This window comes from Kitasatospora sp. NPDC041988 (assembly GCF_055588525.1).
The window spans coordinates 24040-77273 of record NZ_JBVJCO010000018.1 but is presented as its reverse complement, the minus strand read 5'-3'; the positions used below and the strand labels follow the sequence as shown (position 1 = coordinate 77273).

Annotated in this window: 30 protein-coding genes, 2 tRNA genes and 1 pseudogene; 8 read left to right on the top strand and 25 right to left on the bottom strand. The window is 70.7% G+C overall.

Annotation, left to right across the window (positions count from 1 at the left end; genetic code table 11):
• Positions 1 to 67: 67 nt before the first annotated feature.
• From ACZ6NC_RS19535 to ACZ6NC_RS19520, 4 genes and pseudogenes are all read right to left on the bottom strand, one after another.
• A tRNA-Met gene (locus tag ACZ6NC_RS19535) sits at positions 68 to 144 on the bottom strand.
• Between the two features lie 317 nt (positions 145 to 461).
• Positions 462 to 968, bottom strand: a complete 507-nt coding sequence (locus ACZ6NC_RS19530; RefSeq protein WP_465734348.1) for a hypothetical protein — start codon at positions 966 to 968, stop codon at positions 462 to 464.
• Positions 969 to 1028: 60 nt separating this feature from the next.
• Positions 1029 to 1162: pseudogene (locus ACZ6NC_RS19525) on the bottom strand (IS256 family transposase); the annotation flags it as partial.
• Positions 1163 to 1197: 35 nt separating this feature from the next.
• Positions 1198 to 1656: a hypothetical protein gene (locus tag ACZ6NC_RS19520; protein WP_465734346.1), complete on the bottom strand. Its 459-nt coding sequence runs from the start codon at positions 1654 to 1656 to the stop codon at positions 1198 to 1200.
• A 234-nt stretch (positions 1657 to 1890) separates the two neighbouring features.
• Between ACZ6NC_RS19520 and ACZ6NC_RS19515 the strand changes: the two genes are divergently transcribed.
• Both ACZ6NC_RS19515 and ACZ6NC_RS19510 read left to right on the top strand, forming a co-directional pair.
• Positions 1891 to 3306: an NF041680 family putative transposase gene (locus ACZ6NC_RS19515; protein ID WP_465734344.1), complete on the top strand. Its 1416-nt coding sequence runs from the start codon at positions 1891 to 1893 to the stop codon at positions 3304 to 3306.
• A gap of 738 nt (positions 3307 to 4044) precedes the next feature.
• Positions 4045 to 6630: a GmrSD restriction endonuclease domain-containing protein gene (locus tag ACZ6NC_RS19510; protein ID WP_465734342.1), complete on the top strand. Its 2586-nt coding sequence runs from the start codon at positions 4045 to 4047 to the stop codon at positions 6628 to 6630.
• Positions 6631 to 6884: 254 nt separating this feature from the next.
• On the opposite strand, the gene ACZ6NC_RS19505 is transcribed toward ACZ6NC_RS19510, so the two are convergent.
• The 5 genes from ACZ6NC_RS19505 to ACZ6NC_RS19485 all read right to left on the bottom strand — a co-directional run bounded on the left by ACZ6NC_RS19505 (position 6885) and on the right by ACZ6NC_RS19485 (position 26561).
• On the bottom strand, positions 6885 to 9224 hold the full coding sequence (locus tag ACZ6NC_RS19505) for a UvrD-helicase domain-containing protein (protein WP_465734340.1): 2340 nt from the start codon (positions 9222 to 9224) through the stop codon (positions 6885 to 6887).
• Positions 9221 to 16255 (bottom strand): DEAD/DEAH box helicase, encoded by a 7035-nt coding sequence (locus ACZ6NC_RS19500; protein ID WP_465734338.1) that lies wholly within the window; start codon positions 16253 to 16255, stop codon positions 9221 to 9223. The genes ACZ6NC_RS19505 and ACZ6NC_RS19500 overlap by 4 nt, the downstream gene beginning before the upstream one ends.
• Complete coding sequence (locus ACZ6NC_RS19495; protein WP_465734336.1) at positions 16252 to 21936, bottom strand: Eco57I restriction-modification methylase domain-containing protein; 5685 nt, start codon at positions 21934 to 21936, stop codon at positions 16252 to 16254. Before ACZ6NC_RS19495 ends, ACZ6NC_RS19500 begins: the two co-directional genes overlap by 4 nt.
• Before the next feature lie 49 nt (positions 21937 to 21985).
• On the bottom strand, positions 21986 to 25051 hold the full coding sequence (locus ACZ6NC_RS19490) for an SNF2-related protein (RefSeq protein ID WP_465734334.1): 3066 nt from the start codon (positions 25049 to 25051) through the stop codon (positions 21986 to 21988).
• A 163-nt stretch (positions 25052 to 25214) separates the two neighbouring features.
• Positions 25215 to 26561: a serine/threonine protein kinase gene (locus tag ACZ6NC_RS19485; protein WP_465734332.1), complete on the bottom strand. Its 1347-nt coding sequence runs from the start codon at positions 26559 to 26561 to the stop codon at positions 25215 to 25217.
• A gap of 549 nt (positions 26562 to 27110) precedes the next feature.
• Between ACZ6NC_RS19485 and ACZ6NC_RS19480 the strand changes: the two genes are divergently transcribed.
• Positions 27111 to 28418: a tyrosine-type recombinase/integrase gene (locus ACZ6NC_RS19480; protein WP_465734330.1), complete on the top strand. Its 1308-nt coding sequence runs from the start codon at positions 27111 to 27113 to the stop codon at positions 28416 to 28418.
• 142 nt (positions 28419 to 28560) lie between these two features.
• Here ACZ6NC_RS19480 and ACZ6NC_RS19475 read toward each other — a convergent pair.
• The 7 genes from ACZ6NC_RS19475 to ACZ6NC_RS19445 all read right to left on the bottom strand — a co-directional run bounded on the left by ACZ6NC_RS19475 (position 28561) and on the right by ACZ6NC_RS19445 (position 34695).
• Positions 28561 to 28634: transfer RNA gene (locus ACZ6NC_RS19475), tRNA-Pro, on the bottom strand.
• 134 nt (positions 28635 to 28768) lie between these two features.
• Complete coding sequence (locus ACZ6NC_RS19470) at positions 28769 to 30145, bottom strand: MFS transporter (protein WP_465734328.1); 1377 nt, start codon at positions 30143 to 30145, stop codon at positions 28769 to 28771.
• A gap of 149 nt (positions 30146 to 30294) precedes the next feature.
• Positions 30295 to 31083 (bottom strand): DUF1684 domain-containing protein, encoded by a 789-nt coding sequence (locus ACZ6NC_RS19465; RefSeq protein WP_465734326.1) that lies wholly within the window; start codon positions 31081 to 31083, stop codon positions 30295 to 30297.
• A gap of 200 nt (positions 31084 to 31283) precedes the next feature.
• Positions 31284 to 32144 carry an acyl-CoA thioesterase gene (locus tag ACZ6NC_RS19460; protein WP_465734324.1) on the bottom strand — a complete coding sequence of 287 codons (861 nt, stop codon included), beginning with the start codon at positions 32142 to 32144 and terminating at the stop codon, positions 31284 to 31286.
• A gap of 206 nt (positions 32145 to 32350) precedes the next feature.
• Entirely contained in the window at positions 32351 to 33043 is a 693-nt protein-coding gene (locus ACZ6NC_RS19455; RefSeq protein ID WP_465734494.1) for an alpha-ketoglutarate-dependent dioxygenase AlkB family protein, read from the bottom strand.
• Positions 33044 to 33243: 200 nt separating this feature from the next.
• Positions 33244 to 33600 carry a transglycosylase family protein gene (locus tag ACZ6NC_RS19450; protein WP_465734322.1) on the bottom strand — a complete coding sequence of 119 codons (357 nt, stop codon included), beginning with the start codon at positions 33598 to 33600 and terminating at the stop codon, positions 33244 to 33246.
• Between the two features lie 306 nt (positions 33601 to 33906).
• Positions 33907 to 34695 carry a transglycosylase family protein gene (locus tag ACZ6NC_RS19445; protein ID WP_465734320.1) on the bottom strand — a complete coding sequence of 263 codons (789 nt, stop codon included), beginning with the start codon at positions 34693 to 34695 and terminating at the stop codon, positions 33907 to 33909.
• Between the two features lie 661 nt (positions 34696 to 35356).
• On the opposite strand from ACZ6NC_RS19445, the gene ACZ6NC_RS19440 reads away from it, so the two are divergent.
• Both ACZ6NC_RS19440 and ACZ6NC_RS19435 read left to right on the top strand, forming a co-directional pair.
• Positions 35357 to 36232: a hypothetical protein gene (locus tag ACZ6NC_RS19440; protein ID WP_465734318.1), complete on the top strand. Its 876-nt coding sequence runs from the start codon at positions 35357 to 35359 to the stop codon at positions 36230 to 36232.
• A 237-nt stretch (positions 36233 to 36469) separates the two neighbouring features.
• On the top strand, positions 36470 to 37156 hold the full coding sequence (locus ACZ6NC_RS19435; protein WP_465734316.1) for a hypothetical protein: 687 nt from the start codon (positions 36470 to 36472) through the stop codon (positions 37154 to 37156).
• A gap of 162 nt (positions 37157 to 37318) precedes the next feature.
• On the opposite strand, the gene der is transcribed toward ACZ6NC_RS19435, so the two are convergent.
• The 3 genes from der to ACZ6NC_RS19420 all read right to left on the bottom strand — a co-directional run bounded on the left by der (position 37319) and on the right by ACZ6NC_RS19420 (position 41099).
• A complete protein-coding gene (gene der / locus ACZ6NC_RS19430; protein WP_465734314.1) occupies positions 37319 to 38773 on the bottom strand; it encodes a ribosome biogenesis GTPase Der in 1455 nt (484 codons plus the stop codon).
• Positions 38774 to 39030: 257 nt separating this feature from the next.
• A complete protein-coding gene (gene cmk / locus ACZ6NC_RS19425; RefSeq protein ID WP_465734312.1) occupies positions 39031 to 39744 on the bottom strand; it encodes a (d)CMP kinase in 714 nt (237 codons plus the stop codon).
• A 269-nt stretch (positions 39745 to 40013) separates the two neighbouring features.
• On the bottom strand, positions 40014 to 41099 hold the full coding sequence (locus ACZ6NC_RS19420) for a prephenate dehydrogenase (RefSeq protein WP_465734310.1): 1086 nt from the start codon (positions 41097 to 41099) through the stop codon (positions 40014 to 40016).
• A gap of 399 nt (positions 41100 to 41498) precedes the next feature.
• Here ACZ6NC_RS19420 and ACZ6NC_RS19415 point away from each other — a divergent pair, with 399 nt between their 5' ends.
• The 3 genes from ACZ6NC_RS19415 (at position 41499) to ACZ6NC_RS19405 (ending at position 45717) form a co-directional block, all read left to right on the top strand.
• Complete coding sequence (locus tag ACZ6NC_RS19415) at positions 41499 to 43700, top strand: DUF4139 domain-containing protein (protein WP_465734308.1); 2202 nt, start codon at positions 41499 to 41501, stop codon at positions 43698 to 43700.
• A gap of 3 nt (positions 43701 to 43703) precedes the next feature.
• Positions 43704 to 45251 carry a mucoidy inhibitor MuiA family protein gene (locus ACZ6NC_RS19410; RefSeq protein WP_465734306.1) on the top strand — a complete coding sequence of 516 codons (1548 nt, stop codon included), beginning with the start codon at positions 43704 to 43706 and terminating at the stop codon, positions 45249 to 45251.
• A gap of 103 nt (positions 45252 to 45354) precedes the next feature.
• The gene (locus ACZ6NC_RS19405) at positions 45355 to 45717 is read left to right on the top strand and encodes a DUF952 domain-containing protein (RefSeq protein ID WP_465734304.1); all 363 of its coding nucleotides are present in this window, start codon (positions 45355 to 45357) and stop codon (positions 45715 to 45717) included.
• A gap of 84 nt (positions 45718 to 45801) precedes the next feature.
• On the opposite strand, the gene ACZ6NC_RS19400 is transcribed toward ACZ6NC_RS19405, so the two are convergent.
• The 6 genes from ACZ6NC_RS19400 to ACZ6NC_RS19375 form a co-directional block, all read right to left on the bottom strand.
• Positions 45802 to 46785, bottom strand: a complete 984-nt coding sequence (locus ACZ6NC_RS19400) for a helix-turn-helix domain-containing protein (protein ID WP_465734302.1) — start codon at positions 46783 to 46785, stop codon at positions 45802 to 45804.
• 457 nt (positions 46786 to 47242) lie between these two features.
• Entirely contained in the window at positions 47243 to 48694 is a 1452-nt protein-coding gene (locus ACZ6NC_RS19395; protein ID WP_465734300.1) for a pseudouridine synthase, read from the bottom strand.
• Positions 48695 to 48758: 64 nt separating this feature from the next.
• Entirely contained in the window at positions 48759 to 49352 is a 594-nt protein-coding gene (gene scpB / locus ACZ6NC_RS19390; protein ID WP_465734492.1) for an SMC-Scp complex subunit ScpB, read from the bottom strand.
• A gap of 332 nt (positions 49353 to 49684) precedes the next feature.
• Positions 49685 to 50671 (bottom strand): segregation and condensation protein A, encoded by a 987-nt coding sequence (locus ACZ6NC_RS19385; RefSeq protein WP_465734298.1) that lies wholly within the window; start codon positions 50669 to 50671, stop codon positions 49685 to 49687.
• A 283-nt stretch (positions 50672 to 50954) separates the two neighbouring features.
• Positions 50955 to 51623: a hypothetical protein gene (locus ACZ6NC_RS19380; protein ID WP_465734296.1), complete on the bottom strand. Its 669-nt coding sequence runs from the start codon at positions 51621 to 51623 to the stop codon at positions 50955 to 50957.
• Positions 51620 to 52687, bottom strand: coding sequence for a ParA family protein (locus tag ACZ6NC_RS19375; protein WP_374106126.1), 1068 nt, complete (start codon positions 52685 to 52687; stop codon positions 51620 to 51622). The genes ACZ6NC_RS19380 and ACZ6NC_RS19375 overlap by 4 nt, the downstream gene beginning before the upstream one ends.
• Between the last annotated feature and the right edge of the window lie 547 nt (positions 52688 to 53234).

Genomic DNA, 53234 nt, shown 5'->3' with positions numbered 1-53234 from the left:
CGCCGCAACTCCCCCAACACACAAGACGGGGTGAAACCCCCGGTGTCCCCCCCCCCCCCGGCCTTCTTGGTAGCGGGGACAGGATTTGAACCTGCGACCTCTGGGTTATGAGCCCAGCGAGCTACCGAGCTGCTCCACCCCGCGTCGGAAGCACCGACCATACGGCACCGAGGGCAGCAACGGAAATCCATTAGCTACCCGCTGTCGGGTCCACGGCCTCCGGCGGGCGCGCACGGCCAGGGTCGCCCACACCGTGACATGCCCGAGCCGCCAGGGCGGCACCGTGATGCCCCCGACGTTCACGGCGAGGTAGCCGAGGAAATGGTCCCACCAGGTCGGCTCGTCCTAGGTCCGTAGGCAGCACCATGGCGGTCGCCGAGACTCCCACCGGCACGCCGGCAGCAGCACCGACCACAGCCGTGCCCGTCGGCGGCGGCCGCAGCTGACGGGGACGTGCTCGGTCAGTCGGAGAACCCGAGATGCAGGATGGTGGCCCAGCTGTCGGTGACCAACAGCAGGTTGCGGCACCATATGTCGTCGCGCAGGTACGGGCCGCTGACGTCGCCGGCGCTTCGGACAGGCCCCAGATGTGCTTCGATGACGTCGGCGACGCTATCGGCGAGTTCGCCTGCCCCCCGGATTTCAGCGGGCGTACGCACGTTGGGGTCCGAGAACCTCTGGGCGGAGTGCATGAACCCGTCGATCACCTGTCGGCGGAATATGTCCCGCCAGGCCCCTGGTGACTCGAACGGGACGACCGACGGTCCTACCTGGTGTCCACCGGCCCCCGGGTGGCACACGGCTTGAGCGAGATCCTTCAGCCAGTCATGACCGGGTGTCACCCCAGCTACTGGGACCACATGGAACAGGCCTATGGACGACACCCCCCAGTTGCAGTCGTCGAGCAGTTCCTCGAGCGGTTCAGCTGCGACTGACACCGCGCCTGGAGCGTCGAGTGGGTTCAGCATGGGCGTCCGGGTCCTCCGTGCGGTTCTGCGCTTCGGCCTCAGTGTGTCAGCTGAGCACGTTCATGCCGCGAGGTTTTTGGGGCGTTCGACGAGGTGGGCACCGGTGATCGCGCGCCATGGGCCTGGGCGGCCTGGACGAGCTTGAACACCATCGCGAGCACCGCTGCCGGGCTGCCGGCGCCGCGGGTGGCCCTCCCCGCTGCCGGGTTCGGACCGGCCTACCGGCCTACTACCCGCAGTTGTCCGGCTGGAGCGAATGGACCTTTGCCCGCGTGAGCGTGGTTCGCTTGAGCACCTGGGCCCGGATGAGCCGGACTGTAGGTGGGATCGGCAGGGTGACGGGGGTGCGGCTCCACCGAAGCCACAGTGCCAGGTGGCCGAGCTCGGCGGCCTGGACGAGCTTGTCGAGGGACCACGCCTTCGTGCCCCGGTCCACCTCGATGCTGATCAGCCGTCCCTTGCCGGAGCGGTGCCGCAGTTGCAGGTCGAGGCGCCCGGTCCGGCCCTGCCGGGTGGCGGTGGGCAGGTTGACCTCCCGCTGGACCTCATATCCCTGGTCGGTGGCCCAGGCGGCCACCGAGTTGGTGAAGAAGGCGGTCACCTCGGGGGTGGACAGGTCAGTGAACTGCTGGCGGTTGAGCCAGGCCCGCAGGGAGTTGGCGGCGGCGTCGAGCCCGGCTTCTGGCATGAGCGACAGTCTGCCCTGCGGAACTGACAGCTCGTCACGCCTTCGGCTGATCCTGGCCTTGGCCGTCCGGCGGACGGGTCCACGAGGTGCCTCCCTTAGCTTGTTGTTTTACCTCCGGTGATCGACTCCGAGATGTTCGATCCGGTCACCCACATGGGGATTTTCCGGACGTGGAGACGACCTCCGCCTGACGCTGTGTGATGTCGAGTCGCACAACGGAGCCGGAGGTCGTCGGTGTCGAGTGTCGCCCATGAAGCCGTTCGCCAGCACGCAATTGCGGAACTGTCCTCCTTTCGGCTGGACTTGTACGCGGCGATGCCCCGCCGAGCGGACGCCCTGTTCGAGGTGGCCGACGCGCTGCTGTGCGCCGACGGGCCGGTCCGCGCCCTGGTCGAGCTGACGCTGGCACCCGAGCACCGCCGCTCGCACGGCTCCCTCTACGCCGCCTTGACCCGGGGCGAGCTGGATCCGGCCAGGCTGAGGACGGCCATCGCCGCCCGCAGCCTTCCGCGAGGGCCGGGCGGACGGATCGTTCTCGCCGTCGACGTCTCCGCGTGGCTGCGTCCGGACGCCAACACCAGTGACGCCCGTTCGTTCTGCCACACCTACGGCCGACGCGAGAACACCCACGAGATGGTGCCCGGCTGGCCGTACTCCTTCGTTGCCGCCCTGGAGGAGGGCTCGACCTCGTGGACGGCCCTGCTGGACGCACAGCGCCTGGAACCCGGCGCGGACACCGCGGCCGTCACCGCTGCCCAGCTGCGCGAGGTCCTGCGCGGCATCTTCAACGCCGGACACTGGAAGCTCGGCGACCCACCAGTGTTGATCGTGGCAGACGCCGGCTACGACGGCCCGCGCCTGGCCTGGCTGCTGCGGGACCTACCCGTCCAGATCGTGGTGCGGATGCGCTCCGACCGCGTCTTCTTCAACCCCGCGCCCGACGACTACCGGGTGGGCCCCAAGGGCGGCCAACCCCCGCGCCACGGAACCCGGTTCGCTTTGGCCGACCCTACGACCTGGCGCGATCCGGACAGTGACAACGAGCACACCACCCGCCGCTACGGCACCGCCCGCATCCGCGCCTGGCACCGCCTCCACCCACGTGTCTGGCGACGCTCCGCTTGGAGCGACCACCAGGGCCAACTCCCCACCATCGAGGGGACCCTGATCCGCCTCGACGTCGACCACCTGCCCTCCGGCGGCACTCCGAAGCCGGTCTGGCTGTGGTTCTCCGACCCCACACCCTCCGGTGAGGACACCGACACCGCCTGGCACGCGTTCCTGCGGCGCTTCGATCTGGAACACACCTTCCGGTTCCTCAAGCAGACCCTGGGCTGGACCCGCCCCCGCCTGCGCGATCCCGCCGCGGCCGACCGCTGGACCCACCTGGCCCTGGCCGCCCACACCCAGCTCCGCCTCGCCAGACCCCTCGCCGCCGACCTCCGGCGGCCCTGGGAGCGACCCCAGCCCGCCGACCGGCTCACCCCCGCCCGGGTCCGGCGCGGGTTCCGCAACATCCGCACGCGCCTGCCCTGCCCCACCTCTGTTGCGCGACCCTCCCGCCCCGGGCCCGGGCGCCCACCCGGCCGGCCCAACCGCCGCCGAGCCCCCATCTACGACATCGGACTCGCCCTGGTCACCAACCAGTAGCGAACAGGCAGACGAGAATCCGAACGCAACAGAAGATGATCACCGGAGGTAAAACAACAAGCTAAGCCTTGTTGAGCAAGGCGGCCTCAAATGGCCCTTCCCTCGGTAGATCCGGAAGTTAAGGATGTGCCCCCTTGATACCAATCAAATCCTGTCCGAGGAGCTTCACTTCAAGGATCTCGTCGACCAGACCGCCTGGTCCATATGCCACATGCCCGACAGGACTCACGCCGTCCCGAGCCGTCTCGCCGCCGCCCTTGCGCTTCACGGCGTAGGACGACGCGCACATCGGCCCGTCCGAAGTGGGAGCATCCGCTTGATAGATCACCGAGAACCGAGAACGGGTATCGCAGGACCATCCGCCCGGGTACAGCCGGGCGCCCGGTACGGGCATGGCGTTCGGTCGGTGGAGCAGTATCCGGCTCGGACAGGCTTGATCACGGGTGCCAGCGGGGCTGGTTGGCTCACGGTCACAGCCCCGCAGTACGAGTCGCTGGTGTCCCGCGGTGGCATGGCTTGAAAGTCGGGCTCGCGCCGTTCTTCGCGGACGCGGTGCCATGACAACCACGGCAACATCCGTGGTTGAGCTCGCCTTGTCGTGGGCTACGGGTACGGTGTCGATCAGCTGCTCTCCCCGCCATGCCCCCGCGGACCGGGAGTTCGGCGCTGTGTTTAGGGGCTACGCCGTGTCCGCGCCAGGGGCGGGCACGAGCACGGTTGGGGAGGGGCCACCGCGTCATGGATGCCAGAGAGACCACGTTCCAGCGCCTGATTCAGGGCGACAACCAGTTCCAGATCCCGCTGTACCAGCGCACCTACAGCTGGACCCGGGACGATCACCAGCGCCTTTGGAGCGACCTGATCGAGCAGGCTGCGGAACTGGCCGCTCCGCAACCCGGAGCCGTTGCCCCGGATTGCGAGGAGCCCGTTCGGCATTTCCTCGGGTCCCTGGTATTGGCTCCCCGGCCTCCAATTCCGGACACGGTGCAGCGGTGGGTCGTCATCGACGGCCAGCAGCGGCTGACCACGTTGATGTTGCTCGCGTGCGCCCTCCGCGATCACGTCCGCATCTTCGACGCTCCAAAGGCGGACCTGATTCACCGCCGCTACCTCATCAACGAGGAGGACTTCACCGGACTGGACCGGTACCGGCTCCTACCGACGCAGGCCGACCGCCCTTCCTACCTGGCGTGCGTCGACGGACAGGCGACGGCAGGTGGGGAGGACAACGTCGGTACGGCCTATCGGTTCTTCCGCGCGGCGCTGGCCGAGTACGACCCCGTTGGCGATTGGGAGGTTGTGCGGTTCGTCGACCTGGCGCTCAGGCACCGGCTGTCGTTGGTCAGCATCACAGCCGGTCCCCGTGACAACGTCTACCGGATCTTCGAGTCGCTCAATAACACTGGCGTCCCGCTGACCCAGGCGGACCTGCTGCGCAACTACGTGTTCATGAATCTTCCCAGGCTGAGCGAGGAGGTCTACGAGAAGCTGTGGCTGCCGATGCAGACGGAGCTCGGGCCCGACCGGATGGTGACCCTGGCGTGGCTGGACCTGATCCTGCATGGGGACAGCAGGGCGAAGCAGAGCGAGGTCTTCGTACTGCAGCAGCGCCGGCTCTCGGCCGTGGTTGCCTCCGGCGGTGAGCCGGCCCTTCGAGACGAGGTCGCTCGGCTCCGCCGCCTGGGCTCAGTTCTGCTGCGTCTCACCGAACCAGCCCGCGAGCCCCATCCTGGCCTGCGCGAGGTGCTGAAGCGCCTGGACGAGTGGGGCAGCGGGGTCCACTACCCTCTGGCACTCCACATCCTCGATCGGGTCGAGCAGGGCGCGACCGAGCCTGACGAGGCCGTCCAGGCTCTCTCCTATGTCGAGAGCTTCCTTGTGCGGCGCATGATCTGCTATGTCCGGACGAACAACCTCAACCGCGTGCTCGCCTCAGCTCCTTCCGAGCTCGAACAGGACCGGCCGCTGGCCGAGGCCGTCCGCCGGTACCTTTCAGGGCCGCGTCGCTATTGGCCGACCGATGCCCAGCTGCGGGACGCCGTGCGTACGCAGCCGTTTTACTGGCGGGGAAAGCATGAGCAGCGGTTCTTCGTCTTGCGACGCCTTGAGGAGAGCTACGCGGCCGCGGAACCTGTGGACTTCGCGCGAGCCCGTCTCACCATCGAGCACGTCCTGCCGCAGGCGCCGCCGCCTGAATGGCTCGAGCTGCTCGCGGAGGAGGTCGCCGACGAGGAAGGTCCTGAGGAGCTGCATGAGCTCCTCCTACACACTCTGGGCAACCTCACTCTGACCGGCGAGAACGGGCGGCTCTCGAATCATCTGTTCCAGCGCAAGCAGCAGATCCTTGATTCCAGTGCCCTGCGCATGAACCGCGAGATCGCGGCGGCCGATCGCTGGGGCAAGGCTGAGATCCTCGCCAGGGCCGAGCGCCTCGCCGACCGCGCCGCGGAACTCTGGCCCGGTCCCCTGCCTGCTGGCTTCGAGGAGACCGACGAACGCAGCGAATGGACCCTGCTCCGTCAGATCCTGGCAGGGATGCCAGCCGGATATTGGACGACGTATGGGGACGTTGCCGCAGTCATCGGCACCCACCCCCGGCCGCTCGGAACGTACCTGGCCACACGGCGAGGCATTCCTAATCCACACCGGGTTCTGACCGCCTCCGGTGTCCCGTCCCCAGAGTTCGCCTGGCTCGACGGGCGCACCGAGACGCAGCGGGAGGTGCTCGAACGCGAGGGAGTCCGCTTCCAGGGTGCCCGGGCGGACCTCGCACAGCGGCTGTACCCGGTGGATCTGGCCGGGCTCGCGGGGATGGAGGCGCCCGAAGCGGCGGCACCTTCCACGACTCCCTCGACCACCGACCGAGGCGAGGCTGCCGATCGTCCTGCCCGATTCCGGTCGCTGCTGATTGAGCATCAGCCTGATGTCGCAGACGGGGTGTTCGCGTTGCTGTCCGCATGGGAGGCGGATGGTGGCTGGCTGAGCTACGGATCGACCGAGGAGACGAGCTGCTTCCCGATGCTTCGTAAGGGAGGTGGCGCCCAGGGTGAGATCTGGCCAGTCGCGATCTATCCCCGCTCCGGCCGGGTCGAGGTGGTGTTCGAGCATCTCAGCCGCCGGGACCCGTTCACTCGGCCCGAGCTCCTGATAGGGCTGCTCGACCGAATCAACACAGTACCGGGCGTACACCTGAACGTCGATGTCGGAGAGTTCCGCCGCCGCCGTCCCAGCTTCCCGATCGACTTCCTGACCGGCGCCGGCCTCGAACGCTTTCGAGACGCCCTCACTTGGTTCTCAAAGGAGGTTCGAAGGGGGCAGGGTTGAGAGGCCTCCTCTCCCAGCGGTCTCTTGGAACTACCTGGCGAAACTCTGCACCTCATTCACGGGGCGAACAAGCCAGGAGTGCCCGGAAGCACGCCACCCAGTACAGCGAGGCCTACCTCCTGCACGCGGGCCAAATGGCCCCGCCCATGAGCCCGCCTTCGCAGGATGACAAGCCGCCCCCGCGCTGAGGAATCCGCCAGGAGTCCATCGGGGCGGAACCCTCAGTGGGATAGGGATCGGTGTCGCCTCGGTGTTCAGGCGGCGGCGGAGCTGGACGGCGGCCCTTCACCTGCCAATAGGTCGGTGGCGTTGATGGCCTGCTGGGCAGCGTCCTTGGGGAGGAAACGACTGGCCTTGCCATTCCAAGTAATGACAAGTTCGTCGCGGGCACGGGTGGCGGCAACGAAGAGAAGCGATCGGGCACGCTGCTCTTCCTGACGGTAACGCTGGGGGTTGCTCAGGCGATGGGTCTCGATCCGCTGGTGCGGCACCTGTCCGTCGCTGACGCTGGTGAGGAACACCCGCTGGAATTCGAGGCCCTTGAAGCGGTGCATGGTTCCGATCCGTACGCCCTCATGGCTTCGTGGGCCGTCCTTGCCCAGTTGCGTGGCCGGGATGGAGAACGGTAGATGGGCCAGGGTCAGCGCCATCTGAGTTGCCGAAGCGCCGTCGGGGACGCTGATGGCCATCGCCTCGTATGGAGTGCCGTACTGGTCGTGGCGTTCCTTGATGAGGGCGGCCACGGTCCGCATCTCGGTCTGCCAGTCGGGTGCCCGGTAGAGCTGCGGGGCTAGGCCGGAGAGCACCGAGCGGTAGCCGTCGAGTGTGTCGATGCCGTCGTCGAGGTCGTCGAAGGTCTCGCCGGTGATCAGGCCGTGGGCGCTGCCGAGGATCTGACGGGTGGTGCGGTAGTTCAGCGTCAGGCGGCGTGAGGCACGGCCTGGGGTCTTGATGCCGAGCTGGCCCAGGACGACCTGGTGTGCGTAGATGCGCTGGTGCGCGTCGCCGACCAGGAAGATGTCGTTCGATCCGGGCCGGACCATGGCGCGCAGCATCCGCCAGTGGGAGGAGGAGAGGTCCTGGGCCTCGTCGATGACAATGTGCTGGTAACGGGGCTTGAGCCACATTCCGCTGCCGGCCTCGCGGTGGACGAGGTCCAGGCCGCCGTGTTCCTCCTTGTACTGCGCCTGGGTCTCGACGCGGGACATCCGGTGTTCCTCCGTGCGGGCGGCCTGGTCGGCGATCTGCGCGTAGGTGGTCTGGAGCGGCGGTTCGGCGAGCTTGGTCTGGTACGCCTCGACCAGGGCCCAGACGCGTGCGCGCTGGGAGCGCTGGAATTGGCCGCGCCCCTTGCGTGGGGCACGCATGTACTGGGCGCAGGTGCCGCAACCCTGGGCGAGGATGACGTGCTTCCACTCCGAGTCGAGGAACTCCACGTCGAACTCGTACTCGCCTGCCTCGGTGCACACGGTGTGCCACAGATTCAGTGCCGTCTCGTCATCGATCGGCCGCCCCAGTCGCAGGCTCGGCTGCTCCTCGACGACCTCGCGGGCGAGCTGGTCGACGGACTTGATGTCGACGCGCCGCAGCAGTTCGGGGCCGCCGAGAAGCTGGAGGCGGTGCCGTAGGTCAGCGGCGAGGTTGGTGTTGTAAGTGGTCAGCAGAACAGGGCGGGTGTGGCCCGGTTGTAGTTGGTCGACGAGGTGGCGCACACGGTGCAGGGCGACGACGGTCTTGCCGGTGCCAGGGCCTCCGGTGACCTTTGCCGACCCCTTGAAGGTAGCGGTGGCCAAGCGCTGCTGTTCGGGGTGCAGGAACAGCCGCCAGGCGTCGAAGCTGGAGCCGAGCGCGTCGAGGACGGCGCCGTCCTCGGTGCTGACCTGGGAGACAGGGCGACGGGCTGCCTGGGCCCAGTCGTGGGGGTCGACCTGCTCGTCGGCCTTCCACTGGCTGGTGATGTGCTGGCGCACGTTGTCGGGGTCCATACCGCCGTGAAGGGCGAGCAGGACGTCCTTGGTGAGCTCAGGAAGATTGTGAGCGAGCAGGGCGTCGAGCTGATGTGCGTCCGTGAGCTTGCGAAGTGCGGGAAGCAGGGAGGCAATGACGCCGAGGCTGGTGAGCGTGGCGTCGTCGAAGCGCGCGAAGAGTCGTACCGGCAGATTTTGGGTCGGCTGCGACGGCGAGTCCGACTCCTGAGCCGCCGCTGGTTCGGGGCGTTCGGGCAGGGCGACGACGTTGGCACTAACCTCGGCCTGGTCAACGAGCTCGATTCCGCCGGAGACCGGGTTGATGTCGACGGTCAAGCGCGTGAGCTCGTCGTGCGCAAGGGAGCCTTCGCGCAGGGCGAGAACGGTGAAGCGGTTCTCCTCAGTCTCCAGGAGCAGCGCCATGCGGGTGCTGTCGAGCACAGCCGTGCACAGCTGGCCGTTGTCGCCGGCCGCGCGCAACGGGAGCAAGCGCAGCGCACGGTTGGTGCGGTCGGCGCGTAGTCGGCGAACGAAGTCGCCGAGGGCGTCCTTGGCGTCGCGTCCCAGTCGGCGGATGTCCTGGTGGGCCTGGGGTGAGACGGTGACCTGGGCGCTGATCTTGTTCACCGTCCACCTCCGGACGTGGGGGTGGGCTCGGTCGGCTCGCTGAGCAGGGTGAGGAGTTCGTCGATCGTCCAGTCGCCCGGTGCGCGCACGTTCCAGCCCGCGCTGCGGCACTGGTCCATGTAGGCGTGGTCGTCGGCGTCCTCGGCCAGGACTACGCCGATCCTGTGATCGGGCCAGGCGAGCTCGATGGGCCGCTCGACGCCGACGATGTCCAGGCCTGCCCGGGCTACCGGGGCACCCTTGCGATCGGCGAGCAGGCGCGCAAGGGCGCCGACGTCGGGGTCGCCCGTGTAGGACAGTTCCTTGAGGACGATCTGCCACAAGGCACGTTCCAGCTCGGTTTGCGTCTGGTCGGCGGCTGCCGGTCCAGGTTCGGGCTCGGCCGGGGGTGCGAAGGTCAGACCGGTGCCGGGGTTGTTGTCGCGCAACGCGGCCAGTAGCCCGGTGGCCTGGTCCGCAGCTGCAGCGCTGGATACCGCAGCCAGCAGTCCGGCGTCGAAGGCGTCGAGGCCGGAGCGGGCGAGTTGCAAGCCGTCAGCGCGTCCCGTGCCGATCGGGTCGAGGAACTGCAGCAGGTTGCCCCAGCAGAGCCATGCCTTCCAGCGGCGGCGGTGTTCGGCGCGATCGCCGGCCACCGCCTGGGTGCGGTCATCCAGGACGGCCAGGCCGCTCCAGCGCAGTCCCTTCGACCGGTCCGCGATCAAGGTGAGCGGGAGACCGGAGGCGTCGCGGACCGCGATCAGTTTGAGGCCGTTGCCGGTGACGGGTGGCCGGGTCTCGTCGCGCAGTGCGGCCTCTATCCAAGGCGTGGCCGCGGCGGGCTGGGAGTCCACGGCGTCGCCGGGGCGGACCCCGTACAGGAGGCCGCCCACGGCGTGGACGGCGAGGTCCTGCCAACGTGCCAGGTCAGGGTTCCGCAGGAATCCCAGGAGTGAGGGGATGGCTCCGGCGTAGACCAGTTCGTCGAGCTCGAGTGGGTCCCGCCTCGCCTTGCGCCACTGCGCGCGGACCTTGCCACCAGGGCTGGCGTCGCTCGTGGTGTCGTACGGGGGCCAGGCGGCGTCGGCGGCAGGCCCGGCGATCACTGCGGCAAGGGGGTTGACGGGGGCGTCGACGTCGTCGGGGCGGGGCTTCGTCGCGCCGCGGAGGCTCTGTTCCCAGGCCATGACGTCATCCCAGGTGATCTGCCACACCAGGGTGCCGTCCGCGCGCAGTCGGGCGCGCTTCGCGGCGTCGTCCGCGATGCGGTTTGTCTTCGAGGAGGCGTGCCAGCGGTAGCCGTCGAGGTAGATCGCGACCGCTAGCGGCGGGGCTCCGTCGCCCGTCGTGTCGCCGGCCACCGGGCGCAGCAACAGGTCGGGGCGTGTGGCGTGCTCGGGCAAGTACTTCTGGGCTACGAGCTCCCAGTGGACGGACGGGCCCGCCGGGTCGCCTCGGTGCACCGTGAACTGCTTGCCAGCGCGTCCGGTTGGTGTCTCGTCGTGGCTCGGGACGGCGTGGTTGTCAGGATCGGCGAGCCAGCGGTCAAGGGCTTCGATAAAGCGGCGTTCCAGGTCACTCTCAGCCTGGTTGGCGAACCGCTGCCGTGCTTCGCCGGTCCCTTCCTTCCGGACGCTCCAGCGGCTGTGGCCGTCGGGGCCGAGGAGCTCGTCGAGCATCCACAGAGCTTCCTGACGGTCCAGCAGTCGGTAGTCGCGCTGGGGGGCATGGCCGAGCAGGCACAGATGGCAGGCGCGGCGTTGCCCCTCCACACAGGGGCACGCGCGCAGGGCCTGCTGGGCGGCGGCGAGGACAGCTCGGAATTCCTCGCCGTCAGCGTCGGCCAGGCGCTGCAGGTAGCCGGTGCCTCCGGCGAGGGCGTCGTACAGGACGAGGTAGTGGCGGGTCAGGTCGGTATCGCGGTCGGGTTCGGTGCTGGTCGTGGAGCGGATGTGGGCGGGGTCGCCGCCGTAGCGCAGGCCGATGCCCAGATGCAGAGCAGCGGAGAAGGAGGCCAGTCGTTCCTGGACTTGGAGGGTGGCGGCAGGCAGCAAGATGCGCAGGGCCTCGGTGCGGTGCTCGGTGGCAGTGATGACGCGCCGGTCGTCGGGCTGCTGGGGGTGGCTGCGGCTGCGGGTGGGGCACCAGGGGCGATGGTGGGCCAGGTCAGGGCGTCCGGCCAAGGATTCGCTGAGAACTTCCTGTACAGGCGCATTGCCTGGCTCGCGCTCGGTCGCTCCTCCGCACATCGGGCACACGGTGAAGCCCGTGACCGTGACAGGTTGCCCGGCAAACGCGGTGTCGGGTCGGCGCCCATACTTGGCCGGCCCGAGGTTGAAGCGCCGGATGACGGCCTCGCGGACGTGGTCCACACCGAAGGTGGCCTTGGTGTGCCGCCAGGTCTCCTTGATCGCGGCGGGGTCGACGTCGACGGCGGTCGCGATGGTGTAGACGCCGCTGCGGCGGCTGTCGTGGTCGTCGATGATCCGGGCGTCGTCGCGCTTGTCACGGGAGGTGACCTTGCGGGGCACGATCACGGCCTGCAGGGCTGCCCGCCCGCCGATGCCGGTACCGGTGCAACGCGGGCACGTGGAGGTGTTGCTCTCGGCGTCGCGGGTTCGCACATATCCACAGTCCTGGCATACCCGCCAGATCTGTACGCCTTCTGAGGTGCCGCTCTCGGAGCGGCGGGAGCGCGGGCCGAGGTCGAAGCCGTCGATCTCGTGCCGGTAGCCGCGTACGTAGTAGGCGTTGCCGGGCGCGAGTTCGGTGAGCGCGGCCTCGGCGGGGCGCTTATAGGTACGTAGATCGGTGCGCCACCGGGCTTTCGAGGTCGCTTGGTCGTCTTCGGCGTCGGAGTTCCGTTGTTTACGGGCGGGCTCCTTGTGGCTGAGGGTAGCCTCCAAGTGCACGCCGTCTTCGACGAGGCTGTAGTTGGGCAGCAGGCCCTGCTCGACCAGAAAGCTCTGCGCGCTGGCCTGGCCGAGCTCGTCCAGACGGCGGCTGACGCCAGCAGCTTCGCGCTCCAGGTTGCGCTTCTCGCGGGCCTCGTCCTCGACGTTCTCCTGGAGCTTGTCGGCTGCCTCGTTGATCATCGCGCGGCGGTCCAGCAGTTCGGCGCGCTCCGCCTCCCAAGCGTCCTCGGCCTTCGTGAGCGCGACCTGCAGGCCGGCCTCGGCGTATCGGCGCAGGGCCTTGCGGGCGTCGCGGGACACGCCGGCGTCGAGGACGCCGTCGATGTCGGGAAAGAGAGAGAGGAACTCCTCGACCAGGTCCATCCGCCCGGCTACCGCCTTGCCGAAGGTCTTGAGCCAGCCCGTGCGGCCGAACAGCGCGGTGACCCGGTCAGGCAACGGCAGGATGCCCTCGATTCGGCCCCGGGCCGTGAGGTCGACCAGGTGGGCGGTGTACTGGCGACGCAGCAGCTCCACCGCGGAGAGGAAACACCCAGGGGGCAGGATGCGCCCGGCAATGAGCTGGCGCGGATCGGCGAGGTGGTAGAGGGCACGCGGACTGGTGTCTGCGATGCTCACCATCAGCGCGTTGCCGGTCGAACGCCCGGCACGGCCCACCCGCTGGACGTATCCCGCAGTGGACGACGGCAGGGAGGCAAGAATTACCGCCTCCAACTGGCCGATGTCGATCCCGAGTTCCAAGGTCGGCGTGCAGGACAGCACGTTGGGGTCGGTGTGGCGGCCGTTGCCCTGCCGGAAGCCCTTCTCGACGGCTTCGCGCTCCTTGCGGGTCAACACACCGGTGTGCTCGGCGGCGACCACGCTGTAGGGCTCGGACTCCCGATACAGTCGACGGTAGTAGTCGGAGCGGAAGTCCCGCGCCGCGCGCCCCTCTGCGCTGGACGAGGGCATCACCAGTGCGCCCTCGCAGCGCTTAAGGGGGCAAGGCAGTCCCTGCCACACCGGAACCCGGTCCGGGTGAACGGTCTGCGTCCACCCGCACTCGGGGCAGGTCACAGCTGCCTTGGCGGTCTGGCTGTCGTCCAGCGGACGCACCCGGACATGACCAGCCGTCAGCCCGTACACCCCATGGTCGTGGTTCTGGCCGCCCGAACGCCCCTCGCCAGTGCGCCGGTGCGCGAGCGCTTCGATGTCCGTTCCGGCCAGCCGCGGTACCAGGTCGGCCAGGTAGGCGGCAGCCTCGCTGTGGTCCAGTCCGAGGCAGCGGTGGGTGAAGTCGGCGTACCAGCTGTCCTTGGAGTCGGCCCGCTCGAAGTCGGTGCGCCCCGAGCGGGAACCCACCAGCAGGAACGACGGCGCGTCAGAGCCGCGTCCGAAGGCAGGCATGCCCTCGGGGCGGCCGGTCCAGACGGGGTAGCGGGTGCGGCCCTCCTCGTCGACGTAGGTGTGCAGCCAGGCGTGCTGGATGCCACCGCTCTGCCGCAGATGCTCCAGCAGGCCACGGACGTAGCCTTCGAAGCGGCGGTCGCGGTCGATCCCGGCCGGCGGCAGCGGGTGCTTCATCGCCGCAGCGGCCGGGTCGTCGATCCCGTCCAGGACCTGGCGGCGGTCCAGATGCACCTGGAGAAGCGCTTCGGCGGTCTTCGCTGCCCGAGCCGGGTCCTTGACGTAGACCTCGGCGGCGACGGTCCGAGTGAGCTCAAGAGTGCGGCCCATCCGGGAGTACAGTCCGAACTCCAGAAGGGTGTTGAACGCCAAGCGCTCACCGACCAACGTCCAGGTGCTGGCGGGGATGCGCTTCTTCTTGTCCAGCAGCCGTGCCACTCGGTCCACATCGTGCAGATCTGGCGGGACGACGGATGCCAGCAGGTTCTCCTCAGGCACGGCGGCGCGACTCACGAGCGAGGCGATCAACTCGTTGAGCGGTAGGCCGTTCTCGCGGTAGTCGTCCGTGTCCAGCGCACGCCACCGCAGCTGCTCGTGGATCAATGAGCGCAGTGAGAACTTCCAGGCTCGACTAGCCACGAACCCGGCCCGGTGCGCGGCGTCCTGCACCGAGTCGTTGAAGATCAGAGTTCGACGGCGATCCTTGCCCTTTGCATCCTTACTGGGCAGCTCACCACCGGTGAACAACTGGGTCACAACCACGGAGGCCAGCGGAGCGACACCGGCACCCAGGAAGCGAATGCCCTGCGCCTGGCCGCAGGCCGGGCAGCGTTCGTTCTTCGAGTAGTCGTCGGCCTCAGGATTGTCGAACCAGGCGAGGACGTAGACGCCGTTCTCCGGCGCAGTCGCGATCAGCCCGCTGTCCAGCAGAACCTCGTCCGGGTCGATGCGGCGAAGCGCCTCGCCCGTATTCTCCAGGACCAGGACAGTCGCGTCATGGCTGGCGGCTCTGCGCCCCCGGCGCTCACGCTGCTGCAGGATGGCTCGAGCCTGCTCAGCTGCCTCGGCCGGCGTCGCGGACACCAACGCCCGCACCCGTGCCTTGATCGGACCGCCCGCGGCGCTGCGCCGGTAGATCTCATCGGGATCATTGATAAGCGCAGCTGGGTTGCGCTCCGGGGAGATCGCCGCCCACCCGGATCGGCCGCAGTCGCGGCAGTACACGGACGGGAGACGACCTGCGTGGGTGGCTTGGCTCTGGCTTCGCTGCGGTCGGGCGCTTTGGCTGGTGATCGCGGCCTGGTCGGCGTCCGACCAGGAGAACACCGGCTCGGGTGCGATGAACCGCAGCACGCGGGAAAGCGCACGCACCCACAGATGCGTCTCCACCAGCAGGAGCGGGCGCTCGCGGTCGGCGGGCGCGGACGGGTCTCGGGCGACCGAGATGAGCGCGATCAGGCGGGCCAGCGCGGCGGCGGACGTGGTCGGGTCCTGGGCAGCGGTGGTACGCCAGGCGGAGGTGGGATCAAACGCAGCGAGAGCTTCGGCGGACGTCAATGGAGCGTCGACGTCAGCGCGCAACAAGGCATGGACCAGTGGATGCTTCAGTAGGCGGCTGCCCAGCTCACGCTGGTCGGTGGTATCGCAGCCGACGACGGCCTCGGCGATCCGGTCCAGCGCGTGCGGCGCGCGGGCAGGGTCGGGGAGCGCGGCCAGAACAGCAGGGGTCGGCTGAGGGAGCGTCAGGTCGAGCTGAGACAGGAAGGAATTGAGGTCGCGCCGATCCTCCCCGACCACGGCGTCGTCGGGGAACCTCACGCCGAAGACCTGCGAGGCGACGTCCAGCATCGGACGGGCCGACGTGACGCCCCTGGGCAAGACGGTTCCCGTGTCGGGTGAAGCCGGCTTGGCGGCGGCTGGGGTCTCGCCCAAGGTTGCCGACGTCGCTACCGGGCAGATCCCGCCCAACGGGCGCCCCGGCTCGGAGGCTCCCACGGCGGCGGCCAGTCGCCGCAGCAGCATCGCCACGTCCGTGCCCTGGGCACCGTCGTAGGTGTGGAACTCGTCGATCACGATGTAGGCGAGGTCTGCGTCGAGCCACAGCGGGGCGTCATGCTGACGCTGCAACAGCAGGTCCAGCATCTTGTAGTTGGTGATCAGGACGTCCGGCGGATTGCGCCGGATTTCCTGCCGGTCCACCATGACTCGCTTGTACGGTGAGGCGGCACGCGAGGCGCCCGCCTCACCGATGTAGAGCCCTGCGGTGACCTCCGCCAGACGCGGATCCTCCAGCAGATCGCCGAGCCGGTCCGCCTGGTCACCGGCCAAGGCGTTCATCGGGTAGAGCAGGATCGCCTTGATCCCGCCGCGGCCCTGCAACCGGGCACGGCGGCAGTGATCCAGAACGGGCACGAGGAACGACTCCGTCTTGCCCGAGCCGGTGCCAGTGGTCACCAGGGTCGGCAAGGGAGTGTGGCCACCCTTGGTCGTCAGCCGCGCGAACGCCTCCGCCTGGTGCGCGTACGGCCAGAAGCCGTCCTGCCACCAGTCGAGGTGCTCCTGCCAGCCGGCGTCAGCCGAGCGGAACGGACGGCGGATACGCAGGTACGGGCCACGGAACAGCCCGTCGGCGGGGTCGGTGAGGAGCTCTGTCAGTGCGTCCTGCGTGTCCGGCTCGGCCAACGCGAACGTCGTCGTCAGATACTCGACGGTCGTATCGCGCAGCGCCTGCGCAGCGAGTGTGGGCCTCATGACGCGGAACCGCCCCCCGTGGTCTGTGAGCGCTCGGATGGCGATGTCTCGGATGCCCAATGTTCATCGCTCGGATCGAAGGTATCGGCTGCCGCTGACAGGCCCGGCTTCGAGCCTCCCGGTACCCAGCCTGCGGCCTGCAGGCGGCTGGCGAACTCGGCGTGTGCGGTGCGCATCTCCACCTCGCGATTGGCGCGGTAGAGAGGGCCGGCGTAGCCGGTGGGGACGTTCGCCGCGAACGGGAAGTCCGGGTGGGAGCTGAGCTGCTTCCAGGCGTCCTTGGGCTGGCCATAGCCGTGGACCTCAGAGTCCTCCGCGATTCGGCGGCCTGCGGCGTCGAACCACATGTTGTCCTCGCGCGGGACTAGGACAGGGAACCGTGAGCGATACATCGCGACCAGTTCGTCAGCACCGATACCCAGCCAGACAGACACCAGGGCATCAAGTTCAATGAGGGCAGCCCGGCGTTCACGTTCACTACGCAGTGGTGTGGTGGCAGTCCAGTCGGGGGTGATGCTGCCTGCAAGATCCCCAATTCCCGGCCAAGAGGCTGCCCAGGTGTCCTGCTGCCATGAGCCTGTATAGAGCTCACGCCACAGCGAGGAGAACGCACTCGTCTGACAATTTAGACGGAGAGTACGCAGTAGCAGGGAATCGGCCAACGGATGCCCGCCTGTCGGGCCTGGCAGTGTCTTAGCCTGGTTGATCCGGAGGTCACGCAGACCAGTCACACGGATGTAGTAGTCGAGTGGCAACGCCGCCATGAAGCCAGCGGCCAGGACCGTACCTCGGAGGCTGGACGCAGACATGGTGTTGACCAGGTCGACATGTACTGGCCCGGAAGGCACGAGGGCCGAGACGAGACTGCGTTCAGTGTTCAAGGGGATCCGACGTCTCCAACCAACACGAACAAACTCGGAGTACGGACGCCTGCTAGCTTCACTAAGCAGCGCCGTCGCGAGAATCCGCCGATCCTCCGCATCGAGATCAGGGTGGGCCACGGCTACATCTGACTCAGCTGCGGCCACCGCAGCCGCGTTGGACTGAAGTTGAGCAAACCGGTCGTAGTCAACCCAACGCTCCTGGGCCGCAACGAACCTCGAGGTCTGGCCTGCTGGCCGATAGTTGGTTCGTGGCACAGCATCGGTGGCGAGGTTGAAGTGGTCCCACGGGTCGTAGTCCCGCATGCTCTTCGAACCACCGGGGGGCGGCTGCTTCCCATAGGGTGTCGCAATGGTGATCGTCGGAGCCTGCAGGATTACATCTCTCCAGCTCTCAACGGGACCCGGATTCCAGGTGAAGTAGCCTGCCGTCCGGTCGTTCTTCTCATGGAACCCGGGGCTGATGCGCGGGCCAAGTGCACGAAGCCGGTGCGGCCACGCTGCCAGGGCGGCGATGGCTGACTCCTCGGCACCAGTGACCGGGAAGAGCAGCTTAGCCTCCTGGGCGGGCGGCGGCTTCTCGTCACCGGCCAGCTTCAACCAGTCCGCCAGCGTTGCGGGGGTCACAGTGATGATGCGGTCTCGATGGGGGCGCAGGTCCCAGGCACCGTCGTGCTTAATACCTGGAAGTGGGCCGCGCCCGTCGTGGCGCATCGAGCGGAGAAGCACCTGGGGATGCAGCAACCAACTCATGTGCTGAAATCTGATGTCCTGAGACCGGCCATAAACGTTGATACTGAAGTGGCTACTGTTTCCCACTGGGTTGGCGAAAAGTAGCAGCTCGTTCGTGAAGTCCGCATGGAACCGCAAGTGCCCGTACGCCGCCCTCCGCAACGCGGCCTCCTTCGCCCCTGTCAGGTGCGTGGAGGGGTGCAGCAGCCCAGCGATGCCTCGCTCCCCGATGGCGCGCCACGACTGCAGCATAAACGCCCGATACAAGTCCGGTTGCGTTCCTACCAGCTCCGGGAAGGCATCCACCGATCCCAGGAAGCCCGACATTGCCGCCGAGTTCGCGAGCTCCCCAAGGAATGCTGACCGAGCCTTCGAGCCAGCGAGGACGGCTGCTTTGCGCTCTGCCCACGCCTCATTGCTCGGCTTCTCCCCAAGCTCGAACCATGGCTCGAACTCCGCAAGGACGCCGCTCTCCTTCCACTCCTGCTTGACCCACGGCGGATTCCCCACCATGAGGTCGAATCCGCCCTCCGCAAAAACATGGGCGAAGTCCAGCTCCCAGTGGAAGAATCCGCACTCGCGTGCGATCCGGTAAGCCGTCCCGTACCAAGGGAACAGGTCGCCCAGGTCGTACGGTTCCTCCCATGCCGTTGCGTCGATCATCTGCGCGTCGAGGTTCCGTTCCGCCTCGTCCAGCTGTTCCAGGTCGGTAACCTCGGCGACCTCGAAGAACGACACCTTCTGCTTCCCCGAGTCGACGTCCACACGCCCCACTACGGCCTCGGCGAACTCGATCCAATCGTCGAGGGACTTCAGTGCGGTCTTGCGTCCCGGGTAACCCTTCTTGATCTTCGTCAGATCGATGTCACCCTGGAAGTACCGTGCACGGTCGGTGCCGTTCAGCAGCCCGACTTCCTCCAACGGCCAGAACCACAGCGAGCACCAGGCGTCCATCACCTGTCGCAATCGCCAGTACGGGCTTCCCTCGGCGTGCAGTGCCGCCAGCACCGCGTCGCGGTCCATGGCCAGTCCACCGGCGGCGACACGCGTCTTCGCGAGCACGTCGGCACTCGCGCCCCACACACCCACCGCGCGAGCGATCTCCTGTTCCGACAGCTGCAGCCGCTTGACGACCAACTGCCAGAGGTACTCGACCCGCTGGGCAAGCGCCATCAGCCGGCCGACCTGCGCGCTCTGCTCGCTCTCCTCCTGCCTTACCTCTGTCCGCTGGACGCGCTTGGCCGCGGCCATCCCCCGCCCGCCGCTTGCCGACCCGCTGAGGTTCAGGGCGCCCTGCTGCCACGTATCGAACCCAAGGTCCAGCGCCCCCTGCCCGTGCTCGTCCTCGAACGGCAGCGCCACGTCAGCCATGACGGTCGCAGGCGCCGCCTTCCGCGCTGCCGCAGCCTTCTTCGCCGCGCCCCCACCCTTCGGCGCACGGCGAAGCCCCGCCCGCCATTTCGTCATCGCCTCGATGATCTCGGGTTCGAGCCACTCGGCCTCGACCCCGGCCACCACACTCGTCTCGGTCTGGTCGGCCGCGCCCTTCTTCGGCTTGCGCACCGACACGTCGTCGACCACCGACCCCCACCCCAGCGCAGGCAGCAGGAACTGGTGCACCGCCTGCCCAGGCAGTGGCTGCCCAAGCGGTACCTCCTTCGGCGCGGCCTGTCCCTTACTCCTGAGCCATCCGCCCTCATGCAGGGCGTTTCCCGGATACACCTTCCGTGACGCGCCGATGAGCGAATTGCCCCGGTGCAGGTGCAGCCCGTACCAGGGGGCCTTCATCCCCGGGTACATGGTGTTGAGCCACAGCGAGATCTCCGCCAGCTCCACCGCCGTGTCGTTGAGGTCAACCCCGTAGGCGTTGTGCAGGGCGATGTACGCCTTGGCCTTCTGGAACTCCCGCTGGTACTCCTCGGGGTCGATCTGCACGCCCCGCTCGCGCTCGGCCAGGCGCAGGTATAGCTCGGCGAGCTGGTTCACCGCCTCGTTGAGGAACGCGCCCGACCCCAGCGCCGGCTCGCACACCCGCCAACGCAGCACGTCCGCCGCGTTCACCCATGCCTTCTCCGGCTCCTTCGGGTCGACCTTCCCCTCCGGGTCCAGTCGGAACCGCAGGGCCTGCTCGACGGTGGCCTGGGTCAGGGACTCGGGTGTGTAGTACGAGGCGCTGGTCTGCCGGTCGCGGCCCGCGAGCCGATAGACATACGTGCCCACCGGGTACGTCGCGGACTCCTCCTCGCGGGTCTCCTTGTTGACCGTCCGCTTCACGAAGACGCTGTCGCCTGGCGTGTCCGGGTAGCGCCCGGAGGCGACCTGACTGCCCGTGATCAGCCAGGACCCAGCCTCCGGGTCGCCGCCCTTGGCGACCTCGTACTTCACCTCGTCCATGATGAACCCGGTGTAGGACATCAGGCCCTCGTACACGGCACCGAGGTGGTTGATGCTCAGATTGGCGTAGGAAATGAAGCCGCCCCTGCCGTATCGGCCCTTGCCCTCGATCAGGGTGAGGTGGCGCAACACCTTGTGCAGGACATCGTTGCGCAACCGCAGGTCCAACATCTCAGGGCTGTCGCCGGCGCCGTGGCTGGGCGCGGAGAGCTTCTGCCCGACGAGCCTTATCGACATGGGGTCGAACAACCGTGAGCGCAGGGCCTCGATCCGCACGCCCTCCTGGCCGTCGTCACCGCTGATTTCCGCGGCTTCCTCCATATCCATCGCGTCACGCGTGGAGACGGTCTCGGCCACGGGGTGGCCCGTGAAGACCTTGTCGAAGAGCAGCGCCAGCGAGTCGTGGAAGTGGTGTCCGCGCCGGGCTCGGCTGTCCGTCAACTTCTCCGGGATCACCAGTTCCCGCAGGCGGCTGACGCTGTATCCGGTGACGTACTCCTCGCTCTTCATCGGCAGGATGTCGAGCTCCGGCCGGGCCTCTGCGTACAGCAGGAACAGGATCCGGTACAGGTACCGGAGCGACTCCGTCGTCAGCAGCTTGGGCAGGTCGCCAGGCTCCTTGAGGACATCGGGCAGCCACGCGGCAAGGTCCTCGACCCGTACCTTCTGCTCCCGGACGAGGTTCAGCACCTCGTTGGCGATGAGCTGGACCGAAGCCTGCAGACCCTTGCGCAGGTCGCCGGTGACACCGACCGAGTGATCACGGGATTCCGCGACGAAGCGGGCGATGTCGTCCTCTTTGCCGTCCTCCTTGGGACGCAAGGAGTCTGCTCCGAAGAGCGCGGCGATGACGTCGAGCTCCCCGGCGTTGGCGCCCTTGGCACCCTTGCGGGGCAGCGCGACGTCAAGGCTGACAGCGAGGTACCGGCCCCGGGCGAAGTGCTCCCGGTCGGCGAGGATCATCACACCGCCGAAGAGCAGCAAGGCATAGCGCGGCGGATTGTCCGCGCTGAGCAGCCAGGCGGCAAGGTCGGTGACGGTCGTCAGGGTCTTGCCGGAGCCGACGCGGACTGGGGCAGGCAGTCGGCCCGCCGCCCCGCCGCTCCCATCCTCCCCGCCACCGCGCACCTGATCCACGGAAGTGGCGAAGCCGCCAGTGAGTACAACGAGTTGATCCTCGCTGAGGGCGACGGGCACTGCCACGATCCCGGCTGGACTGTGGACGATGCGCAGGCCGGGAGCAGGGTTGTAGCCCAGGGCACGCAGCAGCCGGTCGTGCCAACCAGCCAGGGCCGTACGCCATTCACCCTCGGGGCTGCTGTCGCTCGCCCAGGCGGCGCCGGACTCGCGGTTCGCATGCGCGACGGCGGCGGCCAGTTCGTCGTGTTCCAGGGATCGCTGCGACTTCAGCGCCTCTGCGCCGGCCTGCTGGACGGCGACTGCAAACACGTCCTCGGTGGCGTTGAACTTGTCCGCAGCGTCGCGAAGTGCGGCGCGAGCGGTGAGATAGGGCGCAGACAGGTTGCGCAGGCCCTGCCGTGGGGTGTCCTCCCCCGCGCGTTCCTTGGCAGTCCATTGCTTGAGGGGACCGTTCTTGAGCTGCGTGGGCAGGATCTCGTCGAGGTAGAAGGCGGGGAAGTACTCGCCCTCGTTGACCAGGGAGTCGTACGTCACGCCTGTTCCTCCTGCCCGCTACCGCGGTTGCTCATAACATCGTTGGCGCTCATGCGCTGGGCTCCAGGACGGCCAGGACGCGCACCATCGGCTTGCCCGCAGTCCTGAGCTTCTCAGCGCGCTTGCGCAGCAGCTCAGCGGTCTCGTCGCGTGCGCTACGCGTGAGGGCGCCGAGCCCGGGCAGGGTCTGCTGCCAGCGCCCGATCTTCTTCTCGTACTCGTGCAGCGGGGCATCCACCAGCTCGTCGCTGAGTTTGCGCAGCTCGTGCAGCTCACGGCGGGTTGCGGCGACGGCCGCTGGGAGCAGCTCGGTAAGCGCGTCGCGATCACCCGGAGCAAAGTGGTCGTCCATGCCGGGCCCAACGCCGAGCTCGGCGAGAAGTTCGCGCGTCAACGGGCGGATTCGTGGATGGTCCTGTGTCAGCAGGTCGACGGCGAGCCAGGCGACCACAGTTGGGCGCCCTTCCGAGTTGGACCACAGTCCCTGGGTCAGGAAGACCGGCTCCGGCACCCTCTTGGCGTCCACCTGCAGTACCGGGGCACTCTGGCGGCCAATCTGGACCAGCACCTTGTCGGTGATCCACTCCAGGACCGGGTGCAGCTCACCGACGTAGTGGGAGTCCGGCCACAGGGAATTGGAATGGGAGTCCTCGCGGGCACGGCGCAACGAGTCGGCGGCGTCCGCAGCGTCGAAGGTGAGATTCAGGCGCCGGTCGATGCCCTGATCGCGGCGGTAGGAGTCGGGTAGAACGGATAGGCGGTCGGCCAGGTCCTCGGGAGTGTCGAAGCTCAGGTCGTTACCCTCGACGACAGTCTTCAGCCGGAACGATTCCAGGTCCTCGAGCTCATCGAGCCCAGCCAGGACGTAGTCGCGCCGGGTGGAGAAGAGACGCAGTTCCTCTGCCAGGACCGGCGGAGCGGGGAGGTCGTCCGCCGGCGCTTCCTCAGGTTCGGCTTCGCCTCCGGCGTCAAGCATGTCGAGGAAGTCCATCCCGATCGGGCCATCGTCGTACTCGGCCATCAGCGCCTGCTCGACTAGCGGTTCGCCATCCTGAGAGGCCGTGTGGGCCTCCAGGTCGCGAACCGCGTCCTGGGGGCGGCGGCCGGCAAGGAGCGACTCCATCAGCCGCTTCTCTTCCTTGTCGGCATCATGTTCCTGACTGACAGCCTCCACCGTGCCGAGCACCTGGTGAACCACCGCCTCACGGTCGAGAACCCGCTGCGCGACATCCCGGTCGTCCAGCGCACCCTCAACGCCGGAAGCGAGGATCATCGCGCGGAACTCCGGCGGGTGCTGCTGTCCATAGCGGTCAATGCGGCCGTTGCGCTGTTCGACCCGGATCAGGCTCCACGGCAGGTCCCAATGGATCAGGTGGTGGCACTGGCGGTGCAAGTTCACGCCTTCGGACGCCCCGTCACCGGTCAACAGCAGCCGCACATCACTGCCGGCCCGAGCGAACTCGTCCACGTACTCCTGCTGCTCGGTGTCCGACACAAGGCTATGCAGAACCTTGACCGCGTTCCTGCCGCTCTCGTCCGTCTTCCAGCCGAGCAACGGCGGAAGGATCACCCCGAGCCAATCGAGGGTCTCTCGGCGCTCGGAGAACACCACCGCCCTCGTCCCGCTGCCAGGCCTGACGCCGATCTCGCGCAACTCCTCCACCAGCCCGGCGAGTTTCGCTGCCCCATGCTGTCCCTCGGTGCTGACGGCCTGCTCGATGCCACGGGCCAGATCAGCCAGGCGCAGCAGGGAGGCCACCTCCGGGGTGGACGCCGGCGGGTCCACGAGCGGCGGGTCGGTGACGTGCTTATGGTCATGCGGCAGCTGGTGGCCCAGCTTCCCCAGTCGTTCCCGTGCAGTCGCGAACAGCGCACGGTGCGAAGACAGGAACGATTTCAACAGCACATACGGAAACAGTCTGTTCTCGTCGCTGCGCGACTCCGTTCCTTCTCCGCCACGCTCCCCAGGGCGTCGCAGCCAGAACGAAGCGAGCTCGGCGAAGACCTGCTCCTCCAGATCAGTCGCATTCCGCTCCACCGGGTACGAGCCTCCCCGGGGCGCCCACTTCACCACCTCGACGGTCTTCCCGTCCCGCACCTCGGTCTTCGTTGCGAGTACCTGCGAGACCTCGCGGCTGGTCTTGGTGCGGCGGATGTAGAGGTGCCTCAGTTCGTCCGGCTGGGGGTCGTTCACGTCCTTGATGGCCATCGGATCGAGCAGCCGGACGAGGCCGGCGAAGGACCGCATCTTGCCGTTGTGGGGCGTGGCGCTGGCCAGGATCAGCGCGTCGGTGCGCTCCGCCAGGAGGTTTGCCAGCGCCCGGCGGTCGCTGCTCTCCCCGATGAGGTTGTGCGACTCGTCAATGACAACTGCGTCCCAGTGGACGTTCTCCAGCCATGGCTTATAGCGCTTCGGATTCTTGATCGTGTCCATGGAGACGATCACGCGCTTGTAGTAGGTGAAGGGGTTGCGCCCCGCCGGGACACGCCGTTCGATGCGGGCGATGCCAACGCTGTCCAGCCGCACCAGCGGAAGCGCGAACCGTGTCCACATCTCGTGCTGGAACTGCTCCAACACCGGGGCCGGCGTTACCACGAGGATCCGCTCACCACGCCCACGCCGCACCAGCTCACCGAGCAGCACCCCGATCTCCAGGGTCTTGCCGAGCCCCACCACGTCGCCGATCAGCAAGCGTGGCCGAAGCGGGTTGGCCAGTGCCTTCTCAGCGGGGCGCAGCTGGTAGTCCATGCGGTCGAGCAGGAATCCATCGGTCAGTGCCAAGCCCTTCTCGGACTGTGGCAGGGGCGTCCTGCGCATGACTGCCTCCAGGAAGAGGCGGCTGCGCCGAAACTCCTTCGAGGTATCGGGCACCAGCCGGGTGTCCTCAGGACGCAGCACCCGGGGCTGGTCCAGGGAGGTGAGGAAGCGGGCCTCGTGCCCTCGGACCAGGTCGGAGGCACCGGTCGCCTTGATCAGGTACTCGCCTTCCCTGGGCTCGCTGATGCTCTGGACCAGCCAGTCCTCGTCGCGCACCTCGATAACGGTGCCGACGGCGATCCCGAGCGGTGCGGCTGCGCCGACGTGGTCGGGTGAGGCGGCTGCTGCGTCGGGCATCGCGTGGTGACCTCTCGAAAAACGATCGCGCCGCTGTATGGGCGCTGAGCTGGCGGAATGGTCTTCTGTTAGCACCCTAGGCCCCGACTGTCCGGGGAGAAGGGCGAGTGGTGACTTCGGTCCCATCGGCCACCGGGTATCCGTCGGCGGCTGGAGCGTGCGCCTACAGTTTGCGGCTACGGGCGTACGCCTCCCGGAGGTACTTGGCGACGCGTAGCGCGGCCGCAGGTGCGACCCGCGGCGGCGCCTGAGCGCCGGCGCTGGCTTGCGGCGGTTCGATCGGAAGGATCATGGTCGTCCTGCCTGACGGTGCATCCGCAGGCGTCAGCTGCACCGTGACCACGTTCGCCGGATCGATCAACGTGGGCGAGTAGCCCTCTTCGGGCTCCTGCGCCGGTTCGGGCGCTACCACTTCGAGCTCATCAGAGGCGAAGAGCTGCGCGAAGAGATCATCACCACCGACCCAGGGCGCGTCGGGCGCAGCTCCGGCGTCCACCGCCTGCTGCGCCGCCGCCTGCACCTCAGCATTCGCGGCACCAGCAAGCGCCGAAGGCGGCAGCTCCGGCGCGAGCCCCGCCCCCTCCACCACCTCTCGCAATTGCGCGTCAGCGTCCTCGGGTGTCAGCCCGTGCTGAATGAGGAGCTCGTGCAAACCCTGCTCAACCCCGTCGAGCGACGGACGCTGCTCCGGAATATGCACAATGATCTTGGCCAGCAGCGGTACGAACGTGTTGTCGACATCGTCCCAGACCGGCGACACCGGCACAGGGCCGTGCGGATAAGGGGGATGGCCTGTCGCCGCAAAGAACAGCGTGGCGCCAAGCGCGTACACGTCGGCCGGTTCCTTGACTCGCTTCAGGTCAGTCGCCTGCTCCAACGGCATATAGCCGGCAGAGCCGAACCCCAACCCGGTCTTGGTCACAGCCTGGCTTGTACGGCGGTCGACCAGTACCGCCAGGCCGAAGTCGAGGACGACGGGGCCGGTGGGGCCGAGGACGACGTTGGCCGGCTTCAAGTCCCGATGCAGCAGCTTCGCCCCATGGATCGCACGCAGCGCATCCACCAGGGCAAGCCCCAGCGCAGCGTAGGGGCCGACCGAGAAGACGCCCTTCTCCTTGATCATGGTGCTGAGGTTCGGACCGTGCACGTAGTCGATCGCCAACCACGGCTGCGATGCCTCCGGGTCGGCAGCAAGCAGCGAAGGCACCCTGTCACTGACGACCGCCCGCACCGCGCCGATCTCCTGCGCGAACCGGGCGCGCTTCTCATCCTCGTCCTGCTGGGTGTTCTGCAGGTACTTCGGGCTGATGACCTTCACGACCGAGAGGGTGTTCTCTCGGTCATCATCGCCCTCAGCCAGGTAGTACCCGGCTTCCAACTCGGGGCCCAGGTTGTCCAACGGCAACCGCCGTGCGAGGTAGGCCCGGCCCATGCCCCCCTCGCCGAGAACGGCCAGCAATTCGAACGGGCCGAGCACCAGGGGGTCCACATCGCTGTCCAACGGCTTCATCAGCGCCCTCGTACCCCCGCCCGACTCGGAACTCGATCCTGAACCCGTAGCCACGTGCAAAGGGCACGGTGCACCCGCTACGGACCCGCAGCACAGCCCACTGATCAGTTTAGAGCGCGTGCACATTAACCCGGCCCGATCCGTCGGAACCCGTCCCACCTCAGTAGCCACAACGGAGCCCACCACGCACGGGCCAACACCGCCAACGACTCCGAGTTGCCTGATCAGACGGCCTAGCTCGGCTGCGTTGGGCTCGTTCGGGAGCCGCTGCCTCTGGGACTCTTCAGGGAACTTCAGCCAGTCCGTGGGACTTTCGCCGCCTAACGCGGCGAGCCCTGAAAGCGCGGAAAGGCCTCCGACGCAGGTCAGAGACCCTTTCCGAGGCAAAGACGCAGGTAGGACCGGACAAGTGGCCGGGCAGTGGCCATCCCCGCTGCCCTTGCGCCACGACAAGGGATCGCCGCAGGTCAGACTGCCTCTCTGGGCCATGTGGTCGCAGAGTGAGCGCCCGGATCCGGCCGAGAATGGGCGTGTCCCATTCCTGCTCACATGACCATGGAAGTGATCACGATGCGCGCCATCGTCGATCACGGCCGCGTCTACCGCCGCTGCGGCTGCCGCGACCATGACCACCGCCAGCTCGGCGCCCACTGCCCGCTCCTGGCCACCGATCCCGACCACGGCACCTGGACCTTCGCCGTCGACCTGCCCGCCCCGACCGCCGGCCGACACACCGTACGCCGCAGCGGCTTCCACACCGAGGACGCCGCCCGCGCAGCACTGCGCCGGACGATCGAGGGCCTCACCAGCGGCTTCACCACCGACCCGAACCAAACCGTCGCCGAGTACCTCACCGCCTGGCTGCAGGCCAAGGAACTCCTCCTGAAGCCGACCACCCTAGCTCGCTACCGCGGCTACGTCACCAACGACCTCATCCCTGCCCTCGGCGCCGTCCGCCTGGATGATCTCGGCTACCCGCACATCGCCGGCTTCGTCCACACCCAGCTCGCCCACGGACGCGGGAAGGTCACCGTCCACCGCATCCTCGCCACCCTCTCCAGCGCGCTCGGCGACGCCGTCCGCCGCCACCGCCTGATACACAACCCGGCCCGGCCCACGATCATCCCCAGGCCGGCCGCCGCCGAACGCCACATTTGGACGGTCGCCGAGGCCGCCCGGTTCCTGCGCTACAGCCGCGCCGTCGACCCGCCCTTCGCCGACCTCGTCGAAGTGATCATCGGCACCGGCATGCGCAAGGGCGAAGCCCTCGGCCTGCACTGGAAGGACGTCCACCTCGACGCCCGCATGCTCTACGTCCGATACACCCTCTCCGCGATCGACAACAACCACATCGTCCTCACCACCCCCAAGACCCGCACCAGCCGGAACTGGGTCGCCATCTCACCCCGCGTCGCCAACGCCCTGCGCAACCGCGCCGACGACAAAGGACCCGAAGCCAGCCAACAGGAGCGCGGCGGCTTCGTCTTCCACCGCCCCGACGGAAGACCCCTCCACCCCCAATACGTCCTCAACCACTTCCACGACCTCTGCCGAAAGGCCGGGGTCTCCCGCACCGGCATTCACGACCTGCGCCACCTCGCCGCGACCATCTCCATCACCGCCGGCGTCCCGCTCACCGTCGTATCCAAGACTCTGCGCCATTCGACGCTGTCCACCACCGCCAACATCTACAGCCACCTCACCCCCCAAGCGGCCCGCGAAGCCGTCAACACCATCGACACCGCGCTCACCCGAATCGACCAGGAGGCGATGATCCCGCGGCCTTTCATTCCCACGCCGCGACCACCCGACGACCACAATCCAGGACAGCACAACCGCCTGACCTTGATTAAGTAACGAACAGCAACGGCGACTTATCCAAGCAGTGCGGGAGACGGGACTTTTTGCTGCGACCACACTGCGACCACCAGCCGACGGAACATCAAAAAGGCCGCTCCCGCCAGAAGCGGAAACGGCCTACGACCTGCGGTTAAGCAAGTCGGGACGACAGGATTTGAACCTGCGACCCCTTGACCCCCAGTCAAGTGCGCTACCAAGCTGCGCCACGTCCCGTGGTCTCGGTGCCCCGGCGGAGCCTGGGGGGCTCTGCTGTGGGCTTCTCGACCTTGTCTCCGGTGTCCCGGCGACGTGGAAAACAATACAGCACGTCGGGGGGTGCTCGCTGCCAGGTTTGGCGGGGCGTGGGGTCAGGGGGTGGGGTGGCGGGCGTCGTAGCGGAGGAAGGCGGGGCGGCGGGCGGCGAGGAGGACGATGGCGGCGACGCAGGCGAGGCCGCCGCTGATGACGGAGGCGGCGGGGCTGGTGAGGGAGGCGACGGCGCCGGACTCGAAGTCGCCGAGGCGGGGGCCGCCGGCGACGACGACGACGAAGATGCCCTGGAGGCGGCCGCGCATCTCGTCGGGGGCGGCGACCTGCATCATGGTGTTGCGGAAGATCATGCTGACGGTGTCGGCGCAGCCGGCGACGGCGAGGAAGAGGAGTCCGAGCCAGAGGTTGCGGACCAGGCCGAAGGCGGCGATCGCGAGCCCCCAGGCGGCGACGGAGGCCAGGACGGCGACACCCTGGCGGTTGATCCGGCCCACCCAGCCGGAGAAGAGGGCACCGATCAGGGCGCCGACGGCGGGGGCGGAGACCAGGAGGCCGACGGTGCGGGCGTCGCCGCCGTAGAAGGTGACCGCGATGGCCGGGAAGAGGGCGCGCGGCATGCCGAAGATCATCGCGGCCAGGTCGGCGAGGAAGCTGGTGCGCAGGTTGGGCTGCTCGCGCAGGAAGCGCAGACCGTCGAGGACGGAGGCGCGGCCCTTGCGTTCGCCGAGCGGGAGCATGGCGGGCAGGCGCCACATCGCGTAGAGGGTGGCGGCGAAGGCGACGGTGTCGACCAGGTAGGCGGCCTGGGCGCCGTACACGCCGATGAGGACGCCGCCGAGCATGGGGCCGACGGTGAGGCCGAGGTTCATGCTGATGGTGTTCAGGGCGTTGGCGGCGGGGAGCTGGTGGCTCGGGACGAGGCGCGGGATCATCGCCGAGCGGGCGGGCGAGCTGAGCGCGAAGAAGCCGGCCTGGGCGGCCACGGCGGCGTAGAGGACGGCGACCAGGCCGAGTCCGGCGAGTGCCTGGGCTGCGAGGACGGCGGAGACGGCGGCGAGACCGGCGGACCCGATCAGTCCGAGGCGGCGGCGGTCCGCGGTGTCGGCGATGGCGCCGCCGTAGAGGCCGAAGGCGATCAGCGGGAAGAGGGAGAAGAGCCCGACCAGGCCGGTGGCAAAGCTGGAGCCAGTCAGGTCGTAGACCTGGACGGAGACGGCGACGGCCGTCATCTGCTGACCGATCGACGAGACGGCCTGGCCGAACCAGACCCGCCGGTAGTCGGCATTGTCGCGCAGCGGGCTGAGGTCGGCGAAGGCCCCGCGAGCGACCCGGCGGTACCACGGCGGCGCGGGGGCGTCGGCCCCGGAGGGGGGAGCCTCGGCCCCGGAGGCGGACGCAGGAGGCTCGAACGAGGCAGGCTTGGCGTCGGACGAAGCGGGCCCGGTCGCCGAATTGGCAGGATGATTGGTCGACACAGTCCCCCATACTCGCCCCGCCCGCCGATCGGCCCGCCACCGGGGCGGCACCGGCAACAGCCTCCGCGGAAGTGCTATCCCGGGGCCGGCCCCAACCCCTGGCCCAACCCGAGCCCCCGGCCCCAGGCCCGGCCCACCCCCGGCCAGCTCTACCGGGTCAGCACCTGCTTCTCCCCCGCCTCGACCGCGAAGTCCAGCCGGTTGCCCGGCGGCGGGAAGGGGCAGATGAAGTGGTCCGAGAAGGCGCACGGCGGCAGGTAGGCGCGGTTGAGGTCGAACACCGTGTGACCGTCCGCGTCCGGGGCGGGCAGGGTGATGAAGCGGAAGCGGTAGGTGTCCGTCCCGCTGGTGGCGTCGGCGATGACGCCGGTGAGGCGGTTGCCCGCGTGGCTGACGGTCAGGGTGCGGTGCTCGCCCGCGACGGTGAAGGCGATCCGGCCGGTGACGGCCAGCGGGCGGTCCTTGCCGTCCGCGTTGGGGACGACGACCTGGTCGTCGCCGCCCTCGAACGGGGTGTAGACCGCCGGGACGGCCCACTCCGGCGAGTAGGGGTACGCGGAAATGCCGGCGAAGGAGGCCCGGCGCGGTGCGGCCGGGTCGAAGACCCGCAGGGCCAGCTCGCCCTCGCGCTCGATCGGGGCGAGGCGCAGCTCGCCCAGCGAGGCGGTGTCGGCGGCCGGGTCGGTGTCCGGTCGGAGCAGCGCCTCACCGTCGACGGGGGCCGGCGCACCGGTGACGGTGATCCCGTCGGCCGCCGCCGCCCGCACCCGGGCGCCCTCCGCGTCGGCCCACCAGAGGCCGGGCAGGCCTGGGACCTCGGTGGGCTCAGGCTCCAGCCAGTGCGTACCGGTGAGCGCCAGCTGGCCGTGCGCCGTGCTCACCGCCGCCGCCCGGTTGTCGCTCCAGTGCTTCCATTCCTCCGCGGCTGTCGCCGTCATCGGCGTACCCTCCCGCTCCGGTCCACGACCCGCAGGCCGTCCCTGTCCGACATCACCATCGACATCAACGCGTCCCGGCAGCGCCTTTACGTGTCCGTCGACCACGTGTCCGTCGACACCTTCACACGCCGGTCGACACCTCCAACGCGTCCGTCATCACCTCAACACCGATCACGGCAGCAGATCATCCCGGCCGAGGATCAACCCTTGAGCGGCCGGAACAGGCCCTCCTGCACCACCGAGACCACCAGCTGCCCGCTGCGGTCGTAGATCTGCCCGCGTGCCAGGCCGCGGGCGCCGTGCGCGATCGGGGATTCCTGCTGGTAGAGCAGCCAGTCGTCGGTCCGGAACGGCTGGTGGAACCACATCGCGTGGTCGAGCGAGGCCATGTCGAAGTGGCGGGTGCCCCAGAGGGGCTCCACAGGGGCGCGGACGGCGTCCAGCAGCGTCATGTCGCTCGCGTAGGTGAGGGCGCAGACGTGGATCAGCGGGTCGTCGGGCAGGGCGCCGTTGGTCCGCAGCCAGACGCCGCTGCGGGCCTCGACGCCGGCCAGCTCCTCCTTGCTCCAGCGCAGCCGGTCGACGTACCGGATGTCGAACGGCTGCCGACGGCTGATGAACGGGGGCAGCTCGCCGAGGCGGGAGCCGACCTCTTCCAGCGCGCTGGGCAGGTCCTCGGGGGCGGCGACCTGGGGCATCGGGTGCTGGTGCTCGATGCCGCCCTCCTCGGGGAGGTGGAAGTCGGCGGTGAGGGCGAAGATCGACCGGCCGCCCTGGATGGCGAGCACCCGGCGGGTGGTGAAGGAGCGGCCGTCCCGGATCCGGTCCACCTGGTAGACGATCGGCACGCCGGGCACGCCGGGGCGCAGGAAATAGGCGTGCAGCGAGTGGACGGGGCGCTCACCGTCCACTGTGCGCCCTGCCGCAACCAGCGCCTGTCCGGCGACCTGGCCGCCGAACGTCCGCTGGAGCGCCTCCTCGGGGCTGCGCCCGCGGAAGATGTTCAGTTCGATCTGCTCAAGGTCCAGCAGTTCGACAAGTTCGTCGACGGGGGTACCCATGCGTGCACTTCCTCTCCGGCCGACCGGCCCGGACGGAGGTCTTCCGCCCGGCTGCCGACGCCCGTGTTCTCGAATTCTCCCGCCCCATCGAATTCTCCAGCGAGCCCGGGCATTCCCCACACCGGGGGCACCCTCCGCCGATTCACTCGAACGAGGTCCCACTCTCTCGAACGCCGACGGCGCCGGGCCGTTCCCGCAACCGCCGGTCAGAGGCCCGACCGGCGGACGGTGATGTTGAGCCGCCCGGTCAGCCCGAGCGCCGGATCCGCCGTGCCGGGCAGCGTGCGCACCACACCGTGGTAGGCGAACCGGGACGGACCGCCGAAGACCAGCAGGTCGCCGCTGTGCAGCTCCAGGTCGGTCCACGGACGGGTGCGGGTCTCGGTGTTGCCGAGCCGGAAGACGCAGGTGTCGCCGAGCGACAGCGACACCACCGGGGCGTCGGTCCGCTCGTCGCGGTCCTGGTGCAGGCCCATCTTCGCGCCGTGCGGGTAGTGGTTGACGATGGCGATGTCCGGCTCGTACCCGGTCGCACCCGCGATGTCGCCGGCTGCCTCGCCGTACGCGTCCGCGACGGCCCGGCGGGCCAGCAGGCCGAGCTCCGGCGGGAACGCCTTGACCGGCGTGCCGTCGGCGGCGGTCCGGCGATAACCGTACGGAAACCAATGCCACCCGAGGCTGACCATCTGCACGGACATCAGGCCGCCGGTCGGCATCCGGACGGTGTGCATCCCGGCCGGCGGGCGGGCCCACTCCCGGCAGGCGGCGACCAGGCGCAGCTGGGCGGCTGCGTCGAGCCAGCCGGGGACGAGCACGGCGCCGGGCGCGGGCTCGGAGCGCTCACGCGACGTGCCCGCACCGGCATCCACGCCTGCACCGGCACCCGCACCGGCATCCATGCCGAAGCCCTCGCCGAACAGCTCGCCCTGGATCACCCCACCATCCTCGCGCACCCCTCCGACAAGCGAGACCCGCAGACGAGCGCCAGCCACCCGAAAGCCCACCCGCCCGAAAGGCAGCGCGAAAGCGGACCGGGGAGGCACCCGGCACCCACCCGGCGCTCGGCACCCGGCACCGGATCGCCGACGGGCCTCGCCGCTCACCGCTCCTCCGGCTCCCCGCCGATCATCCCGATCTCCCGGGCGCAGACCGGCCAGGCCTCCCACCCCTGCATCCGGAGGATCTCCTCGGCGACGGCGGTCTGCTGGCGCCTGCTCGCAAGGTCGGGCCGGTCGGCGTACCGAAGGCCGCCCGCCTCCTCCCAGGTCGGCGGCCAGATCTGCAGCCCGCCGAAGTAGCCGTTGCCGGTGTTGGCCCGCCAGTCGCCGCCGCTCTCGCACTCGGCGAGGTCGTCCCAGACCATGTCCGCGACGGTCGAGGCGGCCCGGGCCTGCCCACCCGGCACCGGGCCGCCGATCAGTAACAGGGCACCGGCGAGGGCGGCGAAGACCCGCACCGGGCCGCCGATCAGTACGAAGGATTCACGGCTGATCCTATGAACGCTGAGAAGGCACAGCAGCCGACCCTAGGCGCACACCTCCCCGGACCTCCCCGACACGCCGGACACGCCGACGGCCGCTCCCCCGCACAGCGGAGAAGCGGCCGGCCGGACAGTACGTCCGAAGTGGAGCGCCACCAGCGAATCGGTCGGCCCGGGGTCAACCAGGCCCGGGGGCCGAGGGACGCAGGGGCCGAGGAACTCGGGGTCACACGGACCCGCGTTCGGTCCGGCCCGAGTTCGGCCCGACCTGGAGCGGCTGGATCAGACGGTCAGGGTCTGGCCCGGGAAGATCAGGTCGGGGTTGCCGCCGACGACCTTGGTGTTGTTGTTGTACAGGGTGTGCCAGTCGATGCCCTTGGCAGCCGCGATGCTGCTCAGGGTGTCACCGGACTTGACGGTGTAGTTGCCACCGGCGACCGGCTGGGCGTCGTTCGAGGTCGCGGCCTTGCCGGACTTCGCGGCGTTGTCGGACTTCCACGACTTGGCGGAGTCCGAGGACTTCGGCGCGGCGGCAGCCTTCGGGGCCTCGGCGGCCTTCGGGGCCTCGGCGGCCTTGGGGGCCGGCGCGGCCTTCGGCGCGGCGGTGGCGGCCGGGGCAGCCGGCTTCGCGGCGGCGGTCGAACCGGCGGAGGTGTCGACGGCGGCGGGGGCGCCACCCTTGGTCAGGCCGGCCTTGACGGAGCAGACGGGCCAGGCGCCGGGGCCCTGCGAGGCGAGGACCTTCTCCGCGATGGAGATCTGCTGCGCCTTGGTGGCCAGGTTGGCCTGCGAGGCGAAGGCGGTGCCGCCGAAGGCGGCCCAGGTGCTGGAGGTGAACTGCAGACCGCCGTAGAACCCGTTGCCGGTGTTGATGGCCCAGTTGCCGCCGCTCTCGCACTGGGCGACAGCGTCCCAGGTGGAGACGGAGGCGGCGGAGGCCGAGGTGGCCGTGACGAGGCCGGCCACCGGCAGGGCCGCGACAGCGGCGCCCGCCACGACCGCCATCCGAACGCGGTTGCGCTTGGTGACGGTGGAGGTGGTGGCAGCGGCGGACTCGTTACGGAAAGTCATGGGGTTCCTCTCGACAGCCCCGGGCGGGCATGCGGAACCAAGCCCTCGAAGGGGGTCGATTTCGCTCGCCGCGTCCGTCGGGCGGCCGTGCACGTGTCGGACGTGCCGCGCCGCCCCTGGCCACCCGCCACGCACCGGGGACCTGTTCGAGCGGTCGCATCGGCGGGCACTGCCGGCGCCGGGGTGAACCGGCGGGCTGTGCGTCGGGGGTGAACCCGGGTGGTGCTCGTTGCACCGCCAATGAAGCTACGAGTCGGCAGCCGGGGATCCAAACAACCGACGGTCTGCCCAGCTCAGCCAGGCGTTACCTCCGGTAACGACCATGCAATCGTGCCCCAAATGTCCGATTTAACCGTCATTTCCTAGATCAAACATCGACGAGCCGTGACTCACCTCACCGCTTCATTCCGGCAGGCCTGTCATCGACATCGACAGATTGCGAGCAGCTGAATACGCACTGCGATCGGTTCAGGGGCAATTCCCGTCAGCCTCGACGCCCACCCGTGACCCCTGCCACAGGGGTCCGTTGGTAAAGGCGGCCGGAATCGGCCCCTCGGACAGTCCCCGAGTCCGACCCGACGCCCACCTGCCCGAGCTCCACCCACCACCCCGCTCACCCCCACCCCCGCCCGCGACAAACCCGACACCCCGAGGAGTCCCAGTGCCGCGCATGCTCGACGTCAGCGACGAGGTCCGATCCGAGATCGGCGACGACGAGGCCGACCGCCTGCTCGGCGGCGCCCACGCACCCGACAGCTACGAGTGCACCTCCTGCCGCACCCCCGGCGACTCCCTCCAGGAGCCCACCAGCACCGTGCTGTTCGTCGGTGAGGAGACGGCGGTGCTCGCCTTCGCCCACGCCCGCTGCATCCCCTCCCAGGTGGTGCCGGTCGCCGAGGAGCAGCTGGTCGGCGCGGTGCGCAGCATCAGCCAGGCCCAGACCGACACCCCCACAGCCACACCGACCCTCGCCCCGACCCCGGTCGTACCGAACCCGGCCGCTCCGGCCACCCCGGCAGCCCCGGGCACCGGACAGCCCACCCCAGCCCAGGCCAGCGCGCCCGGCCAGGCCGCCATCCTCGGCATCACCTGCGGCCTGGTCCTGCACGGGGACACCGGCCACGCCTCGCTCGTCGTCGAGCCCACCGGGCCGGTCGGCCGACCGGGGAACACCTCCGGCACCGACGAGTTCCTGGACCTCCTCCAGGACGCCGGCTTCCAGCCCGTCACCGACCTCAACAAGACGCCGGACCAGCTGGCCGGCTGGTCGGTGCTGGTGGCCATGGGCAAGCTGCACGCGATCCTCCAGCCGGCGGCGGCCGGCGGCAGCACCGGCTGGTGGCAGGCGCACCAGCCGCTCCAGGTCACCGATGCCTGGCGGTTCGCTGCCAACCAGCTGACGGAGGTGACGATGTACGCAGTCCCGGCCGGCATGGTCGGCAGGCAGCCGCGCGAGGACCTGCTCCGTCAGGCGCTGGAGCGTGCCGTCGCCCTCGGTCAGGTCGTCGCCGCCTCCCTCCCGCTCGCGGGCACCTGAGCCGCACCCGTACCGCTCCGGGCCCCTCCTCCTCCCGACCCGCAGCCCCCGCAGCCCCGCATCCCATGGCGGAGGCCGGCCGTACCGATCGACATCCCGATCGGTACGGCCGGCCTCCGGCCGGGCGGGCCCACCCCGCATCCCCTGGCGGGTTCACTCGTTGGCCCCTACGTGTACAGCTACGACGTATCCGCCTCCCACCGCCGGTCCACCACCGTCCCCCGTGCGATCCCGGGCATGCGCCCGTCGTACGACGCGGAGCACCCCCACTCGGCGACGCCGATCTACGACGAGCTGTACTCCGAGTACCGGCGGCTGTTCCGGGCGCTGCCCGGTGACCGCTCCGGCGAGGAGAACCTGAGGTTCGCCGGGTTCGCCGTCCGGGACAGCGGCTATCCGATGCTCGCGGACCCCAGGTCGTACCCGCCGCAGCAGGCGTTCCAGACCTACGCGGGCCAGGCCCTCGGCATCCCCCAGTTCATGCCGAACCAGCAGACCGGCCCGGGCCTCACCGCCCACAGCCCCCACGGCAGCCACAACACCCACACTGCCGCCCACACCCCGCACGCCGGCACCCAGCACGCCCCGGCCAACGACACCAACGCCACCAACGCCACGAGCGACGGTACCGGCCACGCCGACCCGGCCGGCAGGCAGGACGGCCACGGCCACCCGGGCGGACCGGCCACACAACCCGGCCACCCCACCCAGGGTGGCCAACCCGCCCAGCCCGCAGCCCAGTTCACCAACGGCCAGGGCTGGGTGGCGGCCGGCTACCTCGGGCCCGTCCCGCACCCGATGCCCGCCACCGCCCCGGCCCCGATGAGCATCGGCACCAGCGCCGGCACCGCCGGCCCGGCCACCGTCGGCCGCCACCGCAACCTGCTCTCGCTCCCCCCGGGCCGCAGCAGCGACCAGCACTGAGTGCGCAGCCCCCGCACCCGCACCCGCACCCCGACGCCACCCGCCCGCACCCCGACGCGGAGAGGGCCCCGCCACCGAAGTGGCAGGGCCCTCTCTGCGTCATGCGCGCGCCGTCGCTTCTTGCGCCTCTCCGACGCGCCGCACGACCTACACGGGTTCTCGTTACTTCCTCTTGCGCTTCTCGCGCACCCGCACCGAGATCGAGATCGGCGTCCCGACGAAGCCGAACTCCTCGCGCAGCCGGCGCTCGACGAAGCGGCGGTAGCCGGCCTCCAGGAAGCCCGAGGCGAACAGCACGAAGCGCGGCGGCCGGGCGCCCGCCTGGGTGCCGAACAGGATGCGCGGCTGCTTGCCGCCGCGGATCGGGTGCGGGTGTGCGGCGACCAGCTCGCCGAGGAAGGCGTTCAGCCGGGCGGTCGGGATACGGGTCTCCCAGCCCGCCAGCGCGGTCTCGATCGCCGGGACCAGCTTCTCCATGTGCCGGCCGGTGAGGGCCGAGACGTTGACCCGGGGGGCCCACTGCACCTGGACGAGGTCACGCTCGATCTCGCGCTCCAGGTAGAAGCGGCGCTCCTCGTCCAGCTGGTCCCACTTGTTGTAGGCGACGACGACGGCGCGGCCGGCCTCGACGGCCATCGAGATGATCCGGGTGTCCTGCTCGGCGAGGGTCTCGCTGGCGTCGATCAGGACGACCGCGACCTCGGCCTTCTCCAGCGCGGAGGAGGTACGCAGGGAGGCGTAGAAGTCGGCGCCGGCGGTCAGGTGGACCCGGCGGCGGATACCGGCGGTGTCCACGAACTTCCAGGTCTTGCCGCCGAGTTCGATCATCTCGTCGACCGGGTCACGGGTGGTGCCGGCCAGCTCGTTGACGACCACCCGCTCCTCGCCGGCGACCTTGTTGAGCAGGCTGGACTTGCCGACGTTCGGCCGGCCGATCAGCGCGACGCGGCGCGGGCCGCCGGGGGCGAGGTCGCCGAAGAGCTGCGGCGGGGCCTCGGGCAGGGCGGCCATCACGGCGTCGAGCAGGTCGCCGGAGCCGCGGCCGTGCAGGGCGGAGACGGGGTAGGGCTCGCCGAGGCCGAGGGACCAGAGGTAGGCGGCCTCGGCCTCGGTGGACGGGCCGTCGACCTTGTTGGCGCAGAGCACGGTCGGCTTGCCGGCCCGGCGGATGATCTTGATCAGGGCTTCGTCGGTGTCCGTCGCGCCGACCGTGGCGTCGACCACGAACAGCACCGCGTCGGCGGTCTCGATGCCGAGCTCGGCCTGGGCGGCGACCATCGCGTCGATGCCGAGGACGTCGATCTCCCAGCCGCCGGTGTCGACCACCTTGAAGCGGCGGCCGTTCCAGGTGGCCTCGTAGCTGACGCGGTCGCGGGTGACGCCCGGCTTGTCCTCGACGACGGCCTCACGACGGCCGATGATGCGGTTCACCAGGGTGGACTTGCCGACGTTCGGGCGGCCGACGACGGCCAGCACCGGCAGCGGCGCGTGGCTGCCGTCGCCGAGGCCGTCGACGTCCTCGGGGTCGAAACCCTCCTCGGCGGCGAGCGCCATGAACTCGGCGTACTCGGCGGCGTCCAGCTCACCGTGTCCGGCGGCGGAGTGCTCTGCGGTCATGTTCGTGTTTTCCATTTCCCGGCCCGGCCCTTCCCAGGGGCGTGCCGTGCGTACCTGCCCCGGTCGGGGCAGCGCGAGTACTGCGAGCGAAGCGCCTCGGTGGCGCCCCGCTTTGGTGCGGCGGTCAGTTGATCATGCCGTGGTCCGGCCCACAGGCCGGACCCGACGCCCGGGCCCCACGGTCGGACCCGACACCCGGGCCCGACGGTCAGACACGGCCGGACCTGGCGGTCAGACCCGATGGCCGGACCCCGCGGTCAGACCGCCGAGAGCCCGGCCCGTTCCTCCACCAGCTCGGCGATCGTGCCGATCACCTGCTCCAGGGTGAGCTCACTGGTGTCCACCAGCACCGCGTCCGCGGCCTGGGTGAGCGGGGCGGTCTTCCGCGAGGAGTCGGCCGCGTCCCGGCGGGCCAGGTCGGCGGCCATCGCGGTGATGGTGGCCTCGTCGACCCCCTTGGCGCGCAGCTCGGCCGCCCGGCGCTCGGCGCGGGCCGCCTCGGAGGCGGTCAGGAAGATCTTGACGGTGGCGTCCGGGAACACCACGCTGCCCATGTCCCGGCCCTCGGCGACGATGCCCCGCTCGGCGACCTCGGCGCAGCCGCGCTGCAGCTCCACCAGCCGAGTCCGCACCGCCGGCACCGCGGCCACGGCGCTGACCTGCGCGGTCACCTCGGGGCCGCGGATCGGGCCGGAGACGTCCTGCCCGTCGACGGTGATGGTCGGACCGTCCGCGTCGGTGCCGGAGACGATCACCGGCTTGCCGCAGGCGACGGCCACGGCCTCGGCGTCGTGGACGTCGATGTCGTTGGCCAGCATCCACCAGGTCATCGCGCGGTACATCGCACCGGTGTCCAGGAAGCTCAGCCCGAGCCGGGCGGCGACCGCCCGGGAGACGGTCGACTTGCCGGAGCCGGAGGGTCCGTCGATGGCGACGACGACCGGGGCGTGCGCTCGGTCGGCAGTGTCCACGGGGCGAACCTCTCTCTGATCCTGGGGCCCGGCACCTGCGCGGCGTGAATCCGCGCAGCGCGAAAACCGGGGAATGTCTCCCTCAAGGTTAATGGACCGCCGCCAAACCCCGACCCGCCCGTTCTTCGGGCCCGCCCGACGCTCCACCAAGCCCCGGCCGGACCCGGCGAGCCCACCAACCCCCGGCCGAACCCACCAGCCCACCAGACCCACTGGACCCGTCGAGCCCACTGATCCCGCCCGGTCCACCGAACCCGCCGGGCCCCGACTCAGTCCCGGACGCTCCACCCGCTCGACCGCAGCGCCGCCGTCAGCGGCCTCACCGCCGCCGGGGCGACCGACAACTGGACGAAGCCGACCTGCTGGCCGGTCGAGTGCTCGATGTCGACGTCCTCGATGTTGACGCCCGCCGCGCCGACCTCGCCGAAGAGGCGGCCCAGCTCCCCCGGCTGGTCGCCGAGCACGACGGCCACCGTCTCGTACCGGGTGGGCGGCGCGCCGTGCTTGCCGGGGATGCGGGCCTGGCCGGTGTTGCCGCGGCGCATCACGGCCTCGATCCCGGCCGCGCCGGCCTGGCGCTCGCCCTCCCCGGCGGCCTGCATCGCGCGCAGCGCGGTGACGGTGTCGCCGAGGTCGGAGGCGACCTCCTCCAGGATGTCGGCGACCGCGCCGGCGTTGGCGGAGAGGATGTCCACCCACATGCCGGGGTTGGAGGCCGCGATCCGGGTGACGTCCCGGACGCCCTGGCCGGAGAGCCTTATGGCCGTCTCGTCGGCGTTCTCCAGCCGGGCGGCGACCAGCGAGGAGACCAGCTGCGGGGCGTGCGAGACCAGCGCGACGGCGCGGTCGTGCGCGGCGGCGTCCATCACGATCGGCATCGCGCCGCAGAGGGCGACCAGCTCCAGGACGGCGTTGAGCGTCTCGGTGTCGGTGTCGGCGGTGGGGGTGAGCACCCAGGGCCGGCCCTCGAAGAGGTCGGCGCGGGCGGCCAGCGGGCCCGAGCGCTCGCGCCCGGCCATCGGGTGGCTGCCGATGTAGTGGACGGTGTCGCAGCCCAGCGCGGCCACCTCGGCACGCGGCCCGGCCTTCACGCTGGCGACGTCCGTGTACCAGCGGGCCAGGCCTCGCCGCTGGCAGTCGGCGAGCACCTTGCCGACCAGCGCGGGCGGCACGGCGATGATCGCCAGGTCCACCGGGCCGTCGGCGGGTTCGGTGGTGCCGGCGCCGAGCGAGGCCGCGGTGCGGGCCGCGTCCAGGTCGGCGTCCTCCAGATGGACGGTCAGCCCGCGGCCGGTCAGGGCGAGTGCGGCGGACGTGCCGATGAGTCCGGTACCGACGACGACGGCAGTGCGCATGGCGGGTTGGCTCTCCTCACGGGGCTGGCCTGGACGTGCCCGCCCATCTTCTCGCATCCCCACCGCCCCTGCGGCCACGGTCCGGCACCGCCCGCCGACCGCCCGCCCGCCCGCCCGCCCGCAACCGTTCCGCCCCCGGCCCCGTCCCCTCCCACGCACAGCACCTCACGCACAGCACCTCACACGGCACGGACACCGGCACAGACGACGGACGCCGGCACCGACACAGACGCGGGCACAGACGCAGGCACAGACAGGGGCAGAGACCCGGGCCCGGACACGGGCCCGGACGCACGGGCGAAATCCGAGGACGCCCGCACCGAAGCGAGGCAGACTGACCGCTCAGGGGGCGGCAGCGCGCGAGTCGGCGCGAGCGGCGCGAACGAAGGGGTAGACCGGGTGAACGATCAGTACAGCGCGGACGACAGGGAGCAGTCCGACGGGCCGGCGGTACCGGCCCACCCGTCGGTGCTCGACTCCGTCGTGGTCTACGCCTCCGGCGCGGTCTGCCGCCGGAGGGCCCGGGTGACGCTGCCGCCGGGCGGGCGGCTCCGGCTGACCGGACTGCCCCGGGTGCTCGACGGGCGGTCGCTGCGGGCCCGGGTGATCGACGGCCCGCCCGGCACCGCCGTCACCGAGGCCCGGCTCGAACCGGTCGCCGAAGTCCGCACCCCGGCCGAACTGCCCGTTCTGCGGCGACAGTTGGACGAGGCCCGGGAGCGTGAGCACGCGGTCCGCGAGCGGCAGCGGCTGGTCCTCTCCGCGATCGCCGAGACCGCCGCACTGCGCGCCGTACCGCCGCAGCGCCGACGCGACGAACCGCTGCGCCGGACCCCGGCCGACGCCTGGCTGGAGCTGGCCGAGTTCGTCGACGACCGCCTCGCCCGGCTCCACCGGCGGGCCGAGGAGCTGACCCGGGAGCTCGAGCTCGCCGAACACGAGACCGAGGTGCTCACCGACCGGCTGGAGCGCTCGTCCACCGCCGGGCCGACCCAGCCCGTGGAGACCTCCGCGACCGTCCTGCTCACCCTCGCCTCACCCGCCCCCGACACCGAGACCTCCCCCGTCCCCGACACCGAGACCGGTATCGAAGCCGCCACCACCGCCGAGCTCGACATCGAACTCGACATCGAACTCGAGTACGGCGTCCTCGCCGCCCGCTGGGTGCCCGCCTACCGCCTGTCGTACCGGCAGGGCTCGGACACCGGGCAGCTCGTCCTGCGCGCCTCCGTCGCCCAGCGCACCGGCGAGGACTGGAGCGGCGTCCGCCTCGCCCTCTCCACCGCCGACCTGGACCGGCGCACCGACCTGCCCCGGCTGCGGTCGCTGCGGATCGGCCGCAGCCAGCCCGCCCCGCCGCCCTCGGGCTGGCGCGAGCCCCCGGCCGGCCTCTCGGACCTCTTCGCGGGCTACGACGCTGCCGGCCCCCGCCCCGAGCCCCGGCGCCCGGTCGCCGCCGCCGGAGGCGCCGCGCCCCGTCCCGCGATGCCGGTCGCCCAGGCCGCACCCCGCCCCACACGCCCCGGTGGCAGCCGGGCCGCCGAGGCCGCGGATCTGCCGACCCCCGGCTTCGCCGGGTACGGCGCACCGCCCCCGCAGCCCGGCGGGCCGATGCCAGCCCCGATGCCGGCCCCGCCGGCGGCCGCGCCGGCCCCCCTCGCCCGCCGGGCCCGCACCTCACGGGCCGCCGCCTCCGACTGGGCCACCGAGGCCGTGGCGGGCGCCGAACCCGGGGCGGACACCGGGGCACAGTCCCCGTTCGCTCCCCCGGCCCCCAACGCCGTGCTCCTCGACTACCCCACCCTGGTCCTGGCCGGCCCCGAGGCGTCCGCCGACCGCCGCGGCACCCTCCGCCCGCCGTCCGTCGGCCGTCCGGGCGGCGCCCCGTCCCCGGCCGCCACCGCCGCCCGCGGCGTGACCGCGCTGCCGCTCCCCCGTCACGCCGTGCCGCCGCGCGTCTCGGCCGGCTCCTTCGACCACCGCTTCGACGCCGCCGCCCCCGCCGACATCCCGTCCGACAGCACCTGGCACACCGTCACCGTCGGCGAGATCCCGCTCTCCGTCCACGCGGAGTACGTCACCGTCCCCGCCGTCGACGAGACGGTGTACGGCACGCTGGTGCTCGCGAACCGGACCGCGCAGGCCGTCCTGGCCGGCCCGGTCGAGGTCACCGTCGACGGCGAGTTCCTGCTCACCGCGGCGCTGCCCACCCTCGCGCCGGGCGGCACGCGGCGGCTCGGCACCGGCGTCACCGAGAGCATCGAGGTCGCGCGCCGCACCGAGCTGCACGAGTCCACGGCGGGCATGCTGAACAACAGCACCGTGCTCGACCACCGCGTACACGTGGAGCTGGCGAACCGGCTCGGCCAGGCCGTCACCGTGGAGGTCCGCGAGCGCGTGCCGGTCAGCCACGAGGCCGACATCCGGATCGAGGAGCGGGCCGACTGGCACGCACCCGCCATCCCGTCCCCGGAGTGCCCGCCCAGCACCCGGCTCTGGCGGGTCGAACTGCCACCGGGCGGCCGGGCCGAGCTCGACGGCGGCTACCAGATCAGAATCCCGGCCGGAAAGGCCATCGTCGGCGGAAACCGGAGGAACTGAACGATGAGCAGCGAGACCATCCCCCTCCCGGTCACCGCCGTCACCTGCCTGGAGGACCGCAGCCAGGTCGAGCGCACCGTCACCGTCGACCTCGCCGCCGGCGTCCAGCGGCTGCGCCTCGGCCCGATCACCGCCCTCGCCGTCGACCGCACCCTGCGCGCCGAGACCGGAGATCCCGCCACCCGCGTCCTGGACGCCCGCATCGTGCGCGCCTGGACCCCGCGCGCCCCGCTGCCGCCCGGCCCGGACGACTCGGCGCTGCGCCACCGCGTCCACGAACTCGACGAACAGGCCCGCCGCGAGGACCAATTGCACGACCGCCTGCAGGCCCGCCTCGCCCTGCTCGCCCAGCTCTCCGCCGACCTGCTGCGCGAGGTCGGCGAGGGCGCCGGCATCGGCGAGGTCGAGCGGGCCCGCTGGGCGCGCGAGCTGGACCGGGTGGACGCCGAGCGCGAGCGGTACGGCGAGGAGCTGCGGGCCGTCCGCTCGAGGCTGCGCGACCTGGACGAGCAGCGCTCACAGGCCCGGAACGCGCTCGACCAGGCCGAGGAGGAGCCGGCCGAACTGGTCGCCCACCTGGACCTGACCGTCGAGGCGGGCGACGCGGGCCCCGTCCGGCTGACCGTCAGCCACCTGGTGCCGTGCGCGGTCTGGCGGCCGTCCTACCGCGCCACCCTGGCCGACGGCGCGCTGCGCCTGGAGTCCGAGGCGGTGGTCTGGCAGCGCACCGGCGAGGACTGGACGGGCACCCGCCTCACCCTCTCCACCGCGCGCTCGGCCCTGGCCACCGCCCCGCCCTCGCTCACCGAGGACGTGCTGACGCTGCGCGACCGCAGCGCCGAGGAGCGCCGCACGGTCGAGGTCGAGCTGCGCGAGGAGGCGATCAGCACGCTCGGCCCGTCCGAGGCGGTGCCGGGGGTGGACGACGGCGGCGAGGTACGAGTGCTGCGCGCACCCGCCCCGGCCACCGTGCCGTCGGACGGCCGGGCGCACCGGGTCCCACTGGGCTCCTTCACCGCCCCGGCAAGCAGCGAGTACGCGTGCGCGCCGGAGCTGTCCCCGCTGGTCACCCAGGTGGTCCGGTTCCGCAACGCGGCCGGGCACGCGCTGCTCGCCGGCCCGGTCGAGCTGGTCCGCGGCAGCGGCTTCACCGGCCGCGGCGAGCTTTCCTTCACGGCGGCCGGCGCCGACGCCGAGCTGGCGTTCGGCAGCTCGGACGGGTACCGGGTCGTCCGCGAGACCGAGGAGCGCCAAAGCACCGCCGGCCTCACCCAGCGCTCGGTGACCACCCGGACGGTGCGGCTGCACCTCTCCCGGTTCTCCGGCCCCGAGGAACGGGACGAGCAGCTGGTCACCGTCCGCGAACGGGTGCCGGTCTCCGAGGTGTCGGCGGTCGAGGTACGGCTGCGCAAGGAGGAGTGTTCCCCGGCCCCGAACGCCTTCGACACCGAGGGCATCGTCCGCTGGGACCTGCCGCTCGGCCCGGGCGCCCACCGGACGGTCACGCTGGTCTACGAGGTCTCCGCGTCCGCCAAGGTGGCCGGCCTGTGACGGCTCCGACGACCCGCCGTCCTGACGCCCACTCGGGAACCGGCCCGGCCACAAGCCCGGGTACAAACCCTGGTCCGACCGGAAGCTCGGGTACAACAGGAACATGATCCTGCACCTCGCCCCCCTGGACGACTGGCTGGCCGACCCCGGCCGGCCGTACGCCACCGCCTCGCTGCTCACCGACGGGTTCATCCACTGCTCGGCGGACGAGCAGACGGCGCTAGCGGTGGCCAACGCCTTCTTCGCCGATGCCCGCGAGCCGCTGATGGTGCTGCTGATCGAGGAGGCGCTGGTGGAGCCGATGGTCAAGTGGGAGGCCCCGAACGGCGCACCGCCGCCCGGGGCCACGCCCGGCGTGCTGTTCCCGCACATCTACGGCCGGCTGAACCGGTCCGCCGTGGTCGGCCTGGAGAAGGTCGAGCGCGGACCGGGCGGCCGCTGGGCGAGCCTCACCCCCTGGAGCTGACCGGCGCACCCCGCCCGGAGCCGGCCCTGTCCTCGGAACCGGCCCTGCGCGGGGCCGGCCCCGTCCTCGGAACCGGCCCCGTCCTCAGAGCCAGCCCCGCTCCCGGGCCGCCATGCCGGCCTGGAAGCGGGTGGTGGCGCCCAGCTCGCGCATCAGGCTCTGCAGCCGGCGCTGGGTGGTCCGGGCGCTCCAGCCGAGCGAGCGGGCGATCGACTCGTCGGTGAGGCCGGCCGCCAGCAGGCCCAGCAGCTTGCGGTGGTCTGCCTCCGGCTCCAACGCCCCCTCGGCCTCACCGAGCGCGGCCTGGAGCTGCACGGCGCGCTCCCACTCCGCCTCGAACAGCGTGTCCAGCGCCTGGAGCAGCGCGGACGGGTGGATCACGTAGGCGGCGTCGAGCACGCTGTCGCCGACGCTGATCGGGATGATCGCCATCCGGTCGTCCGACATGATCATTTTCATCGGCAGCACCGGCCGGACCCGCGCCTCCTCACCGTCCGCGACGCCGACCAGGATGTTCTTCTCCAACCGGCCCGGCCAGGCCACGGCCTCCCGGTCGTAGATGGTCCGGAACCGCAGCCCCTCCTTCATCCGCTGCCGCTGCAACGGGATGTTGGCCACCGGGTCCTGGATGTACGGGGGGCAGTCGAAGCCGCGCACCTGGTACTGGCTGGTCTCGGTGATGTGCTCCAGCCGCTGGGCGATCGCCTCGCCACCGGTGAGCACCTCGACCGAGTGCGCCGGGTCGGTGTAGCGCGAGGCCTCCCGGAAGGCGTCCATCAGGCGGTGCATCTCCGCCCGGGCGTGGCGCAGTTCGGACTCCCGGTGGCCGATCAGCGTGCCGATCGCGACGTCGGGGGCGACCGGCAGGAACCGGTGCCGGTCCACCGGCGCCCGGGTCGCCATGCCCTGCTGCGCCAGCCGGTCCAGCGCGCGAATGCTCTGCTGGAGGGTCAGCCCGCAGCCGGCCGCGAGGTCCTCCGCCGTGGACTGCGGATTGGCCACCAGCGCCGCGTAGACCTGTCCGTCCGGCACGGCCAGTCCCAGTGTGCTGAGTGGTGCATCGGACACGACGCCGCTCCCCCGTCTCGCCCCTCGTCCACGCCGCAGTGGCGCAGTCCCGCCACCCGGCGGGTCGTGGTCAGGTGGCAATCCTCGGCCACGGATCATGACGCTGACAAGGCGGTGACCAGGCGATGCGTCCCGGCTCACAGCAGAACCCGCCGAACGGCGTGAGGGCCTCCCCGCCACTCGGCGGGGAGGCCCTCAGGACGCAGCATGACGCGACGGGCAGAGCCGCAGCGCGGCCGCGACGCCCGAAAGTCGCCCGAAGTCGTCCGAATATGCAGACCGGTCTACCGATCTATACCGACCGGTCTACAGACGATTGGTGGACGGACGACGGGATGGACCGCGAACGGACGGCGCCTGGCGACGGACGGACGGCGCCCGACACTCGACGGACGACGCCCGGCGGTGGACGGCCCGCAAAATATGCAGACCGGTCCACCTAAATATGCCGACCGGTCTACAGACCGACCTCGTGCATCAGCTGACCGACCTCGGGGTTGGTCAGGCGGCGCAGCCAGCCGGACTTCTGGTCGCCCAGCGCGATCGGACCGAAGTGGGTGCGAACCAGCTTCTCGACCGGGAACCCGGCCTCGGACAGCATCCGGCGGACGATGTGCTTGCGACCCTCGTGCAGGGTCACCTCGACCAGGTAGTTCTTGCCGACGTTGGAGACCACCTTGAAGCTGTCGGCGCGGGCGAACCCGTCCTCCAGCTCGATGCCCTGCGCCAGCCGCTTGCCCAGGTCGCGCGGGATCGGCCCCTGGATGGCGGCCAGGTAGGTCTTGGTCACGCCGTACCGCGGGTGAGTGAGGCGGTGGGCCAGCTCGCCGTGGTTGGTGAGGAGGATGATGCCCTCGGTCTCGGTGTCCAGGCGGCCGACGTGGAACAGCCGGGTCTCCCGGTTGGTCACGTAGTCGCCGAGGCACTGGCGGCCGTCCGGGTCCTCCATGGTGGAGACCACACCGGCCGGCTTGTTCAGCGCGAAGAAGAGGAACGACTGGGTGGCGACGGTCAGGCCGTCCACCTTGATCTCGTCCTTCTCCGGGTCGACCCGCTTGCCCTGCTCGGTGACCCGCTTGCCGTTGACCTCGACCCGGCCCTGCTCGATCAGCTCCTCGCAGGCGCGGCGGCTGCCGATACCGGCGCGCGCCAGCACCTTCTGCAGGCGCTCGCCCTCGGGCTCGCCGAAGGTCTTGGGCAGCTTCACGGCCGGCTTGTCGTGCCGGGCCAGCACCGCGTCCTCGATCTTGGCCTGCAGCTCGCGCGAGCGCTGCGGCTGGCGGCGCGGGTCGCCCGGGGCGCCCTGGCCCTCACGGCGCGGACGCGGGGCCGGGCCGGGACGACGGCCGGTGTAGCCGCCACGGGCGGGGGTGGCGTTGGGGCCGCCGCCGTACTCGGGGCGGTCGTAGCGCCGCTCCTCGGGCCGCAGCGGGCGGTCCGGGTAGCGGCGGTCGTCACGACGGTCGTCGCGCCGGTCGTCCCGGCGGTCGTCCCGGCGGTCGTAGGAGCCGGAGCCGCCACGCGATGCCGACCCGCCGCCGTACGACCCGCCCCGCGAGGAGCCGGAACCGCCGCCGTACGAACCGGAGCCGCCACGCGAACCCGAACCCGAGCCACCGCCGTACGAACCGGACCCGCCACGCGAACCCGAACCCGAGCCGCCGCCGTACGAACCGGACCCGCCACGCGAACCCGAACCCGAGCCACCCCGCGAGGAGCCCGAGCCACCGCCGTACGAACCGGAGCCGCCACGCGAGGAGCCGGAGCCGCCGCCGTACGAGCCGGAGCCGGAGCCGCCGCGGCCCGAACCGCTTCCGCCCCCATAGGAGCCGCTGCCCCGGCCCCCGCCCTGTCCGCTGCGGCCGCTGCCGCCGCCGCTGCTGTTCCTGCCGTTGCCACTGCTACGCATCAAAGTGTCCGTACGTCGTTTTCCGTCTGGGCTGTGCGGTCGTTTCGGCCGACCTCACCGCCCCCTACCGATCAGGCGCAGCCCGATCGGCCTCGCCACTGCCGCCCGCGGCCTGCACAGCAGCGGCGGCGACCGCCTCCGCGATCATCGTGCCCTCCAGGGACTCCGCTTCCACGTCGTCGACCTCGGGCAGGAAGGGAGCGAGCTCCGGCAGCTCATCCAGGCCGCGGAGCCCCATCCGTTCCAGGAAGTAGTTCGTCGTCCGATACAGGATCGCACCTGTTTCGGGCTCGGATCCGGCCTCTTCCACCAGTCCTCGCTGTACCAGGGTACGCATCACGCCGTCACAGTTCACACCACGGACGGCCGAGACCCGCGATCTGGACACCGGCTGACGGTAGGCGACGACCGCCAACGTCTCCAGCGCGGCCTGGGTGAGCCGGGCCTGCTGGCCGTCCAGGACGAACCGCTCGACGGCCCGCGCGCACCCGGCCCGGCTGTAGAACCGCCACCCTCCGGCGACCAGCCGCAGGTCGAAGCCCCGGCCTTGGGCGGTGTACTCGGCGGAGAGCTCACGCAGCGCCTCGGCCACCTCGACCCGGGGCCGCTCCAGCACGGACGCCAGGTGGGCCTCGCCGGCCGGCTCGTCGACGATCATCAGAATCGCCTCCAGCTCCGCCTTCAGTCCCGGCCCGGGCTCCTCCTCGGACAGAGCCTCGACCGCACCAGAAGTCGACGGGGCCGACTTCTGGTGTACGACCACCACCTCGGTCCGGACCGGCTCGCCGGGCACCGATCCCCCGGCCACCACCTCGTCGAGCCCGACCTCACCGAGAGCGACCTCACCGAGACCCACCGCGTCGAGCACCGCGTCACGAGGCACCACGTCACCGAGCCCCGGCGCCGGCTCCAGCCACTCCTCGGCCCGCGGCTGCCCCGGCACACCGAGCGGACGCCGCGCCGGCCGCCCTCCTGCACCCGTCCCAGACGTCATCGCTCCTCCTTCTGCGGCCCGACCTGCTCCCGCCCGTCCTTCTGCGGCCCGACGTGCTCCCGCTCACCCTGCTCCGACCCGCCCTGCTCCGACCCGCCCGGCTGCTCGCCGACCGGCCGGTCACCCGCCGCCTGCTCCCCTGCCGGGCGGTCGAACTCGTCCGTCACCTCGACCGCACCCCGGTCCGCCTCGGCCACCCACCGCACCAGCAGCTCGCCCAGCGCCTCCGGCTGCTCGAAGGCGAGCACCCGCTCCCGGTAGAGCTCCAGCAGCGCCAGGAATCGCGCGACCACGACCAGGGTGTCCGGCGCGTCCTCGACCAGCCGCTGGAACGAGGCCTCGCCCAGCTCGGTGAGCAGCCCGACCACCAGCCCGGCCTGCTCCCGCACGCTGACCGGCGGGGTGTGGATGTGGTCGACGTAGACGACCGGCTCGGGCTTCGGCGCCACGGCCTTCGCCGCCAGCCGCGCGAACCGCTCCGCGCCGATGCTGATCACGACCTCGGGCAGCAGCTGCGCGTGCCCGGGCTCCAGCCCGGCGGTCCGCGGCCGCCGGAGCAGCTCGGCGGCCCAGCGCTCGCCGAACAGGGCGGCCGCCCGTTTGTAGGCCCGGTACTGCAGCAGCCGGGCGAAGAGCAGGTCCCGCGCCTCCAGCAGGGCGAGGTCCTCCTCGTCCTCGACCTCGGCGGCGGGCAGCAGCCGCGCGGCCTTGAGGTCGAGCAGGGTCGCGGCGACGACCAGGAACTCGGTCGCGGCGTCCAGGTCCCAGTCCGGTCCCATCGCCCGGATGTACGCCATGAACTCGTCGGTGACCGTCGCCAGCGCCACCTCGGTGACGTCCATCCGGTGCTTGGCGATCAGGCTCAGCAGCAGGTCGAAGGGGCCTTCGAAGTTGTCCAGCCGCACCCGGAAGCCGCCCCGCGACTCATCGGCGGTCCCGACGGTCCCGGCGGCGGCGACGGAGGGTTCGGGGCTGCTCGGCATGACGGTCCATCTTCACCCGGCTGCGCCGCCCGCCCCCACGCCGGGCCCGCCGACACGCCGCCCACGACCTCGGCACGCCCCCGAGCACACCCAGGGCGCAACCGCACGGCGCAATCGCCCACCGCAGGGCGCAGCACACCGCCCCCGGCGCCAGGGGCCCGGGCAGGAGGCCCCGCAGGCACCCCGACGCCCGCAGGCGGCTCAGCGCGCGCACAGCGCGCCTCAGCACCCGCTCAGACCCGCAGGCGGCACACCAGCCCGCAAGAGCCCGCACAGCACCCGCTCAGCGCCCGCGCAGCCGCCGCACCAGGATGCTCGCCTCGCCGCGCTGCTCCAGGTCGGCCAGCACCACCGCGATGGCCTCCCGGACGATCCGGCCGCGGTCCACCGCGAGCCCGTGCTCCCCGCGCAGCACCAGCCGGGTGTGTTCGAGGTCCATCAGTTCCTCGGCTGACACGTACACGGTGATCTTCTCGTCGTGCCGCTCCCGCCCGCTCGGGCGGCGCGGTGCCCGGCCACGCGGTCGGGGGCGCCCCGCGCCGCCCGCCTGCTCCTCGGCGGCACCCGCGTGCTGGCGCGGCCCCGGTGCGGCGGCCCGGCCACCCTGCACCGTCTTCCCGGCCTGCGCGGCTCCGGCTCCCTGGCCGCCGCCCTGGGCACCGCCCGGCTGCGCCGGGCCCGGTACCGACACTCCGGCCGGCGTACCGCCCGGCACCGTGCCCGACATACCGCCCGAGCCACCCGGCGGACCGAACGACGACGGCCGGCGCTCCTCGGCGCCGCCCCCGGCGTCCTCGGCACCGTCCGTGCCGGCGCCGGTGCCGCCGGCACCGTTGACGGTCCGTGCGGTCTCCGGTCTGGGCGCCTCGGCGGCCGGACGCGGCGCGAGGGACGGCGACAGCGCCATCCCCCCGGTGGTCCGGAACAGCTCGTCGGCACCCGGGAGACTCACTCGGCGGGGCGGCACCGGTCGAGCACCTCCCTGGCGAGCTGACGGTAGGCGGCGGCACCGACCGAGTTGGTGGCGTACGTGGTGATCGGCTCGCCGGCGACGGTGGTCTCCGGGAACCGCACGGTCCGCCCGATGACGGTGTGGAAGACGTGGTCACCGAAGGCTTCGACGACCCGGGCCAGCACCTCGCGGCTGTGCACGGTGCGCGAGTCGTACATGGTGGCCAGGATGCCGTCCAGGCGCAGCTCGGGGTTGAGCCGCTCGCAGACCTTCTCGATGGTCTCGGTGAGCAGCGCGACGCCGCGCAGGGCGAAGAACTCGCACTCCAGCGGGACGATGACGCTGTGAGCTGCCGTCAGGGCATTGACCGTCAGCAGGCCCAGCGAGGGCTGGCAGTCGATGATGACGTAGTCGTAGTCGGGCAGCAGCGGCTTCAGGGCGCGCGCCAGCGCGGACTCCCGGGCCACCTCGCTGACCAGCTGCACCTCGGCGGCGGAGAGGTCGATGTTGGACGGCAGCAGGTCCATGCCCGGCACGGCCGTCTTCAGCAGCACCTCATCGGCCGTCAGGCCCCGCTCCATGAGCAGGTTGTAGACGGTGACGTCGAGCTCCATCGGGTTGACCCCGAGGCCCACCGAGAGCGCGCCCTGCGGGTCGAAGTCGACGAGCAGCACGCGGCGGCCGTACTCGGCGAGCGCCGCGCCAAGGTTGATGGTCGACGTGGTCTTGCCGACGCCGCCCTTCTGGTTGCACATCGCGATGATCTGCGCGGGGCCGTGCTCGGCCACCGGCGCGGGGATCGGGAAGTACGGCAGCGGACGGCCGGTCGGGCCGACGCGCTCGCGGCGCTGGCGCGCGGCGTCGGGGGCCAGCGTGGCGGCGTACTCCGGGTCCGGCTCGTACTCGGCGTCCGGGTCGTCGTAGGCGCCGTAGGCGAACTCGCCGTAGGCCAGGCCGTGGGCCGGCAGATCGGCGTCGTAGTCGGTCACCGTGGTCACCTGTGCTGTGTTCTGGCGTGCTTCGAAGGTACGGAGTGCGACCGAGCCGACCTCGGCCGAGCCCACGGTGGCCTGCCGGGCCCCGGACTCCTCACTCGGCTGGCCGGCGGTGTGCTCCGCCAGTCCTGGCTGACCACCCCCGGGAGCAAATGTCGACTCATTCACAAGTCGTCTTACCTCCTTGGGCATCCAGGACTCTATGTCGATTCGTCAGCGTGGCAGCATGCCAACGGTTTGCGACTCTAGGCCGTTCAAGGCGTTCGCAGCAACACAATCCACGGTAGTGGGCAGGATGTGTCGACTATCGGGCATCCCTCTGTCAAGGGATGCGCGGGCCCTTGACCCTAACGTTTCTGCGGTCGGGTGACGCGACCCACAGAAATTGACGACAGAGCGACCCGCCCACGCAACCGCCTGTTCACGGGCATGCCGAAGCCCCCGACCCGAGGATGGGCCCCTCCCTGCCCGTTGTCGGGCAGGGAGGGAGGGTCGGGGGCCTGCGGGCCGCTCCCCGCAGGGAGCGGCCCAGGGCGGGGGGGGGGGGGGGGGGGGGGGGGGGGGCGGGCACCGGCGTGGGGGGGAGCGGAGGGGGGGGGGAGGTCGCGGGGGGAGG

Excerpts from the sequence above, each read along its gene's own strand:
- ACZ6NC_RS19530 (WP_465734348.1), bottom strand. The coding sequence starts at position 968 with ATGCTGAACCCACTCGACGCTCCAGGCGCGGTGTCAGTCGCAGCTGAA.
- ACZ6NC_RS19520 (WP_465734346.1), bottom strand. The coding sequence starts at position 1,656 with ATGCCAGAAGCCGGGCTCGACGCCGCCGCCAACTCCCTGCGGGCCTGG.
- ACZ6NC_RS19510 (WP_465734342.1), top strand. The coding sequence starts at position 4,045 with ATGGATGCCAGAGAGACCACGTTCCAGCGCCTGATTCAGGGCGACAAC.
- ACZ6NC_RS19500 (WP_465734338.1), bottom strand. The coding sequence starts at position 16,255 with ATGAGGCCCACACTCGCTGCGCAGGCGCTGCGCGATACGACCGTCGAG.
- ACZ6NC_RS19490 (WP_465734334.1), bottom strand. The coding sequence starts at position 25,051 with ATGCCCGACGCAGCAGCCGCCTCACCCGACCACGTCGGCGCAGCCGCA.
- ACZ6NC_RS19485 (WP_465734332.1), bottom strand. The coding sequence starts at position 26,561 with ATGAAGCCGTTGGACAGCGATGTGGACCCCCTGGTGCTCGGCCCGTTC.
- ACZ6NC_RS19480 (WP_465734330.1), top strand. The coding sequence starts at position 27,111 with ATGACCATGGAAGTGATCACGATGCGCGCCATCGTCGATCACGGCCGC.
- ACZ6NC_RS19465 (WP_465734326.1), bottom strand. The coding sequence starts at position 31,083 with ATGACGGCGACAGCCGCGGAGGAATGGAAGCACTGGAGCGACAACCGG.
- ACZ6NC_RS19460 (WP_465734324.1), bottom strand. The coding sequence starts at position 32,144 with ATGGGTACCCCCGTCGACGAACTTGTCGAACTGCTGGACCTTGAGCAG.
- ACZ6NC_RS19455 (WP_465734494.1), bottom strand. The coding sequence starts at position 33,043 with ATGGATGCCGGTGCGGGTGCCGGTGCAGGCGTGGATGCCGGTGCGGGC.
- ACZ6NC_RS19445 (WP_465734320.1), bottom strand. The coding sequence starts at position 34,695 with ATGACTTTCCGTAACGAGTCCGCCGCTGCCACCACCTCCACCGTCACC.
- ACZ6NC_RS19435 (WP_465734316.1), top strand. The coding sequence starts at position 36,470 with ATGCGCCCGTCGTACGACGCGGAGCACCCCCACTCGGCGACGCCGATC.
- der (WP_465734314.1), bottom strand. The coding sequence starts at position 38,773 with ATGACCGCAGAGCACTCCGCCGCCGGACACGGTGAGCTGGACGCCGCC.
- ACZ6NC_RS19420 (WP_465734310.1), bottom strand. The coding sequence starts at position 41,099 with ATGCGCACTGCCGTCGTCGTCGGTACCGGACTCATCGGCACGTCCGCC.
- ACZ6NC_RS19410 (WP_465734306.1), top strand. The coding sequence starts at position 43,704 with ATGAGCAGCGAGACCATCCCCCTCCCGGTCACCGCCGTCACCTGCCTG.
- ACZ6NC_RS19405 (WP_465734304.1), top strand. The coding sequence starts at position 45,355 with ATGATCCTGCACCTCGCCCCCCTGGACGACTGGCTGGCCGACCCCGGC.
- ACZ6NC_RS19395 (WP_465734300.1), bottom strand. The coding sequence starts at position 48,694 with ATGCGTAGCAGTGGCAACGGCAGGAACAGCAGCGGCGGCGGCAGCGGC.
- scpB (WP_465734492.1), bottom strand. The coding sequence starts at position 49,352 with ATGATCGTCGACGAGCCGGCCGGCGAGGCCCACCTGGCGTCCGTGCTG.
- ACZ6NC_RS19385 (WP_465734298.1), bottom strand. The coding sequence starts at position 50,671 with ATGCCGAGCAGCCCCGAACCCTCCGTCGCCGCCGCCGGGACCGTCGGG.